This is a genomic window from Streptomyces sp. RG80, assembly GCF_040446465.1.
Lineage (GTDB): Bacteria > Actinomycetota > Actinomycetes > Streptomycetales > Streptomycetaceae > Streptomyces.
This window is the reverse complement of the sequence record NZ_JBEAAJ010000003.1, coordinates 460,328-517,998: the sequence shown is the minus strand read 5'-3', so window position 1 is coordinate 517,998 and position 57,671 is coordinate 460,328. Positions and strand designations below refer to the sequence as shown.

The 57,671-nt window shown below is 70.3% G+C and carries 49 protein-coding genes (2 of these 49 running past the window's edge); 30 read left to right on the top strand and 19 right to left on the bottom strand.

Going from position 1 to position 57,671, the window contains the following annotated elements:
- A protein-coding gene (locus ABKA17_RS12405) for a DUF2264 domain-containing protein (RefSeq protein WP_353692031.1) crosses the window boundary here: on the bottom strand, positions 1-515 show its start. The gene continues 1,156 nt to the left of window position 1, outside the view; the window shows 515 of its 1,671 coding nt (coding positions 1-515); it begins with the start codon at positions 513-515; its stop codon lies beyond the left edge, outside the window.
- Between the two features lie 72 nt (positions 516-587).
- On the bottom strand, positions 588-1,634 hold the full coding sequence (locus ABKA17_RS12400; protein WP_353692030.1) for a rhamnogalacturonan acetylesterase: 1,047 nt from the start codon (positions 1,632-1,634) through the stop codon (positions 588-590).
- A gap of 193 nt (positions 1,635-1,827) precedes the next feature.
- Here ABKA17_RS12400 and ABKA17_RS12395 point away from each other — a divergent pair, with 193 nt between their 5' ends.
- Complete coding sequence (locus ABKA17_RS12395; protein ID WP_353692029.1) at positions 1,828-3,510, top strand: rhamnogalacturonan lyase B N-terminal domain-containing protein; 1,683 nt, start codon at positions 1,828-1,830, stop codon at positions 3,508-3,510.
- 7 nt (positions 3,511-3,517) lie between these two features.
- On the opposite strand, the gene ABKA17_RS12390 is transcribed toward ABKA17_RS12395, so the two are convergent.
- Together ABKA17_RS12390 and ABKA17_RS12385 are read right to left on the bottom strand one after the other, a co-directional pair.
- The gene (locus tag ABKA17_RS12390; protein ID WP_353692028.1) at positions 3,518-4,933 is read right to left on the bottom strand and encodes an RICIN domain-containing protein; all 1,416 of its coding nucleotides are present in this window, start codon (positions 4,931-4,933) and stop codon (positions 3,518-3,520) included.
- Complete coding sequence (locus tag ABKA17_RS12385; protein ID WP_353692027.1) at positions 4,930-6,021, bottom strand: glycoside hydrolase family 43 protein; 1,092 nt, start codon at positions 6,019-6,021, stop codon at positions 4,930-4,932. The genes ABKA17_RS12390 and ABKA17_RS12385 overlap by 4 nt, the downstream gene beginning before the upstream one ends.
- 204 nt (positions 6,022-6,225) lie before the next feature.
- On the opposite strand from ABKA17_RS12385, the gene ABKA17_RS12380 reads away from it, so the two are divergent.
- From ABKA17_RS12380 to ABKA17_RS12370, 3 genes are all read left to right on the top strand, one after another.
- On the top strand, positions 6,226-8,316 hold the full coding sequence (locus tag ABKA17_RS12380) for an autotransporter (protein ID WP_353692026.1): 2,091 nt from the start codon (positions 6,226-6,228) through the stop codon (positions 8,314-8,316).
- Between the two features lie 217 nt (positions 8,317-8,533).
- Positions 8,534-9,454: a homocysteine S-methyltransferase gene (mmuM, locus tag ABKA17_RS12375; RefSeq protein WP_353692025.1), complete on the top strand. Its 921-nt coding sequence runs from the start codon at positions 8,534-8,536 to the stop codon at positions 9,452-9,454.
- Positions 9,455-9,612: 158 nt separating this feature from the next.
- Entirely contained in the window at positions 9,613-10,677 is a 1,065-nt protein-coding gene (locus ABKA17_RS12370; RefSeq protein WP_353692024.1) for a LacI family DNA-binding transcriptional regulator, read from the top strand.
- A 31-nt stretch (positions 10,678-10,708) separates the two neighbouring features.
- Here ABKA17_RS12370 and ABKA17_RS12365 read toward each other — a convergent pair whose 3' ends face one another.
- From ABKA17_RS12365 to ABKA17_RS12335, 7 genes are all read right to left on the bottom strand, one after another.
- Positions 10,709-12,424 (bottom strand): carboxylesterase/lipase family protein, encoded by a 1,716-nt coding sequence (locus ABKA17_RS12365; RefSeq protein WP_353692023.1) that lies wholly within the window; start codon positions 12,422-12,424, stop codon positions 10,709-10,711.
- A gap of 150 nt (positions 12,425-12,574) precedes the next feature.
- The gene (locus tag ABKA17_RS12360) at positions 12,575-13,825 is read right to left on the bottom strand and encodes an alginate lyase family protein (RefSeq protein WP_353692022.1); all 1,251 of its coding nucleotides are present in this window, start codon (positions 13,823-13,825) and stop codon (positions 12,575-12,577) included.
- A 27-nt stretch (positions 13,826-13,852) separates the two neighbouring features.
- A complete protein-coding gene (locus tag ABKA17_RS12355) occupies positions 13,853-17,215 on the bottom strand; it encodes an alginate lyase family protein (protein WP_502994207.1) in 3,363 nt (1,120 codons plus the stop codon).
- A gap of 32 nt (positions 17,216-17,247) precedes the next feature.
- Positions 17,248-19,032 carry a glycosyl hydrolase family 28 protein gene (locus ABKA17_RS12350; RefSeq protein WP_353692020.1) on the bottom strand — a complete coding sequence of 595 codons (1,785 nt, stop codon included), beginning with the start codon at positions 19,030-19,032 and terminating at the stop codon, positions 17,248-17,250.
- 44 nt (positions 19,033-19,076) lie between these two features.
- A complete protein-coding gene (locus tag ABKA17_RS12345; RefSeq protein ID WP_353692328.1) occupies positions 19,077-19,907 on the bottom strand; it encodes a carbohydrate ABC transporter permease in 831 nt (276 codons plus the stop codon).
- A 65-nt stretch (positions 19,908-19,972) separates the two neighbouring features.
- Positions 19,973-20,974, bottom strand: a complete 1,002-nt coding sequence (locus ABKA17_RS12340; protein WP_353692019.1) for a carbohydrate ABC transporter permease — start codon at positions 20,972-20,974, stop codon at positions 19,973-19,975.
- A complete protein-coding gene (locus tag ABKA17_RS12335) occupies positions 20,971-22,341 on the bottom strand; it encodes an extracellular solute-binding protein (RefSeq protein WP_353692018.1) in 1,371 nt (456 codons plus the stop codon). The genes ABKA17_RS12340 and ABKA17_RS12335 overlap by 4 nt, the downstream gene beginning before the upstream one ends.
- A 732-nt stretch (positions 22,342-23,073) precedes the next feature.
- Here ABKA17_RS12335 and ABKA17_RS12330 point away from each other — a divergent pair.
- The 7 genes from ABKA17_RS12330 to ABKA17_RS12300 all read left to right on the top strand — a co-directional run bounded on the left by ABKA17_RS12330 (position 23,074) and on the right by ABKA17_RS12300 (position 31,937).
- Positions 23,074-24,096: a hydroxyacid dehydrogenase gene (locus tag ABKA17_RS12330; RefSeq protein WP_353692017.1), complete on the top strand. Its 1,023-nt coding sequence runs from the start codon at positions 23,074-23,076 to the stop codon at positions 24,094-24,096.
- A gap of 435 nt (positions 24,097-24,531) precedes the next feature.
- Positions 24,532-25,617 (top strand): LacI family DNA-binding transcriptional regulator, encoded by a 1,086-nt coding sequence (locus ABKA17_RS12325; RefSeq protein WP_353692016.1) that lies wholly within the window; start codon positions 24,532-24,534, stop codon positions 25,615-25,617.
- 403 nt (positions 25,618-26,020) lie between these two features.
- Positions 26,021-27,358 carry an ABC transporter substrate-binding protein gene (locus ABKA17_RS12320; RefSeq protein ID WP_353692015.1) on the top strand — a complete coding sequence of 446 codons (1,338 nt, stop codon included), beginning with the start codon at positions 26,021-26,023 and terminating at the stop codon, positions 27,356-27,358.
- Between the two features lie 11 nt (positions 27,359-27,369).
- On the top strand, positions 27,370-28,254 hold the full coding sequence (locus ABKA17_RS12315; RefSeq protein WP_353692014.1) for a carbohydrate ABC transporter permease: 885 nt from the start codon (positions 27,370-27,372) through the stop codon (positions 28,252-28,254).
- Positions 28,254-29,171, top strand: coding sequence for a carbohydrate ABC transporter permease (locus tag ABKA17_RS12310; protein ID WP_353692013.1), 918 nt, complete (start codon positions 28,254-28,256; stop codon positions 29,169-29,171). The genes ABKA17_RS12315 and ABKA17_RS12310 overlap by 1 nt, the downstream gene beginning before the upstream one ends.
- A 22-nt stretch (positions 29,172-29,193) precedes the next feature.
- Positions 29,194-30,780, top strand: coding sequence for a glycoside hydrolase family 43 protein (locus ABKA17_RS12305; RefSeq protein ID WP_353692012.1), 1,587 nt, complete (start codon positions 29,194-29,196; stop codon positions 30,778-30,780).
- Between the two features lie 113 nt (positions 30,781-30,893).
- Positions 30,894-31,937, top strand: a complete 1,044-nt coding sequence (locus ABKA17_RS12300) for a LacI family DNA-binding transcriptional regulator (RefSeq protein ID WP_353692011.1) — start codon at positions 30,894-30,896, stop codon at positions 31,935-31,937.
- Here the strand turns inward: ABKA17_RS12300 and ABKA17_RS12295 are convergent.
- Both ABKA17_RS12295 and ABKA17_RS12290 read right to left on the bottom strand, forming a co-directional pair.
- Positions 31,934-33,574, bottom strand: a complete 1,641-nt coding sequence (locus ABKA17_RS12295; protein WP_353692010.1) for a serine/threonine-protein kinase — start codon at positions 33,572-33,574, stop codon at positions 31,934-31,936. The genes ABKA17_RS12300 and ABKA17_RS12295 overlap by 4 nt on opposite strands.
- A gap of 70 nt (positions 33,575-33,644) precedes the next feature.
- Positions 33,645-34,334 (bottom strand): ThuA domain-containing protein, encoded by a 690-nt coding sequence (locus ABKA17_RS12290; protein ID WP_353692009.1) that lies wholly within the window; start codon positions 34,332-34,334, stop codon positions 33,645-33,647.
- Positions 34,335-34,498: 164 nt separating this feature from the next.
- Between ABKA17_RS12290 and ABKA17_RS12285 the strand changes: the two genes are divergently transcribed.
- Positions 34,499-35,131, top strand: coding sequence for a VOC family protein (locus ABKA17_RS12285; RefSeq protein ID WP_353692008.1), 633 nt, complete (start codon positions 34,499-34,501; stop codon positions 35,129-35,131).
- Here ABKA17_RS12285 and ABKA17_RS12280 read toward each other — a convergent pair.
- A complete protein-coding gene (locus tag ABKA17_RS12280; protein ID WP_353692007.1) occupies positions 35,124-35,705 on the bottom strand; it encodes an O-methyltransferase in 582 nt (193 codons plus the stop codon). The two genes, ABKA17_RS12285 and ABKA17_RS12280, sit on opposite strands and share 8 nt — an antisense overlap.
- A 192-nt stretch (positions 35,706-35,897) precedes the next feature.
- Between ABKA17_RS12280 and ABKA17_RS12275 the strand changes: the two genes are divergently transcribed.
- The gene (locus tag ABKA17_RS12275; protein ID WP_353692006.1) at positions 35,898-36,299 is read left to right on the top strand and encodes a VOC family protein; all 402 of its coding nucleotides are present in this window, start codon (positions 35,898-35,900) and stop codon (positions 36,297-36,299) included.
- Here ABKA17_RS12275 and ABKA17_RS12270 read toward each other — a convergent pair.
- Both ABKA17_RS12270 and ABKA17_RS12265 read right to left on the bottom strand, forming a co-directional pair.
- Positions 36,282-36,968 (bottom strand): helix-turn-helix domain-containing protein, encoded by a 687-nt coding sequence (locus tag ABKA17_RS12270; RefSeq protein ID WP_353692005.1) that lies wholly within the window; start codon positions 36,966-36,968, stop codon positions 36,282-36,284. The two genes, ABKA17_RS12275 and ABKA17_RS12270, sit on opposite strands and share 18 nt — an antisense overlap.
- 4 nt (positions 36,969-36,972) lie before the next feature.
- Positions 36,973-37,908, bottom strand: a complete 936-nt coding sequence (locus ABKA17_RS12265; protein WP_353692004.1) for an AraC family transcriptional regulator — start codon at positions 37,906-37,908, stop codon at positions 36,973-36,975.
- 80 nt (positions 37,909-37,988) lie between these two features.
- On the opposite strand from ABKA17_RS12265, the gene ABKA17_RS12260 reads away from it, so the two are divergent.
- Complete coding sequence (locus tag ABKA17_RS12260; RefSeq protein ID WP_353692003.1) at positions 37,989-38,822, top strand: NmrA family NAD(P)-binding protein; 834 nt, start codon at positions 37,989-37,991, stop codon at positions 38,820-38,822.
- A gap of 78 nt (positions 38,823-38,900) precedes the next feature.
- On the opposite strand, the gene ABKA17_RS12255 is transcribed toward ABKA17_RS12260, so the two are convergent.
- Both ABKA17_RS12255 and ABKA17_RS12250 read right to left on the bottom strand, forming a co-directional pair.
- Complete coding sequence (locus ABKA17_RS12255) at positions 38,901-40,043, bottom strand: YihY/virulence factor BrkB family protein (RefSeq protein ID WP_353692002.1); 1,143 nt, start codon at positions 40,041-40,043, stop codon at positions 38,901-38,903.
- A 76-nt stretch (positions 40,044-40,119) separates the two neighbouring features.
- Complete coding sequence (locus ABKA17_RS12250) at positions 40,120-40,320, bottom strand: hypothetical protein (RefSeq protein WP_353692001.1); 201 nt, start codon at positions 40,318-40,320, stop codon at positions 40,120-40,122.
- A 142-nt stretch (positions 40,321-40,462) separates the two neighbouring features.
- Here ABKA17_RS12250 and ABKA17_RS12245 point away from each other — a divergent pair, with 142 nt between their 5' ends.
- The 16 genes from ABKA17_RS12245 (at position 40,463) to ABKA17_RS12170 (ending at position 57,315) form a co-directional block, all read left to right on the top strand.
- A complete protein-coding gene (locus ABKA17_RS12245; RefSeq protein ID WP_353692000.1) occupies positions 40,463-42,289 on the top strand; it encodes an amino acid adenylation domain-containing protein in 1,827 nt (608 codons plus the stop codon).
- Between the two features lie 66 nt (positions 42,290-42,355).
- Entirely contained in the window at positions 42,356-43,990 is a 1,635-nt protein-coding gene (locus tag ABKA17_RS12240) for an acyl-CoA dehydrogenase family protein (protein ID WP_353691999.1), read from the top strand.
- A gap of 383 nt (positions 43,991-44,373) precedes the next feature.
- Positions 44,374-45,663 (top strand): GAF domain-containing protein, encoded by a 1,290-nt coding sequence (locus ABKA17_RS12235; protein WP_353691998.1) that lies wholly within the window; start codon positions 44,374-44,376, stop codon positions 45,661-45,663.
- 280 nt (positions 45,664-45,943) lie between these two features.
- Positions 45,944-47,197, top strand: a complete 1,254-nt coding sequence (locus ABKA17_RS12230) for a hypothetical protein (protein ID WP_353691997.1) — start codon at positions 45,944-45,946, stop codon at positions 47,195-47,197.
- A gap of 17 nt (positions 47,198-47,214) precedes the next feature.
- Positions 47,215-47,787 carry a GNAT family N-acetyltransferase gene (locus ABKA17_RS12225; protein WP_353691996.1) on the top strand — a complete coding sequence of 191 codons (573 nt, stop codon included), beginning with the start codon at positions 47,215-47,217 and terminating at the stop codon, positions 47,785-47,787.
- A 127-nt stretch (positions 47,788-47,914) separates the two neighbouring features.
- Entirely contained in the window at positions 47,915-47,998 is an 84-nt protein-coding gene (locus ABKA17_RS12220) for a putative leader peptide (protein WP_310591794.1), read from the top strand.
- A gap of 129 nt (positions 47,999-48,127) precedes the next feature.
- Entirely contained in the window at positions 48,128-49,825 is a 1,698-nt protein-coding gene (locus tag ABKA17_RS12215) for a nitrite/sulfite reductase (protein ID WP_353691995.1), read from the top strand.
- Positions 49,822-50,001, top strand: coding sequence for a hypothetical protein (locus ABKA17_RS12210; protein WP_353691994.1), 180 nt, complete (start codon positions 49,822-49,824; stop codon positions 49,999-50,001). The genes ABKA17_RS12215 and ABKA17_RS12210 overlap by 4 nt, the downstream gene beginning before the upstream one ends.
- The gene (locus ABKA17_RS12205) at positions 49,998-50,708 is read left to right on the top strand and encodes a phosphoadenylyl-sulfate reductase (protein ID WP_353691993.1); all 711 of its coding nucleotides are present in this window, start codon (positions 49,998-50,000) and stop codon (positions 50,706-50,708) included. Before ABKA17_RS12210 ends, ABKA17_RS12205 begins: the two co-directional genes overlap by 4 nt.
- A 41-nt stretch (positions 50,709-50,749) precedes the next feature.
- Positions 50,750-51,286 carry an adenylyl-sulfate kinase gene (gene cysC, locus ABKA17_RS12200; RefSeq protein ID WP_353691992.1) on the top strand — a complete coding sequence of 179 codons (537 nt, stop codon included), beginning with the start codon at positions 50,750-50,752 and terminating at the stop codon, positions 51,284-51,286.
- Positions 51,283-52,221 carry a sulfate adenylyltransferase subunit CysD gene (gene cysD / locus ABKA17_RS12195; protein ID WP_353691991.1) on the top strand — a complete coding sequence of 313 codons (939 nt, stop codon included), beginning with the start codon at positions 51,283-51,285 and terminating at the stop codon, positions 52,219-52,221. Before cysC ends, cysD begins: the two co-directional genes overlap by 4 nt.
- A gap of 2 nt (positions 52,222-52,223) precedes the next feature.
- Complete coding sequence (locus tag ABKA17_RS12190) at positions 52,224-53,552, top strand: sulfate adenylyltransferase subunit 1 (protein WP_353691990.1); 1,329 nt, start codon at positions 52,224-52,226, stop codon at positions 53,550-53,552.
- A gap of 222 nt (positions 53,553-53,774) precedes the next feature.
- Positions 53,775-54,878 (top strand): aliphatic sulfonate ABC transporter substrate-binding protein, encoded by a 1,104-nt coding sequence (locus tag ABKA17_RS12185; RefSeq protein WP_353691989.1) that lies wholly within the window; start codon positions 53,775-53,777, stop codon positions 54,876-54,878.
- A gap of 34 nt (positions 54,879-54,912) precedes the next feature.
- On the top strand, positions 54,913-55,698 hold the full coding sequence (locus tag ABKA17_RS12180; RefSeq protein WP_353691988.1) for an ABC transporter ATP-binding protein: 786 nt from the start codon (positions 54,913-54,915) through the stop codon (positions 55,696-55,698).
- Positions 55,685-56,569, top strand: a complete 885-nt coding sequence (locus ABKA17_RS12175; protein ID WP_353691987.1) for an ABC transporter permease — start codon at positions 55,685-55,687, stop codon at positions 56,567-56,569. The genes ABKA17_RS12180 and ABKA17_RS12175 overlap by 14 nt, the downstream gene beginning before the upstream one ends.
- A gap of 5 nt (positions 56,570-56,574) precedes the next feature.
- Positions 56,575-57,315 (top strand): sirohydrochlorin chelatase, encoded by a 741-nt coding sequence (locus ABKA17_RS12170; protein ID WP_353691986.1) that lies wholly within the window; start codon positions 56,575-56,577, stop codon positions 57,313-57,315.
- A 71-nt stretch (positions 57,316-57,386) separates the two neighbouring features.
- On the opposite strand, the gene ABKA17_RS12165 is transcribed toward ABKA17_RS12170, so the two are convergent.
- Positions 57,387-57,671: the 3' portion of an ArsR family transcriptional regulator gene (locus ABKA17_RS12165; protein WP_353691985.1), read on the bottom strand. The gene runs 699 nt beyond the window's last position; the window shows 285 of its 984 coding nt (coding positions 700-984); the start codon falls outside the window, past its right edge; the stop codon is at positions 57,387-57,389.

Here is a 57,671-nt window from a genome sequence, read left to right as displayed (position 1 = left end):
GCCTCCACCTCGTGGCCGATCTCCTGGAGGAAGCCGCCGACGGTGACCGGGAACAACTCCCAGTTGCAGGGCCAGGCTTCGGCGGTCAGTGCGTCGCCGAGCCAGGCCGCGGCGCGTTGCCGTACCCCCTCGTCCAGCCGGTCCCACAGCAGCGGGCGGGTCAGGCGCAGGGCCACCGCGATCGACGCCGCCTCCACCAGCGGCTGGCTGCGGTCCTCGATGCGGGGCCAGATGCCGTCGACACCGGCCGCGAGCCCTTCGGCGTAGCGCTGGAGGGCGGTCTCGTCCTGGCGGAAGGCGGCCAGCAGGATCGTACGGGCGTAGCCCTCCAGGCCGTCGGAGAGCCGGCCGGACCAGCTCGAGCGGTCGCCGGGGAAGTGGTAGAGGGCGCCGCCCTCGGCGGCGTACGGCTCCGTCGCGGCGAGCAGGGCGTCGGCCGCGGCCTCCCAGTGGGCGCGGGTGTAACCGGTGTACGGGCTGCGGGTGCGGTCGTCGGGAGGCAGTGGGAGGTGCATCGGCTCTCTTTCGGGGTCTGACACAGGGCAAGGCCTGGGGCGCCTCGGTTCCGGTCGAGGCGCCCCAGGGGCTCATTCCGTCCGCACCCGGCCTGCCGGCAGCAGGTGCTGGGCGACGAGTTCGTCGCGCACGAACTCGGCGTACACCGTGGCCCCGTGCACGGACGTGTGCGTGTTGTCCCGCTTCTCGTTGTAGAGGTAGAGCGCCTTGGAACCCTCGACTCCCAAGGCCTCCACGACCGACTTGGTCTTCGCCGTCAAGTCGATCAGCGGGACGTCCTGCGCGGCGGCGACCGAGCGGATGACTGCGGGGTGGTCGACGCCGAGGCCGTTGACCAGGAGAGCGGTGTTGTTGTTCAGGGTGCCGTCGGAGTTGAACCAGCGTCGCACGATCGGCGTCACGAGGACAGGCTCACCGCCCTTTTCGCGGATACCGGCGACCAGAGTCTCCAGGTTCGTCCGGTAGGTCACCTCGTCGGTGGTCTTGTCGTTGTGGGCGAGCTGGACCAGAACGAGATCGCCGCGCCGGATCAGCGGCTGGACGGTGGCGAACAGCTGGGGGTTGGCGAGGTAGGTCACCGTGCTCTCGCCGGAGTCGGCGTAGTTGGCGACGGAGACGCCCTTGCGCAGGTACTGGGGCAGCTGCTGGCCCCAGCCGGAGTACGGGTCGCCGGGCTGGTCGCAGACCGTGGAGTCACCGACGAGGAAGACCTGCCGGGCGTGCCGGGCCGGGGTGACCCTGATGTCGGCGAGAGCGGGGGCCGTGCCGCCGAGCACGAGGTCCAGGCCGGCGGTGCCCGCCGGGCCGGTGGGTTCGCCCTCGGGGGTGCGGACGTTCACCGTGAAGCTGCGGGCGACGCGTTCGCCGGCCGGGGCGGCCGTCTCGGGGAGCAGCGAGCGGCGCGTCTCGCCGCTGACGCTCGTGCTCGACGCGGCGTCGCCGCCGAGCAGGACCGACACGTCGTACGTGCCCGCCGGGACGTCGAAGTGGCAGGCGGTGGCGGTGCAGTTCTCGAGGCCGAGCGGGCGGTGCCGCTCGGGCGCGGCGTGGGCCGGTACGGCGGTCAGTCCGGCACTCAGGGCGACCGTCGCCAGTACGGCGAGGTTGAAACGTCTCATTCGAGGCTCCTACGACACACGACAAGGCCTGGCGGCTGGACCGTACCCCCTTCGGCAAGCGCTTTCTAGACCTCGGGCAGATTTCACAAGATTGCCAACCTCCAGCGAGCGAAAGCCCTTTCGCGAAATCGATTCAACTGTCACCCTCGCTCTCACCCGCACCACCCCCACATGTCTCGAAGGAGGCACCCCCATGTCCGAATCCGCCGTAAACAGACCGGTCGGACGCCGCACCTTCGTCGTCGGTGCCGCGGCCGCCGCAGGCACGGTCGCGTTCGCCGGTCCGCTCGCCCAGAGCGCGTCCGCCGCCACCTTCGGCTGGTCCGACGACGGCTCGAACTACGTCGTCGACACCGGCGCCAACCTCGTCTTCAAGGTCAGCAAGTCCAACGGCGACCTGACCTCGCTGGTCTACCGCGGCACGGAGTACCAGGGCTACGACGGCAAGAACTCGCACATCGAGTCCGGCCTCGGCAGCTCCACCGTGACCATCAAGCAGTCGGGTTCGACGATCCTGATCTCGGTCACGTACGGCACGCTCAAGCACTACTACGCGGCCCGCAGCGGCGAGAACAACGTCTACCTGTGGACCAACAAGGCCGACACGTCGGTGTCCGCGACCCGCTACATCCTGCGCACCAGGGCGGGCCTGTTCCTCAACGACGAGCCCGACTCCTACACCTACGCCCCCACCACCATCGAGGCCTCGGACGTCTTCGCGAAGTCCGACGGCCAGACCCGCTCGAAGCACTACTCCAAGCTCCGGGTGATGGACTACAACTACGTCGGCTGGACCACCGGAAGCGTCGGCCTGTACGTCGTCCGCTCCAACCACGAGAAGGCCTCCGGCGGCCCCTTCTACCGCTCCCTGCTGCGCCACCAGAGCGCGGACGGCGGCGGCCTCTACGAGATCCTCTACTACGGCCAGAACCAGACCGAGGACCAGCGCTTCGGCCTCCAGGGTCCGTACGTCATCGCCCTCACGGACGGCGGCGCACCCTCCTCGGCGCTGTACCCGGGCACCCTCACCACCTCCTGGGCGGACTCGCTGGGCCTGTCCGGGTACGTGGCGGCGAGCGGGCGGGGCCGGGTCGCCGGCGTCGGGATCACCGGGCGGAACACGTCGTACGCGTACACGGTCGGGATCGCCAACTCGGCCGCGCAGTACTGGGGTTCGGCCCGGTCGTCGGACGGCTACTTCTCGATCTCCGGGGTGCTGCCGGGGACGTACACGCTGAGTGTCTACAAGGGCGAGTTGTCTGTATACAGCACATCGGTGACGGTATCCGCCGGTGGGACGACCACGCTCAACAGCATCGCGATCCCGTCGTCCAACGACCCGAGCAACGCGACCGCGATCTGGCGGATCAACGACTGGAACGGCACGCCGAGCGGCTTCAAGAACGCCGATCTGATGACGTACGCCCACCCGTCCGACGTCCGCGCCTCGGCGTGGACCGGCAACGTGGTCATCGGCAGCGGCAGCGAGACCTCGGCCTTCCCCTGCTATCTCTGGAAGGACGTCAACAGCGGTCTGCTGGTGTACTTCAAGCTCACCGCGGCCCAGGCCGCCGCCGCGCACACCCTGCGCATCGGCGTGACGACGGCCTACGCCAACGGCCGGCCGCAGGTCGTCGTCAACGACACCTGGACCTCCGCGATCCCCTCCCCGCCCACCCAGCCGAACACCCGGTCGCTGACCAACGGGTCCTACCGGGGGAACAACTACACGTTCACCTACAGCGTTCCGGCGAGTGCGTGGCTCACGGACACCAGCCAGTACAACATCCTGAAGATCAACGTGGTGAGCGGTTCGGGGACGACGTCCTATCTCAGCGCGGGCACCTCGATCGACGCGATCGACCTGCTCGCCTGATCGGGCATCAGGTACCGCGCGTCCACTGCTGGTTGGTCGCTCCGTTGCACGTGTACGTGATGATCGCGGCGGAGTTGGCGGTGGACGCGCCGTTCACGTCCAGGCACTCCCCGCTGGCTCGGGCCTTGACGAGCCAGTAGCTGCCGGAGGCCGAGGCCGTGAGGCTCCACTGCTGGCTGGTCGCGCTGCCGCAGTTCTCCTGGGTGACGTTGGTGGAGTTCTCCTGGAGGCACAGGGAGCTGCCGCGGCCGACGAGCTGGTAGTAGCCGGTGCCAAGGTCCTTGAACCAGAACTTCTGGTTGCCGCCGCCGTTGCAGGTGTACTGGGTGGCGGCGATGCCCTGCCACAGGGACTGGTTCGGCATGTCGACGCACTTCGAACTGTTGCGGGCGATCAGGGTGTTGTACGTCGCGCTCGTTCCGGAGATCGTCCCGGCGGCCGCGTCGACGGTGACCTCGGGGTACCAGGACATCGACATCGTGGTGGAGCTCGGGAAGGCCAACGGCAGCCACACATAACGGGAGTCGTTGACGGTGCCGCCGAAGGAGTTGCCCCAGCGGTCGCCCATGTAGAGGTACGAGGTGCCCGAAGTGCCCTGCACGGGAAGGACGTACGCGGTCTGCGAGTTGTACGTCGTGGAGTCGCCGACGTTCGCCATCGACGTCCACGGTCCGGCCAGTGAGGTCGCGGTGGCGTACTGCTGCTGGTTGGCGCTCCAGCCGGTCGCGCCCGACGTCAGCATGAAGTAGACGCCGCCCCGCTTGAACAGCGCCGGGGCCTCGCGGTGACCGCCGGCCCAGGGGTTGGCGACCAGGCTGTCGATGGCGGTGTAGGCGGAGTTGAGCTTGTAGATGTGCAGGTCGTAGTTCTCGTTGGCGGCGGACACCATGTAGCCGGTGCCGTCCGTGTCGACGAACGTCGTGATGTCACGGGACATGTGGGTGCCGAGCGGACGGAAGCTGCCCTGGTAGGTGTAGTTCCCGTCGACGGTGTCGGAGACGGCGACGGCGGCGCGGGCCTCGCTGTAGTCGGTGCCGTTCTCCTTGTGCATCCACATCACGAACTTGCCGGTGGACGCGTTGTACATGACCTTGGGCCGCTCGATGTAGGCGGTGCCGAGCTCCGAGGCGGAGGACTGGGTCAGGACGTTGTTCCTGAACTCCCAGTTCTTCAGGTCGGTGGAGCGGTAGGCGGACACGTACCGGAAGGTGTTGTCGGCGTTGCGGTTCTCGCCGAACCAGTAGTAGTACGACCCGACCTTGATGACCCCGCCGCCGTGGGCGTGCAGGGCATTTCCCGAACTGTCCGTGAACTGGACGCCGTTGGGGATCGTCAGGGCGGCGGCCTGGGCGGGCCCCGCGGTGACCAGGGCGCCGGCCAGCGCCAGACAGAGGGCGAGCAGTACCGCGTACACACGTCTCATGACGCAACCTCCGTGTCCGTGGCGGTGTCCGCCACCGGTATGCCGAAGTTCGGGGTGCCGTCCGCGTTCCAGCCGAGCTTCTGGACGCGGGTGTGCCGGTTGGGGTCGTTCAGCGGGTCGCCGACGATGTCCTTGTACTGGCGGGCGTGGTAGACGAGGACGTCGCTGCGGCCGTCCTCGGCGACGGTGAAGCTGTTGTGGCCGGGCCCGTACTGCTTGGTGGTGTCGTTGCTGGTGAAGACCGGGGTCGGCGACTTGGACCAGTTGGCCGGGTTCATGAGGTCGGCGTCCGCGTCGACGGTCAGCAGGCCCATGCAGTAGTTGAAGTCGGTGGCGCTGGCCGAGTACGACATGAACAGCCGGCCGTTGCGGGCGATGACCGCCGGGCCCTCGTTGACCTTGTAGCCGATGCACTCCCAGTCGTACTCGGGTGTGGACAGGCGGACCTGAGGCCCCGTCAGGGTCCACGGGTTGGCCATCCTGGACAGCCACAGCGCGGTGTTGTTGCCCATGTCGGGCTCGTGCTGGGCCCAGGCGAGATAGCGGGTGCCGCGGTGGGTGAAGGTGGTGGCGTCCAGGGAGAACGTCTCCCAGGCCGTCTTGATCTGACCGCGTTCGACCCACGTCCCCTTGAAGGGGTTGGGGCTCGCGTTCTCCAGGACCCAGATGCGGATGTCCCACACGCTCTCGGCGGGCGCGGAGGCGAAGTAGATGTACCACTTGCCTCCGACGCGGTGGATCTCCGGCGCCCAGATGTGGGCGCCCATGGGGCCGGTGGCGTGCTTGGTCCAGATGACCGACTCGGCGGCGCTCGCGAGCCCGTTCAGGGTGCGGGAGCGGCGCAGGATGATCCGGTCGTACTCGGGGGCGGTGGCGGTGAAGTAGTAGAAGCCGTCGGAGTGACGGTGGATGTGGGGGTCCGCGCGGTTGCGGACGAGCGGGTTCACGAAGGGGGGCGCCTTTCGCGGACCGGGGGCTGCTGCGGCGACGGCGGGGGCCACGACCGTGGGGGTCGCGGCCAGGGCGCCCGCGGCCAGGGCGCCCTTCAGCAGTCGTCGTCGGTCGGGGACGTCGGGAGTGCGGCTCATACGGAATGCCTCTCGGATGGGGGTGTCCTGAGAGTGATGTTCGATATTGAGAACATCTGTTGTCTTTGCGAACAGCCGAAAGGTAAGGCTGGGGAACCACGAGGTCAACGGGTCGGACGAGACAAGAGAAGGCGCTTTCTGTCGGGCCACGTCAGCAACGGCACTTTTCTGTTATCGGCCGGTGGTCCGGCCCGTCTCCCCACCGTGCGCAGCCATACCCACAAGACAGCAGCGGCCGCCGGCGCCCTGGCGGCGGTCGCCCTCCTGGTCACCGCTCCCCCCGCCGCGGCCGCCGGCACCCGCGACGCCACCGCCGACGTCCTCGCGGGCCGCGACGTGACCCTCAGCGGCGACACGGTCGTCACCGTGCCCTCCGGGACGACGACGTACGACGGCGTCTTCCGCGGCGAGGGCACCCTCACCGTGCGCGGCAGCGGGACGCTGATCCTGACCCGGAACAGCGACTTCACCCTGCCCAAGTCCCGGCAGCGGCAGAAGGTGTCGATCCAGGGCGGCAACCATCCGTACGTCACCACGACCGACCCCGACGCGCCCGCGATCACGGTCGCACGCGGGGCGACGCTCCAGTACGGCAACGGCGGATCGACGGGCCTGATCGGCCACTTCCCCTACGGCACCCCGCAGTTCGCGCTCAACCAGGACAACATCCGGGTCGACGGCACCCTGCGGCTGGCCCTGAAGAACACCGCCTACAACCTGGGCACGATCAGCGGCTCCGGGCTGATCACCCAACCCCGCTTCCTCTGGGGCACCTGGGACCTGACGTCCGGCTCGTTCTCCGGTGTGATCGACAACGGCACCCAGGCGAACGCCGGACGCCCCGAGTTCGCGACCCGGCTGCCCCACGTCCGCAAGGTCCTCAACCAGGGCACCTGGACCGTGGACACCCCGCTGGGCCAGACCGTCACCATGGGCATGGACTTCTACCAGCGCGAGTACGGCAGCGACATCAACATCCAGTCCCGCCCCGGCAGCAAGGTCGTCCTGACGGGCCAGTACAGCTGGTCGAACCAGGGCGGCGACACCGACCCCTCGCTCAGTGACCCCTCGTTGAACTGGACGCCCGCGCGCAAGAACGTCAACAAGCGCGGCACCAACATCAAGGGCGCTAACGTCCGTTGGGGCGACGGGACGACGCACAGGATCTTCATGCCGGGTACGGCGAAGACGGTCTACATCAACCTCCTCGCCGCGCGGTCCCGGTCGCTGCTCACGTTCGACTACAACGGGCCGGTGACGCTCGGCGCCCCCATCGGCGGCGGCCGCTTCCACGACACGCTGTCCGCGCCCGGAGCCGGGGACGTCGTCATCGCGGGGACGCGCGGCAACGACGTCACCTTCGCCGCCGTGCAGTACTACGACGGCTCGACCACCGTCGAGAAGGGCGCGGTGCTGCGGCTGGGCAGCGGGCGGTCGGGCGGCGACGGTGGACTGTATACCGCGGGCAGTCTGTACAAGGTCGTGAACAACGGCTCCCTGGTGCTCAACAACGCCGGCAAGGCCCTGACCCTGTCGCGGCTCAGCGGCAGCGGATCGCTCACCCAGTCCGGCACCGCGTCGACGACCCTGACGGGGAGCGGGGTGACGTACACGGGGGCCACGACGGTGAAGAAGGGCACGCTCGCCCTGCGCCAGGGCGCGACCCTGAAGCGCAGCAAGGCGATCCGGCTGACCACGTCCGGGGCACGTCTCGACGTCGGTACGGCGGGGCTGCGGGTGGCGACCACGCTGAGCGGCAAGGGCACGGTGAAGGGCTCGGTCACCAACAACGGGGTCGTCGCCGGCGGGATCACGGTCTCGGGGAACTACGCCCAGAGCGCGCAGGGCGAACTCGTCCTGCGGGACAAGCCGTTGAAGGTGACCGGAACGGTACGGCTGGCCGGCGACCTCGACCTCGCGGCCGCCGGGACCGAGCCGGCCCGCGAGACCATCACCGTGCTCAACCACACCGGGAGCTCGAAGACCGGCGGCGCGTTCACGGGGCTGAAAGAGGGGGCGAGGGTAAAGCTCGCCGACACCACCTACCGGATCAGCTACCGGGCCGGCGACGGCAACGACGTCGTCCTCACCGCGATCGCCGCGACCAAGTCCCCCACCCCGACCGGGACTTCTTCCTCGGCCGCCCTGGCGACCCGCACCGCCGGCGCCGCCGAGGACGACCGCCTCAGCTGGTGGCCCTACGCCCTCGGCCTCGGCCTCCTGGGCGGCCTCGCGGTCCCGGCGACCAGGAACCGGCGCGGGGGCAGGGGGCGGGGCGGGCGGCACGCGGCGTAGGAGGCGGGGCATCGGTGGGGGCATCGGCGGGGGCATTGGCGGGACATCCGGCAAACGAACCGAGCGTCACGGCTGCGGCCTGTGCCACATCGATGCCCTCGGGAATCCTTCAGCTGGGCCGGGTCGAGGCCCGCAAGATCACGTTCCGGCGCGCCGGGTCTGTTCGCGGGGTGGACGTGCCCGGTGTGGCTGTCGTCCTCGGAGTACCGTCGTCGGCATGACCAGCAACTCCTCTCTCGCCGAGGCTCTCGCCGCCGGGACCGTCGTGCTCGATGGCGGTATGTCCAACCAGCTCGAGTCCGCCGGGCACGATCTCAGTGATGAGCTGTGGTCGGCGCGGCTGCTCGCCGAGCGGCCCGAGGCGATCACCGAGGCGCATCTCGCCTACTTCGAGGCGGGCGCGGACGTGGCGATCACCTCCAGCTACCAGGCCACCTTCGAAGGGTTCGCCAAGCGCGGCATCACGCGTGAGCGGGCGGTCGAACTGCTCACGGCGAGCGTCGAGTTGGCCCGCGAGGCGGCCTCGCAGGCGCACGCCAAGGGCGTCACGCGGCCGCTGTGGGTGGCGGCGTCCGTCGGGCCGTACGGCGCGATGCTGGCGGACGGCTCCGAGTACCGGGGACGGTACGGACTGAGCGTCGAGGAGCTGGAGCGTTTCCACCGGCCCCGACTGGAGGTCCTCGCCGCCGCCGGACCCGACGTACTGGCACTGGAGACGGTGCCGGACGCCGACGAGGCGGAGGCGCTGCTGCGGGCGGTGCGTGGACTGCATACACCCGCCTGGCTTTCGTATTCGGTCGACGGTCGGCGGACGCGGGCCGGCCAGCCCCTGGAGGAGGCCTTTGCCCAGGCCGCCGACGCGGACGAGGTGATCGCGGTGGGTGTGAACTGCTGCGCGCCCGAGGACGTCGACGCCGCGGTCGAGATCGCCGCCCGTGTCACCGGCAAGCCGGTCGTCGTCTACCCCAACAGCGGCGAGGCCTGGGACGCCGAGGCCCGCGCCTGGAACGGCCGCTCCTCCTTCGCCCCCGGCCAGGTGCGCGCCTGGCGGGAGTCCGGGGCCCGGCTGATCGGCGGCTGCTGCCGGGTGGGTCCGGAGGCGATCGCGTCCATCGCGGGCACGCTGACGAAGGCCTGAGCCCGAACAGGCGCCGGGGCCGCCACGGTTCCTTCCGCATCTCCCTCGTCCCGGCCCTCCCCCGCTGCTAGCCTCCGCATCGGGAACCGGTTTCCATCCATGTTGCCGCAGTTCCCGAGGGGTGGGCCACCGAGCCCGGGGAGAGGGACGAGGCAGGCATGACCAGGAAGAGCGAGGACGCGAGCCGCAGCACGATCCGGGACGTGGCGGCGCGTGCGGGGGTGTCCGCGTCGACCGTGTCGCGGGTGCTGGGCGGGGTCTACCCGGTGAGCGCGTCGACCCGGAACCGGGTGATGCGGGCGGTCCAGGAGATGGACTACGTCGCCGACGCGCGCGCCAAGGCGATCGCGGGCGTCGCCACACCCACGCTGGCGTTCGTGCTGGAGGACATCACCGGTCCGTCGTTCGCGCTGATGGCGCACGGTGTGGAGCGCGAGGCGATGCGGCTCGGCCATCTGTGCCTGGTGTGCAGCACGGAGGGGGACGCCCGCCACGAGCAGGAGTTCGTGGAGATGATGCGGGCGCAGCGGGCCGCCGCCGTGATCCTGGTCGGCGGCGGTGCGGACACCGTCGAATACCGCGAGCGCACCCGCCGTATGGCCGACTCGCTGGCCTCGGCCGGCTCCCGCCTGGTGCTGTGCGGCCGCCCGCCGCTGGGCCCCGGAGCGCCGGTCACGGTCATCGAGTACGACAACGAGGGCGGCGCGTACGCCCTGGTCGCACACGTCCTCGCCCAGGGCCACCAGCGGGTGCTGTACCTCGGCGGCAAGTCCGATCACAGCACGGCGCAGGGCCGTGAGCGCGGCTATCTGGCGGCCCACCGGGCGCGCGGGGTCGAGCCCGCCGAGGAGTTGGTGCTGCACGGCGACTTCACCCGCGACTCGGGGCACCGGCTGATGCGCGAGGCGCTGGAGCGCAAGCTGGACTTCACGGCCGTGGTCGCCGCCACGGACATGGTCGCGGCGGGTGCGCTCACCGCCCTGCACGAGGCGGGCCTGAGTGTGCCGGGCGATGTGTCGCTGGCCGGGTACGACGACATCCCGTTCGCCCGTGATCTGCATCCCGCGCTGACGACCGTGCACGTTCCCTACGAGGAACTGGGCAGGCTCGCCGTACGCACCGCCCTGGGGCGCGAACCGAACACCCCGGACGAGCATCTGCTGCTGGGCACGCATGTGGTGGTACGGGACTCGGTGGCGCCGCTGAAGGCCGACGGAGCCTGAAGGTCGGCCGAGCCTGAGGGCACGGTCCGGCTCACTGCCGACGGACCGCGCCGGGGAGCCGGAGACGCCGGACCACTGACCGCAGTTCCGTGCCGCGCGTCGACGAACCGTGAGGAAGTGCCGACGCGGGCGTCGATCCCGGGGGTCCCGGAGATCCCGCAGGGGTGGCGTCTGCCGACGCGGCGGGCTCGGCCGTTTCTGCGGCCCACAGAGCGAATTCCGGATCCCGTGGACCGTATGCGGTATACGGGCTACGTACGGTCTCGCGCACGGCGTCCGGTCCGTCGCCGCCTCCCACGTCGCCCCCCACGCCGCCTGCTTCGTCGGCTGTCTCGTAGCCCGCCTCCTCGCCGAAGATCCGAACCGGGTGCGAGTCGTCCCACGCCTCCCACCCCGGCTCGCCCTCGACCGCGAACCGCACCCACGCCCCGTGCATCGCCTCCGTCAGCTCGCGCGGGGTGCCCTCGCCCGCCAGCTTCGCCGACTCCGGGCTCTCGCCGGTGTCGAAGACGAAGCCCAGTTCCAGGGCGTGGCAGGAGCCGAGGTCGGGGAGGCGGGAGGGCCAGGCGAACTCGTAGACGTACGAGGCGCCGGGGCGGGCGTCGGCGAGGCGGTGCAGGGGGATGCGCAGCAGGTGGTCGGTGACCATCTGGCCGACGATCTCGGCGGTGCCGGAGTCCGGGTGCAGGAGGCGGTAGCCGCGCGGTACCTCGTGTCCGGCGTGGCAGCGGGCCATGGCGCCGGCGAGGGCGACGGCGCCGAGGCGGTCGACGCGTTCGAGGAGGCCGCCGGGGACGAGCCAGAGTCGGTACTCGTCGCGGGTCCAGCCGACCATCAGCTCGACGTCCCGGGCCGCGTCGCCCTCGATCAGTGCCTGAAGGGGGTCGCGCGGGACGAGGTCGCCGTCGACGACGATGCCGAAGGCGGGGCCGCCGAGCACCGGGCTGCTGAGCCGGCCGACCTCGCCCTGGACGCGCAGCAGCAGTTCGCGGTCGACCTGGGCGAAGGCGGCCGCGGTGGCGGGGATCTTCAGCCGGGTGGCCATCCGGCGCACCATGCGCCGTACCTTGTCGCGGTCGGCGGCCTCGGGCGGCCCGCTCTGCAGGATCGCGCGCCGGACCAGGCCCTGGGCCTGCGGCGCGGCGAGGAGGGCGCCGGAGCTGATGGCGCCCGCGGACTGGCCGCACAGCGTGATGCGGGCGGGGTCGCCGCCGAACTCCTCGACCGAGCGATGCACCCATTCCAGCGCGGCGAGCTGGTCGCGCAGGCCGGGGTTGGCGGGGGCGTCGGGGAAGAGTCCGTAGCCCTCCACCCCCAGCCGGTAGTTGACGGAGACGAAGACCACGCCGTCGCGGGCGAAGGCCTGTCCGTCGTACACCGGGACGGCCGAGGAACCCCTGGTCAGGGCGCCGCCGTGCAGCCAGACCAGAACCGGGAGCCGGGCCCCGCGGCCCGGCTCCGGTGTCCATACGTTGAGGTTGAGGCAGTCGTCGCCGGGCACGACCGGGTCGGACAGGTACTGCGCGAAGGCTTCGGAGTACGGCGGTTTCGGCGCCGTCGGCCCGAAGGCCCCGGCGTCGCGCACCCCGTCCCAGGGGTCGGGCGGCGCCGGCGGCCGGAACCGTCGGGGGCCGAAGGGGGGCGCCGCGTAGGGGATGCCCCGGAACACCGCGATCCCGTTCTCGTACCGGCCGCGGACGGCTCCGTACGGCGTGCTCACCACGGGGTCTGTCCGGACTGCCGTCATTCGACCACCAGCCTTCTCGCCGCGCATCGTGCACCGTGAACAACAGAGCACCACATCTCGGCGCGGTATTCCGGCGCACGAGGCGGACGGGAGGCTGTTCGGGGTACATCGCATACAGTCCGCTATCGTCCGTACACGATGTGTCGTCGACTACTTGGCGTACATCAGCGTGCCGAAGCCGAGCTGGTCGAAGCCGCCGCTGGTGGTGCCGTAGTCACCGCCTCCTCCCTCGGGTGCGACGAGGTTGTAGTACATGGCCGAGATGTACTTGTCGTCCAGGGACAGCCGACGGTTGTAGTGGAAGTGGAGCATCGCCCACACGGGGCGGACCTGGCCGCGGGAGGTGGCGGAGACCACGGTCTGGGAGGACTGGGAGCAGTTCTGGCCGGTGCCCCAGGTGTAGGTGGTGAAGGGGACGTCCTGGCCGAGGTTGTACTTCGCTACGTACTGGGCGCCCTTCATGAAGCGGCGGCTGTCGTACGAGTAGAGGTCGTCGCCCTGGTTCCAGGCCATCTCGCAGATGGCGCCCATCTGGCCCATGCCCATGACGGTGTGCCCCTGGTCGCGGCCGGACTCCTGCCACTGGCCGAGCGCGTAGCCGTCGGAGTCGGTGTAGAGGTACGGGACCGCGTGGGCGATGGAGCCGTTGCCGGCCCCGGACTTGAAGTACGTGACGGCCTGGTCGTACTTGGCGGAGTCCTGGTTGAGGATGCCGATGGCCAGGATCGAGGCCGTGTTGCACAGGTCCCAGTTGGCCCAGTAGTTGGTGATGCAGGCGTCGTTGTGGTTGGTCAGGAAGCTGTTGTTCATGGGGTAGAAGACCCGCGCCATCATCTCCTGGGCGGCGGCGAGGTCGAACCCGGCGTAGTCACGCATGAGTTCGCAGGCGTTGGCGAACTGCCAGCCGTAGATCCCGGCGGCGAGGAACCGGTCGGCGTTGCCTCCGATCGAAGTGAGCGTTCTCGACCAGGCGTTGAGGATGCCCGCGGCGCAGACGGCGTTGGCCTCGGTGCCGCCGACCTTCCAGCGCAGGGCGTTCTGGTAGGCGGCGGCGATGTCGTTGTAGAGCAGGCCGTAGTTCTCGCCGGTGCCGCCGCGGATGATGGTCGCGGTGGCGCGGTTGGTCCAGGTGGACCGGGAGTGGGAGTTGGCGACCAGCTTGTTCCAGCCGGACAGCCAGGGGTCGGTGCCGGCGGCGACGCGGACCTTGGCGCGGTTGATGTCGCCGGCGTTGTGCAGCATGCCGGGGTGGGTCCAGGTCGCGGGGGCCGCGTCCGCCGTGGTGGCGGCGGACGCGGTTCCCAGGGCGACGGCCGCGGTGAGGCCGCCGGCGGTCTTCAGCAGACCGCGACGGCTCAACTCACCGGTGTGGTGGTGCTGGTGGGGGGACGTGCGGCTCATCGTGGTGCACTCCAATCCGTGGGGGGATCAGTCGTGGGTGATGCTCACCTCGTCGAACTCGGTGGTGCAGCGGGCCAGGGGGTCGCGGGAGCAGACCACGAGGCCCACGTAGTAGGGGGCGTCACCGAAACCGGGGATCTCGCCGCCGGCGAGGTCGGTCCAGGTGGCGCCGTCATCGGTGGACAGTGCCGCGGTGAAGGCGGTCCCGACGCGCTTCAGTCGCAGCAGGGAGGGCGTGGCGGCGGTGCCGGCGCCGGTGAAGGCCGACTTTCCGGCCACGGTGGTGCGCAGCATGAGCTGTGCGGCGGTGCCGCCGGTGACGATGGCTCCGGCGGCCTGGTCGAAGGGGGAGAGCGACTTGGCCATGAGCAGGCCCACCCGGTCGCCGCTCGCGCCCGTGCGGGAGACGAGCCGGGCGGTGATCGTGCAGTCGCCGATGACGGGCCGTCGTACGAACTGGCCTGTCATTCCTTGGTTGTTGGCGGTCAGGTCGACGCCGGCGCCGCGCACGGTGAAGGTGCCGTCGGTGTACGAGGTGCTGCCCGGGGTGCGGATGGCGACCACGCCGAGGGTTCCGAAGGCGCGGTCGTCCAGCACGGGGTCGCCGAGGTCGCCGTACGTCCAGGGGGTGGGCGGGGGTGTTCCGACGGTGAGGGTGAGGGTGCCCGTGCCGTCGCCCGCCGCGTTTCCGGCTCCGGTCGTCACCTTGAACTCGCCGTTCTCGGTGGGCGTTCCGGAGACCAGGCCGGTGCGTTTGTCGAGGCGGAGGCCGTCCGGCAGGCCGTCCGCGGTGAACCGTACGGGGTCGTGGGAGCCGCGCAGCAGGTGCCGGAAGGGAACGCCCTGGTTGGCGAAGGCCGTGGTGGTGGAGGTGAGTTGGGGTGTGCTCGGGGTCGGCATCTGCGCGGCGGCGGGGTCCGAGAGCGGGCCGCGGCCGCCGCAGCTCGTCTTCGCGACGGCGTAGTGGTACGTCGTCCCGGGTGTGCCCGTGGCATCGCTGTACCGCAGGCGGGCGCCGAAGCCGACCGGGCCGACACCGGTCGCGATGGTCTCGAACGGGCCGTCAGAGCTGGTGGCGCGCAGCACCTTGTAGCGGGCGGAGAGGTCGGGGTCGGTCCAGGCCAGCCGCACCGCGTCGGCGCCGGTCGCGGCCTTGAGCGCGGCGGTGGTGCGGGACGGGCGGGGTGTGCACCAGATCTCGCCGGCCGTCGCGGAGACGACGCTGACGTTGTCGAAGGCGCCGGTGCCGGTCTCGGCGTACTCCTCGTCGACGCCGAGGCAGGAGGTGAGAACGAGGCCGGCGTATACGGTGTGCGACATACCGGCGACCTCGGTGCGACCGACCTCCGTCCACCGGATGCCGTCCGGTGAGATGGCGCCGGTGCACCAGCGGCCCCTGCGGGTCAGCCGTACCCAGTAGGGCGTCCGGAGCCGGTAGCCGTCGCCCGCGCCCTCGACGTACGGCGCCTCCAGCGGGGTCGCCGACTCGGGCAGCGTGCCGAGGTTGGAGATGGGGAAGGCGGCGGTCTCGGTGATCGCCTGCTGCTGGGTCGGCGGCACGGGGGTGCTGCCGGTTCCGGTGACGGCGGCCCCGGTGGTGGGCCGTACCGAGAACACACCGCTCCAGGTGTGCAGGGGCAGCCCCTGGATCAGCATCGAGGCGTGTGCGGCGTCCGCGTCGAGGGAGTCGCGCAGGGTGACGCCGATCTTGGAGTACTGGGAGCTGAGCGGGAACACGATCCGGGCCGTGACCGTGCCGTCGCCGCGCAGCGGCAGATGGACCAGGCGGTAGGTGTCGGCGGTGCCGGACGCCTCCAGCAGGAACCGTTCGCCGTCGTAGGCGGCGGAGCCCGGGACCCTCATCTCGCCGACGTCCTGGGTGGCCCAGGGTTCGGGGAGGCCGGCGGCCGCGGCGGCGGGGCTCGATGCGGGGCTGGCGCCCTGGGAGTTGGTGGCGGTGACGGTGTAGTAGTAGGTGCGTCCGCCGCGCACACTGCCGTCTGTATACGTTGTGCCGTCGACCGTCGGCGCTATCTCCTGGTACGGCCCTTCGGGGCGGGTCGCCCGGCGCACGGTGTAGGTCGTCGCCCAGGCGGACGGCAGCCACGCGACGACGACCTTCTTGCCGCCACCGCCACCGTCTCCGTCACCGCCACCCACCGCCGTGACCCCGGCCGGGGCCGTCGGCACGGTCGGCGACGGGGCCTTCGTCCCGGCGTAGGTGAAGGTGCCGAAGCTGGGGAGGTCGTCGTTGCTGCCCTCGACGACGCGGGCGCCGCCGGTGCCGCGGAAGACGGCCGCCTTGGTGTAGGGGGTGTCGAGGCCGCGGACTCCGGCGTAGTGGGCGTAGTACATCTCGTAGATCGGCGGCAGGGTGGCGCGCCCGATCGCCGAGACCGTCTTCTTGATGTACTTGCCGGTGCGGTCGAGGTCGGGGGTGAAGGGGACGTCACCGCCGAGGTTGTACTTCGCCGCATACTCGGCGTTGGCGAGGATGCGGTCGCCGTCGAAGCCCCACAGGTCCACGCCCTGGTTCCAGGCGACCTGTGCCGCGTCGCCCGTCAGGCCGACCGCGAGCTGCTCGTGGCCCTGGTCGCGCCCGGACTCCTGGCCCTGACCGCTCGTCGAGATGACCCGGTTGCGGACGCTGCCGTTGCCCGCCCCGGCGGCGGCGAACCGCAGGGCGTCCTCGAAGAGCGTGCGTTCCTCGCAGAACACCCCGATGGACAGGATGGACTGAATGGACGTCAGATCCCAGTTGCCGTTGGCGTAGAGCATGTAACCGGAGATCGCCGGATACCAGACGTCGAGGAACGACCGCTCGCAGCGGGCGATGTCGGCGTCCGTCCAGCCGTCGTAGTCCGAATACCGAAGCAATTCGGCCGCGTTGACGAACTTGAACACCTGCAGGCCCGCGCCGAGCGGACCGTCGGCGCCGGTGACCATCGTCAGCGACGCCGACCAGGCGTTGAGGATGTCGCGGGCCTTGTCGGCGTGGGCGCGGTTGCCCGTGACGCACCACATCAGGGCGTTCTGGTACGCGGCGGCCGAGTCGGCGACCGCCTGGTTCTGGAAGTTGGTGGGGCCGCGGCCCCAGGAGGTGATCTGGCCGGTGTTCTGGACCGTGTACGTCGACTTCGAGCGCGCGTGGGCGGCGAACACCAGGTAACCGTCGTAGACCGGCGACTCCTGAGCTGCGACCGCGGCCCTCATACGGGCGAGGTCGGCCGCACTGTGCAGCAGGCCGGGGTGGGCGAAGTCGCGGGGCGCGGCGCCGGCGTCCTGGGTCTGGGCCTGGGCCGCCGCGGCGGAGGCGGACAGCAGTCCGCCGCCGGCCGCGACCACGAGGCCCGCCGCGCCGAGGAAGTTGCGTCGGCTGAGGGGAAACACGGGTGACTCCATGGTGGTTCTCAGGCTCCGCGTCACGCGTGCTCGACGGTGAAGGTGACGGTCTGCGTCGCGGTTCCCACGCTGTTGGTGGCCGAGACGGTGGCGGTGCAGCCGCCGACGTTGTCCCTGATCCGGCCGGAGACAAGACCGGTGGCGGTGTCGATCGACAGACCCTTGGGAAGGTTCTCGGCGGCGAACGAGGTCGGCAACTCGCTTGCCGTGATCAGGTAGTTGAAGACCTGGTTCTTCGTGGCCGTGGCCTTGTCCGGGCTGGTGATCGAGGGCTTCGCGGTGGAGGTCGCCTCGGTGGGGTTCAGGAACCGGGGGTTGATCACATGCTCGTTGGCGTACGCCGGCATCATGTCGGTGAACTTGTACCAGCCGGGCTTCTTCATCCCGTTGCCGATCATCTTGCCGTTGATGACGAGGTTCTGGAACGTCACGTTCTTGATGGCGTGGTCCGCGTCGTAGCCGACCATGACGGACGGGTTGGCGTGGGTGCCGGTGTAGGTCATGTTGCGGATGAACACACCGTCGATGCCGCGGCCGACGGAGGTGTTGTACGACTTGTTGAACATGACCCGCATGTTGATGAGTTGGCCCCAGCGGAAGTCCTCGACCCGGATGTCCTGGGCCCGGACGTTGCTGAGCAGGTTGCTGTCACCGGGGTTGAGCGCGATACAGCCCTGGTAGTCCATCTGCGGTTCACGGTGGTCGAGGATGTCGATGTTGCTGAAGACGAGGTTCTCGATGGTCTCCGGCTTGTCGGTGTTGCCGTGTGTGCCGACGTTGATGGGGTGCGCGACGTCCGCCCACAGGGTGGAGTCGCGGACGGTGATGTTGCGGCAGTCGCCGTAGTAGTCCCAGCGGTGGGCGTAGATGGCGATGCAGTCGTCGGAGTTGCGCATCCAGACGCCCTCGATGAGGACGTCCTCGCTGGAGAAGACGTCGATGCCGTCGCCCCACTGGCCATGGCTGTAGGAGTGCAGATTGCGGACGGTGACCTGCTTGGACTGGCCGACGGTGAGCGAGTAGCCGCTGCTCGGGTTGAGCACCATGATGCCGTCGATCTCGATGTTCCTGGAGTAGTTGACCAGGATGCCGTTCACCGAGTTGTAGAGCACACCGCGGCCGATCAGCCGGGCGTTCTCCACGCTCGCGAACTCCACCCGCGAGGTCAGCACGGCGCCGCCGGCCAGGTAGAGGGTCTTGCCGCTGGGCACCTGGATCACGTTGTCGGTGGTCTTGTGCAGGCCGGGGCCGAAGTAGACGACGTCCGGGTCGTCCGGGTCGGGGACGTGGGTCTCGATCGGATTGGCGTGCAGCTGGAGGTTGTTGAAGATCTCACCGTCGATCTCGATGGAGAGGTTGCGCGGCCGGGTGAGGGTGAAGGTCACCGTGTCGCCGTCCACCGTGAACTGGGTGTCGTACGACAGCGGGCGGATCCGTGCCGTGCCGATGGCGCCCTTGGCGGAGGTGACGGCGACCTCGACGGTGCCCTTGAAGTCGAAGGTGGCGACAGAGGAGTTGAAGACGGGGCCGCTGCCGGTGTTGGCGTCGATCTGCTTGGCCCGGGCGCGGTAGACGGGCACGGTCTGCCAATCGCCGCCCGCCGTACGGGCCTTGACGGTGAACGCCGAGTTGGTCGGCACCCCGCTCGGGATCGGGTACACCACCAGTTTGTCGGTGGGGGCGGCGGCGTCGTCCGCTCTCGCGGTGCCGGCCGTGGCACCGATGAGCGAGTACGCGGCGGCGGTGGCACCGGCGGCCTGCAGGAGGGTGCGCCGGGACAGGCCGGAGCTCTGGGTCTCGTTCATGGAGAAGTTCCTTCAGTAAGCGGGGAGATGAGGGATACGGAAGGTCACTTGAGGCCGCTGGTGGACATGCCGGCGACGAATCCGCGCTGGGCGACGAGGAAGATCAGCAGGATCGGGACGACGTACATCACCGAGGCGGCGGCCTGGAGTTCGGGCACCGGTGTGCCGCCGTCGTTGACGTAGGCGGTCATCACGGCCACGGCGAGCGTGGTGCGGTCGGTGGACAGCAGCAACTGCGGGGCGATGTAGTCGCCCCAGGTCCAGGTGAAGGCGATGATGAAGCTCGCGGACAGCACCGGCCAGGACTGCGGCAGGAAGATCCGCCAGAAGATCGACGCGTACCCGCAGCCGTCGACGATCGCGGCCTCCTCCAGCTCACGCGGCAGTCCCGCGAAGAACTGCCGGAAGAGGAAGACCAGATACGGGGCCGCTGACAGGCCCCACAGCACCCACGGCCAGTACGTGTCCACCATGCCGAGCTTGGCGAAGATCAGATAGGTGGGCAGCAGGGTGACCATCTGCGGCAGCATCATCGAACCGAGCAGCACGCCGAACAGCACCTTCTTGCCGGGTGCGTCGAGCCGGGCGAACCCGAAGCCGACCCAGGCCGAGCTCAGGGTGACCAGGGTGGCGTAGATCAGGGCGATGACCAGGGAGTTGCGGGCGTAGCCGAGGAAGTCGATCTGGGTGAAGGCGTCGGAGAAGTTGTGCCACTGGAAGGCGTCGGGCAGCCAGTGCACGGGTGAGGCGGCCAACTCCCCCTGGGTCTTGAGGCCGGAGAGGATCAGCCAGCCGAAGGGGCCGAGGAACAGGCCGGTGACGGATACGAGGACCGTGTAGAGGACGAGGCGCTTGGCGCGTATCCGCACGCGTATGTCGGTGGGCGAGGACTTCGCGGACCTGGCGGACTCGGCGGCCTTGGGCGGCAGGGCGGTGGTGGTCACTTCTTCTTCGCCTCCGGGTCGACGTTGTAGAACACGGCGCCGGACGTGAACTTGAAGATGAGTCCGGTCACGACGAGGATCAGGACGAAGAGCACCCACAGCAGTGCGGAGGCGTAGCCGTAGCGGCCGAGCGCGAAGTACTGCGCGAACACGTGCATCATGTACAGGTAGTTGGACTGCGGGACCGTGGTGATGCCGCTCGTGTCGCCGAGCGGGGCCAGCAGCAGCGGCATGATGGTCTGCACCGAGGCGATCATCCCGGTGACCGTCTGGAAGAGCAGGACCGGCGACAGCAGCGGCACGGTGATGCTGCGGAAGGTGCGCCAGGCGCTCGCCCCGTCGATCCGGGCCGCCTCGTGGAGCTCCCTGGGTACGTCCTGGAGCCCCGCCAGCGAGATGATCATGATGTTTCCGGCGCCCCAGAGCACCGTCATCAGCAGCACGTAACGGGCGTAGGGGTCGGCGAGCCAGCCCACGGCGTCGAAGCCGAAGAAGGTCAACGCACCGTTGGTGGCACCGGAGTTCTGGTCGAAGAGCAGCTTGAAGGCGATACCCGCGCCCACCGGCGGCACGACCGCGGGCACATAGAGCAGGGTGCGGAACAGACCGCGTGCCTTGAGGGGCCGGTTGACCAGGACGGCGAGGGCGAGGCCGGCGGCGATCGACAGCGGAACCGACGTCACCGCGAACAGACCGGCACGGCCGAGCGAGTCCCAGGTGACCGGATCGTTCAGCAGCTCGCGGTAGTTGTCGAGGCCGACGTACTTCCAGTTGGGCGAGATGCCGTCGAACGTGGTGAAGCTCAGCCACAGCGCGTACGCCATCGGCGCCACGGTCAGCAGCAGGAAGCCGATGATCCAGGGCGAGGTGAACATGTAGAACGCGCGGTGCCGGCGTGCGGTCATGGTGACCCGTGGCCCGCCGGCCGCCGAGCTACGCCCGGCACCCGCGCCGGCGTCGGGCCGGTCCGCGACGGCAGAGATCTGATCGACCGTCATTCCACCTGCTCCTTACCGCGCTTGAGCTGTTCGTTGATGGTCGAGTTGAGGCGCCCGGCGAGGGTGTCGACGGAGATCTGGCCGTTCATCGCGGCCGGGGCGACCTGGTTGAAGAGCGCGTCGATCGCGTCCGCCCGGGAGTAGGGAGTGAAGGAGACCACGGAGAAGTGCTTCAGCTCGTTGTTCTGCACCTTCAACACCCGCTTCTGGTACTCCTCCTGAGCCGGCATCAGAGAACGCAGCGATTTCAGCGTCGGGATTCCCCAGCCGCCGGAGGCGCGTGCCTTGGCCGGCTCCTCGCCGAAGAACCACTCGAAGACCCGCCAGGCGGCGTCCTTGTTCTTCGCGGCGCGCGGCATCCACAGTCCGGTGCCGCCCTGGCAGGCGCTGACGCGCTGACCGCCCGCGAACATCGGGGCGGGCGCCAGCCGGGACACGTCCGCCAGCTTCTTGTCGGGGTAGATCATGCCGCCGAGCCAGTAGCCGGAGTTCGACATGGCCATGCGCCCGGCCTGGTAGGTGGGGCCGTCCCAGCCGTTGGGGTCGGGCTGGATGAGGCTCGGCCCGACCTTGGTCCTGCAGTAGTCGATGTACCAGGCGAGCGCCTTGCGGGCCTCGGGGGTGGTGAAGTCGACGCGGGAGAAGTCGTCGTTGAAGAGGCTGCCGCCGGCGGAGGCCGTCATCGTCGACAGGAGTGTGGACCGGGTGAGACCACTGAAGCTACCGCCGAAGACGGTGGTCTGGCCGCTCTTGCGCTGGACCAGGCGCTTGGCGGTCTCCAGCCACTCCTCGTAGGTGACCGGATCGGTCTCGGGCGGCAGGTCGACCCCGCCCTTGTCGAAGGCCGCGGTGTTGTACCAGTACATCGAGTCCTGCGAGAAGTCCTTCGCCATGCCGTAGCGGGGGCCCTTGCCCTGGGTGCGGCCGTCGTAGCGCCACAGATCGTTGACGGGGTCCAGGTCGGCGGGCTTGAGGACGCCGCTCCGGGCGAAGTACGGGTCCAGGTTCTCGGCCACGTCCCGCGCCGCGAAGAACGGCAGGTCGACGGCGCCGACTCCGCGCACCAGGTCGGGCGGGTTGCCGCTGGTCAGCATGGCGATCAGCTTGGTGATGTCGTACTTGACCAGGGCGATCTTGATGCCGAGGGCCTTCTTCGCCGCCTTGACCTGCTCCGGCAGGATGTCGCCGGAGTTGACCATCACGGTGACGGTCTCGCCCGGTCCGCCGACCCCGGACGACACCTGCATGGCGCAGCCGCTCAACGCCGCCGCGCCGGCCACGGCACCGCCGGCGGAGAGACCTACGAACCGGCGGCGGCTCAGGGGGGCACCGGCATGGGGGTGCGAGGCACCGGCATGGGGGCGCATCGACGCACCACCTCCTGCTCTGGGTTTGTTCGACATCTCGATCATGAATCGGCGGGACGACCACGATGGCCGGGCAACGGCTGGGGCAACCGACTGGCCAACCCGTTGGACAACTTGCTGGGCAACCGGTTGCTATGCGGTGGGCAGAGCTTCTTCCTGTCCGGAAAGCGCGTCAAGGGTCTCGACGGATTTTCGAAAAGACTGTGTAACCTCCATGACACCCGTGGAGAGGTGCGGATGTCGATAAAAGCCCAGGTGGATGGCGTCGGAGGCGATGACCTACGACACCCCGGGACGAGACCGGACCCGCCCGGGGGAAGAGCGGCCCGACCATCACGCCGACCACCTCACGCCAGTCGGACAACGGCGTGACCATCTCTGCCTGATGGCTCCCGTCGGGGTTTCCAAGGCCTCCTTGATGGGAACCGGTTGCCGAACGCAGTCCAGCAGCCTGTCGTCAGGCAGGAAAACGCGGTAACCGATTTCGCAGCAGAGCGGGACCAAGGACGACAGCCTCGACATTGGTGCCCATCGCCTCGATCCTCGGCGTTTCCGCGGCCCCGCCCGCAGCCACTGCCGTGACGTGGCTGAATACGGCTCCACTCAGGCGAGTTCACCCATCCGCACACCCCGGTCCGCCGTAGCGATTGACCGCCGCTTCTCGGCAGATCTACGGTAGAAGGCGCTTTCAGAAAATGTTTCCTCCGTTTCGCCCAGCCCGTCAGGAGACCCATGCCAAGCCCCCAGCCGCTCCAGCCGCCGCGGGCCGTGTTCGCGATGGACCCGGTGCACCTCCCCCTGCTGTTCCCCCCGGCGCTCATGGCCCGGCTGCGACAGGCGGCCGACCTCGACCCCGGCCTGGTCCTGCGGGACTTCACCGATCCCGCGGCGGCCGAGGCGCTCGCCACGGCCGACGTGCTCATCACCGGCTGGGGCTGCCCGAACCTCGACGCCGACGTCCTCGCCGCCGCGCCCCGGCTGCGCACTGTCCTGCACGCGGCGGGCTCCGTCCGCTCACTGGTCGGCGAGGCGCTGTGGGAACGCGGCATCAGCGTTTCCAGCGCGGTCACCGGCAACGCGGTACCGGTCGCGGAGTACACCCTCGCGATGATCCTGCTCGCCGGGAAGGACGCCTTCACCCACCGCGAGCGGTTCCGCGCCACCCACGCCTATCCGCCGCCCGCCGAGACCGCGCACATCGGCAACGTCGGTCGCCGCATCGGCGTCATCGGCGCCTCGCGGGTGGGACGCCGGCTGCTGGAGCTGCTGCGGCCCTTCGACTTCACGGTCCTGCTCCACGACCCGTATGTGAGCCCCGCCGAGGCCACCGTGCTCGGGGCCCAACTCGTCGCACTGGACGACCTGTTGAGCCAGTGCGACATCGTCAGCCTGCACGCCCCGGACATCCCCGAGACCTACCGCATGCTCGACGCCGGGCGGCTGGCACTCATCCGGGACGGCGGCGTGCTGATCAACACCTCCCGGGGAGCGCTCATCGACCCGGAGGCGCTGACCGACGAGCTGGTGTCCGGTCGACTGTATGCGGTACTCGACGTCACAGAGCCAGAGCCGCTGCCGGCCGGCTCACCCCTGTACCGGCTGCCGAACGTGTTCCTCACCCCTCATATCGCCGGGTCTCTGGGCAACGAACTGGAGAGACTCGGACGGATCGTGGTCGAGGAACTGGAACGGCTCGCGGCCGGCGGGGACCTGGTCCACGAGGTGCGGCACACGGATCTGACCCGTGTCGCGTGAAGGCACCCGGCGGATTCCGGGCCGCCTTTTACCCGGCCCTTCCGGCACCAGACGCCCGCACCACCTGTCCCCCAAGCCCTCCAACACCCCGCGCCCGCACCACCCGTCCCCCAGCCCAGTCGCCACCACGCGCCCGCACCACATCGGTTCGGTCGCCTCCGGGGCGCTTTGTGCCGGTGTCGAGACGGCGATCGTGCTCGGCGCTTCGCGCCTCCGCGCGTTCGCCGTCTCGCCTCCGGCGCGCCCCTACGGCTCCCTCACGGCCGTTGGCCCGCAGACAGTGGCTCTTGGGGGGCAGGTGCCGTTCGCCCCTGGTTTCCGGCGCCTCCCGGGCCACGGAAACAATGGGATACGGTTTTCCGCACCGGCGCTCGGCCGGCCCCCCGACCGGTGTTCCCCCGGTGCGGTGATCGCGACGGTGAAGGAGCCCCAAGGGTGAGTCAGCGCAAGGCTTCGGGCGACGCCGGACGGGCCACCATCCGGGATGTCGCGGAGCGGGCGGGTGTTTCCGTCGCCAGCGTCTCCCGCGTGCTGTCGGGCAACTACCCGGTCTCGGAGGAGCTGCGGCGCCGGGTGATGAAGGTGGTCGGGGACCTCGACTACGTCACCAACGCCCACGCCCGTTCGCTGGCCGGCGGGGGTACGCCCACCGTGGCGATCCTCATCAACGACATCACCGGCGCCGCGTTCGCCCATGTCGCGAGGGGTGTCGAGGGGGCGGCGACGCTGCGGGGCTGGCTCTCGCTGGTCGGGACGACGGGTGACGACCCCGAGCGTGAGCTCGCGCTGGTCAACATGATGCGCCAGCAGGGCGTGGCCGCGGTGGTGCTGCTCGGCGGTGCCTACGACTACGACGAGTACCAGCTGCGCATGGCCCGGTTCGCCCGCTCGCTGGACGCGGCCGGATCGCATCTCGTCCTGGTGGGCAGGCCGCCGCTGGAGGGCGATGTGCCGGCCACGACGGTCGACTACGACAACGAGGGCGGCGCGTACGCGATGGCCAGCCATCTGTTGTCCGCCGGGCACCGCAGGGTCCTGGTGCTGCCGGGTCATTCCGAACTCACCACCGCGCAGGGCCGGTTGACCGGGGCGCGGCGGGCCTTCGAGGCGTACGGGGTGCCCTTCGACCCGGGCATGGTGCGGCACGGTACGTACGACTACGAGCACGGTTACAGCGCCGTCCAGGAGGGCCTGCGGGACGGGCTCGACTTCACGGCGGTGCTGGCCGGGACCGATGTGGTCGCCGCGGGTGCCATGCAGGCGCTGCGGGCGGCCGGGCTGCGGGTGCCGGAGGACGTGTCGATCGTCGGGTACGACGACATTCCGCTGGCGTCCCAGCTGACGCCTCAACTGACCACCGTGCATGTGCCGTACGAGGAGATGGGCCGGGTCGCGCTGCGTGCGGTCGCCGACCGGCGCGAGGGTGGCGCCGGCCGTCGTAAGGGCGACGGCGACCATCTGGTGCTGGGCACCCATGTCGTCGTACGCAACTCCGTCCGACCGCCCGCTCCGCGCGCGTGATCCGCGTGCGGGAGCGGTTTGGAAGCGCTGCGGGAGCGATCGTTTCGTAAGCGTTTTCCAAAGGTTTTTTCGTGGTTCCGCCGAACCGCGCGGCAGGTCCGCCGGGCCCTGGGAGGGGCCCGAGCCACCCGCTCTGAGCTGCGCATACATCTAAAGATCGACGACGGGTTAGGGCGCGCCTCGACATAACGTGACGGACAACCCGGCGTAACAAATTTCCGCGCACCTCTTGCTATGGGATGACCCGTCGTCCTACCGTCCCAGCAACCGCTTACTACCGCTTCCGCTTGGCCGACCCCCCTCAACCGCGAGCCGCGGATTCCGGCCGCCGTTCCCGGCCTGCTAGCCCCCGAGCCGCCGTCCTCGTTCCGAGACGCCCTACTTTCCGAAGGAACACGGTCAGATGAACTTCACCAGCCGCAGGAGAAGGTTCGCCCAAGCCGCCGTCGCGGGTATCGCGCTGACGGGTCTGCTCGCCGCCTGTGGCGGTTCCGACTCGGGAGACTCCGGGTCCGACTCCTCCGGTCCGGTCACCCTCGACTTCTGGGGCTGGGCCAACGGCCAGGAGGCCGTGGTGAAGGCGTTCAACGCCTCCCACAAGGACATCCAGCTGAAGTACACGAAGATCACCGACCAGCTGACCATGCAGAAGCAGCTGAGCAACGCCGTCAAGGCCGAGAACGCCCCCTGTCTGCTGCAGAACACCGGCGAGTACGTGACGAGTTGGGTCGCGCAGGGCGCGCTGGCCGACATCACCAAGTACGTCGAGTCGAGCAAGAGCAAGTTCAACTCCGGCTCGTGGGCGTCCGGCCAGGTGCAGGGCAAGGTCTACGGCGTGCCGACCGCCTCGGCGCCCGCGTTCACGATCTACCGCACCGACATCTTCAAGAAGTACGGCCTGAAGGCCCCGACGACCTGGGACGAGTTCATCGCCGCGGGCAAGGTCCTCAAGAAGCACGACATCAAGATCACCAACTACGCCGGTGAGGACCCGAGCACCCTGGAGGTGCTCGCCATGCAGGCGGGCGCGCACTGGTACGCCATCGACGGCGACGCCTGGAAGGTGGACTTCCAGGACGCGGGCAGCCTCAAGGCCGCGAAGGTGATCCAGGAGATCATCGACAACGACCTCAACGCCAAGCTGTCCTTCGCCGACTACGCGGCCGTACAGCGCAGCTTCGACAACGGCGACACCGCGACCCGGCAGATCTCCACCTGGCAGATGTCCGGCATGGTGCAGAACTTCACCAAGTCCTTCGGCGACTGGGCCCTGTCCCCCTGGCCCACGTTCGCCGGTGAGGCGCCCAAGACGCCGGCGGGCACCAACCAGAGCGGCAACCTGACGCTGGTGTCCGAGCAGTGCAAGCACCAGGAGCAGGCCGCCGAGGCGGCGTTGTGGATGTCCACGGACACCGGTGCGGTCAAGACCATGGCGAGCCCGGAGACCGGCAGCGGTGTGATGCCGGCGCTGGCCGACAGTGACTCCTACGTGCCCGAGGCGATCTCCGAGAAGCTGCTCGGCAAGAACTACACGCCGGCCCAGCAGATCGTGAAGGACAGCCTGAACACCGTGACCACGGACTGGACGTTCGGTCCGAACTGGACCGCGATGTTCACGGAGTTGCAGAGCCAGTGGGGCAAGGTCGTCAGCAAGGAGACGACGGTCACCGAACTCCTGGCCCACATGCAGGAGTGGACGGTCAAGGACCTGAAGTCCCGCGGCATCAACGTCAAGGGCTGAGGCACATCCCGATGATTCGCTCACTGCGCTGGAAGGGTGCCGCCTTCACGGTGCCCTTCCAGCTCGGCTTCGTCTTCCTGTATCTGCTGCCGATCGGGTACGCCTTCTACCAGTCGCTGTACCGTTCGCAGTCCTCCGGTCTGGGCCTGGGCGGCACCACCGACGAGTTCTCCGGCTTCGACAACTACCAACAGGGCCTGACGGACTCCAAGTTCATGGGTTCGGTGCTGCGGGTGGTGCTCTTCGCCCTGGTCCAGATCCCGGTGATGCTACTGATCAGCCTGGTGCTGGCGCTGCTGCTCGACGCGGTGACGGCGAGGATCGCCGGCCGGTTCCGGGTCATGCTGCTGGTGCCGTACATGATCCCCGGGGTGGTGGCGGCGATCGTGTGGATCAACCTGTACAGCCCGGACGTCGGCCCGCTGACCCCGCTCGGCGACTTCTTCGGCTTCCAGTGGAACTTCTTCGCGCCGTCGATGGTGTGGCCGTCCATCGGCAACCTGCTGACCTGGCACGGCATCGGCTACAACATGGTGATCATCTATTCGGCGCTGCAAGGTGTGCCGCGTGAGCTCTTCGAGGCCGCGCGTCTCGACGGTGCCACCGAGTGGCGCATCGCCCTGAGCATCAAGATCCCGTTCGTACGGGGCGCGTTGGTGCTGACCGGCATGCTCTCGATCATCCAGATGCTCCAGCTGTTCAACGAGCCGGCGCTGTTCCGGAACATCACTCCGGAGACGGTCGACGACAGCTTCACCCCGATCATGATCATCTACAACCAGGCGTTCAACGCCGCCAACTACCACTACGCCGCGACGCTCTCGGTGCTCCTCGCGCTGATCCTCGGTGTCGCCTCCTTCCTCTTCTACAGGCTCACCTCGAGGGAGGCCGACTGATGGCCACGACCACCGAATCCCCCAAGCGGTCCGCCGAGGCGTCCGCCGTGCGCCGCCTCAACCGCCCTGATCCCAGGGCCCGTTCACGTGGCGGTCAGCGGTTCCTGCTCGTCGGCCTGATCATGGCGAGTGTCTACAGCCTGTTCCCGGTGTGGTGGCTGATCGTCGCCGCCACCAAGGACCGCACGGGCCTGTACCAGTCCAACGGCCTGTGGTTCTCCGGCTGGCATCTGTGGGACAACGTCCACCAGGTGTTCACCTACGACGACGGCATCTTCCTGCGCTGGACGTTCAACTCGTTCCTGTACGCCGGTGTCGGCTCCCTCGGCGGCACGCTCGTCGCGCTGGCCACGGGCTACGGCCTGGCCCGCTTCGACTTCCCGGGCCGGGGCCTGGTGTTCGCGTGTGTGGTCGGCTCGTTCCTGATCCCGATCGCCCTGCTGACGCTCCCGCTGTATCTGCTGTTCTCGGAGATCGGCCTGGTCGACACTCCCTGGGCGATGCTGATCCCCTGTCTGATCAGCCCGTTCAGCGTCTACCTCGCCAAGGTGTATACAGAAGCCACCATCCCGTACGAGCTCCTGGAGGCCGCTCGTATCGACGGCGCCGGCGAGTTGCGGATCTTCTTCAGCATCGTGCTGCGGATGATGACGACGGGTGGCGCGACGGTGTTCCTGCTGGCCTTCGTGAACACCTGGAACGCCTTCTTCCTCCCGCTCACCGTGCTGCGCGGCCAGGAGAACTGGACCCTCAACCTGGGTCTGTACAACTGGTCCGGCAAGCGCGCGGAGTCCGGCATCGACCTCACCAGTCTGGTCCTGACCGGCGCCCTGCTCTCCATCATCCCGATGACGATCATGATGGTCGCGATGCGCCGCTACTGGCGCAGCGGCGTGACCATGGGCGCCCTCAAGTGACCCTCGCACCAGGAGCCTTGACGTGACGCTGCTGCACAACCCGGTCATCCGCGGCTTCGCCCCGGACCCGTCGCTGGTCCGCGTCGGCGACTGGTACTACGTGGCGACCAGTTCCTTCGAGTGGTTCCCGACCATCCCGATCCACCGCTCCCGCGACCTCGCGCACTGGGAGTACGCGGGCCACGTCCGCGGCGCCGTCCCCGGCGACTCGCTGGCCGGGGTCCCCGACTCGGGCGGCATCTGGGCGCCGTCGCTGAGCTGGGACGGGGAGCGCTTCTGGATCGTGTACTCCGTGGTCCGTTCGGTCGGCACGCCGTACTTCGACGTGGACACCTACATCAGTACGGCGACGGAGGCGGCCGGCAAGTGGACGGCCCCGCGCCGGGTCGCGAGCCATGGCTTCGACCCGGCGCTGTACCACGCCGAGGACGGCCGGCTGTGGCTGCTGAACCTCCAGAACGACTGCCGCCCGGGCGGTCAGCGCTTCGCCGGGATCATGGCCACCGAGCTGGACCGCGAGAGCCTGGAGCGCGTCGGTGACACCCACCTGCTGCTCCAGCACGGACGGCTCGTCGAGGGCCCGAAGCTGCTGGAGCGGGACGGCTGGTACTACCTGGTGCTGGCGGAGGGTGGCACCGGTTTCGAGCACGGGGTGCTGGTGGCCCGCAGCCGCGCGCTGACCGGGCCGTACGAGGTGGACACCCGGCCCCTGATGACGACCCGGGACGACCCGACGGTGCCGTTGCAGAAGGCGGGGCACGCGGAGTTGGTGCGGACGGCGGGCGGCGACTGGGTGCTGAGTCATCTCGCCGCCCGTCCACTGCATACGGTCGACGGTCGCCGGTGTCCGCTCGGGCGGGAGACCGCGATCCAGGCGGTGGTCTGGGACGAGGAGGGGTGGCCGCGGCTGCGGCACGGCGGACATCATCCGGCGGTGGAGGTCGACGTACCGACGCGACGGCATGAGCTGCCGCTGGCGGAGGCCGACGAACCGCTGGGGTGGCCGTGGAGCACACTGCGCGCACCCGTCGACGCGTCCTGGGCCGACACCACCGCCCGCCCGGGCTGGATCCGGCTGCGTGGCCGGCACGGACCGGAGTCCCGGTGGGCGCACAGTCTGCTCGCCCAGCGCATCACTGAGCACCGCGCGGAGGCCGAGGTCACCGTCGACGCGCGGCCCGACACCTTCACCCAGGCCGCCGGTCTCGTGCTCCGGTACAACGCCGAGGCCTATCTGAGCCTGGACCTGACCTGGGCGGAGCCCGAGGGCGAGGGGCAGCATGGGCAGCAGTGGCGCGGCGGCGGACGTACCGTGCTCAGCCTCGTCGAGCGCACGGAGTCCGACACCCGGCAGGTGGCGGTCGTGGAGGTCGACGCGGGCGCGCCGCTGACCCTCGGTGTGACGGTCGACGGCGCCGAGGCGCGGTTCTGGTACGTCCGCGGCGGCCTGCGTGTCCCGGTCGGCGAACCGCTCGACTTCAGCACGCTCTCCGACGACTTCGGCTCCCGGCTCCGCTTCACCGGATCGATGGCCGGCATCCACTCCGTGGACCTCGTCGACGCGGCGTTCAGCGCCGATTTCACGGGGTTCCGGCTGATCTGCTGGTAGTCCTCGGCCTCTTCCCGACTCTCCGCGGCGAACCTAGGGTAGGAAGCGCTTACTATCCAGCCTAGGACGAAAGCTTTCCATGGCCCTCGGGCGGGCCGGAGAGGTGGTTCCCGATGGTCCGTACGGGGAGTGCGAGCGTGGCGGCCGGGCCGACGCTGGCCGTCGTGGCGCGGGAGGCGGGGGTGTCCGTGCCCACCGCCTCCAAGGTCGTCAACGGCCGGGAGGACGTCGCGCCCGAGACCCGCCGCCGGGTCACGGAAGCACTGGACCGGCTCGGCTATGTGCGCAGACCCCGGTTCGACGCGGCGAAACCGCCGGCCCTGGTCGACCTCGTCGTGCACTCGCTGAACAGTTCCTGGTCGGGGGCGGTCCTGCACGGTGTGGAGGAGGCCGCGCACGACGCGGGCCTGGAGGTCGTGGTGTCGGCCGGGCTGACGCGGAAGCGGTACGACCGGCCCGAGCGGGGCTGGCTGGACAAGCTCATCGCCCGTGGTTCGTCAGGGGTGTTGTTCAACCTGGCCGAGCTGACCGCGTCCCAGTACGCCTGGTTGGAGCAGCACCGCATCCCGTTCGTGATGATCGACCCCGTGGTCGAACCGCCTGCGGGCGTGGTGTCGGTGGGCGCGGCGAACTGGCAGGGCGGACTGTCCGCCACCGAGCATCTGCTGGCGCTCGGCCATGAGCGGATCGCGGTGATCGCGGGGCACCGGCGCAAGATGTGCAGCACCGCTCGGGTGGCCGGCTACCGGTCGGCGCTCGCGTCGGCGGGGGTGCGCCAGCGCCCGGAGTACATCCGCCATGCCGGGTTCGACGAGTCCGTCGCCCGCGAACGCATGCTGGAACTCCTCGACCTGCCCGAGCCGCCCACGGCCGTCTTCGTCTGCTCCGACCGGATGGCGCTCGGCGTCTACGAGGCCCTGACGGAACGGGGGTTGAGCATCCCCGACGACATCAGCGTGGTCGGCTTCGACGACCTACCGGAAGCCCGCTGGGCCTCCCCCGCCCTCACCACCGTCCGACAGCCCCTGTCGGAGATGGCGGCCACGGCGACCCGGCTGCTGGTGCGGATGATGGAGGGGAAGAGGCCGGAGGGGACGCGGACGGAGTTGTCTACGCGGTTGGTGGAGCGGGCTAGTACGGGGCCGGTGCGGGCCTAGGTGGCCCGCCAGACCGTCAGGTCCCCCAGCACAAAGCTGACTCCAGGGGAGTCCCACAGTGCGGTCGACTTCACCAGAACCACGAACAGGGCGATCTCTCCGGAGCGATGCTTGATGCAGAACTCGGTGCCGGCCGCCGCGGCAGCCAACGAGAAGTCGCGGTACGTGGGACCCGTGGCGCCGGTGAGAAGGAATTTGCAGTCCTTGTAGGTGGTGCCAGGAGGGGTCAGCACCTGGACGATCTGGCTGTTGTTGCTCTGCAACGAGCAGCTGAAGTCTTCGCAGGTGAAGCGAATATCCCCCTTGCGGTCCTCGCGCGTTCTCGGCTTCTCGATATCGATGTACAGGGAGTTCTTCTCGTTCAGGCTCACAGGGGAGAACGCCTGCTTCACCTGCGGCTGACCAGCCACCGCCGAGGCGGAACTCGACGACTCCTCCGCCGCATCCTCGACCTCCGTGTCCGTCCCAGCCGACGCCGACGCCCCCGCCGCCCGCCCCGACGCCGTCGCACCCGGCGTCGAGGAGAACGTGGCCGTGCCCCGCCCTTGGACGGTCCCGTCCGCCCCTCCCCCGACCTTCCACACCAGCCCCGTCACCAGCAGCGCGCACGCAGCCACAAGCCCGCCCGCGATCAGTGCCATACGACGACGCCCACCCCCCTGCCCCGGCACCACCGGTACCGTCGCCCGCGCCGGCGCGATCAGCGGCATCGTGTGTACGGGCGTCGGGTCGGGTACCGGAGCCGGGACCGTCACCTCGGGTCCCGTGATCTCCTGCCACACCGCCGGTCCGCCGCCCGCGTCCGCGTCCCGGCCGAGCCGCTGTCGGCACCACTCGACGACCTCGGCGAGGGTGGCCCGGTCCTGGGGCGCCCTGGCGAGGCACCGCTCGATCAGCGGCCGGAGCGAGTCGGGGAGGCGGGACAGGTCGGGGTCGGAATGGACGATCCGGTAGAGGATCGTGGCCGAGGGGCCGTCGCCGTACAGCGGTGAGCCGAGGGCCGCGAACGCCGCGGTCTGACCGAGCGCGAAGACGTCGGTGGCCGGGGTGATGGCACCCGCGACCGCCTGTTCCGGCGCCATGAACTGGGGTGTTCCGACGGCGGCGCCCGTGGCCGTGTGCGCGGTGAGGTCGGCGGCCAGGGAGATGCCGAAGTCGATGACCCGGGGGCCGTCGGCGGCCAGGAGGACGTTGGAGGGTTTCAGGTCGCGGTGGACGATTCCCTCGCCGTGGATGGCCTGGAGCGCCTCGGCCACGCCCGCCATCAGCCACAGCACCGCCGGTACGGGCAGGGGTCCGCGCCGGTGGACGGCCTCCGCGAGGGAGGGGCCGGGGACGTACACCGTGGCCAGCCAGGGCGGGTTGCCGTCGGCGTCGGCGTCGAGCAGCTCGGCGGTGTAGGCGCCCCGCACCCGCCGGGCCGCCTTGATCTCGCGGCCGAAGCGACGCCGGAAGTCGACGTCGTCGGCCAGTTCCGGGCGTACGACCTTGATGGCGACCGGCCGGCCGCCCGCCGTGTGCGAGAGATAGACCCGGCCCATGCCACCCGCGCCGAGCCGGGCGGCGAGACGGTAGCCGGCCACCACGGACGGATCGTCCACCTGTAGTGGCTGGAACACGTCAGCCGCGTTGTTCACTGTCCCCCAGCTCCCCTGATCCCCTGATCCCCTGTCGCACCGATCCGATCATCCGTGCGACGACAGCAGCCTAAAGGGTTTTCTGTGAGCTCTGACCAGGATCGGGACCGCGACCCTCCAGCCGGGCCGCCCACCTGATCCCGCCCAGCAGGTGCGCCCGGAAGTCGGGGTCCTCGTACGCCTCTGAGGCATGGCCGAGCGCCGTGTAGAAGACCCGGCCCGCGCCCTGTTCGCGGCACCACACCAGTGGGTGGTCGTCGCCCATGCCGCCGCCGTCGTACGTCGACTCGTCGGCGGAGGCCAACACCCGTACCGAAGCACGCGGGTTGGTGCGGAAGTCGTACCACTCGTCGGTGAAGTCCCATACGGCGGGCAGGTGTCGGGTGGCCGGGTGCTCGCGGTCCTCGATCACGGCCTTGCCGGGCTGGTACTCGGGGTGGCGGTCGAACCGGGCGCCCAACAGCTCGCCGTAGTACGGCCATTCGTACTCGGTGCAGGCCGCCGCGTGGATGCCGACGAAGCCGCCGCCCGAGTCGACGTAGGAGGCGAGCCGTTCGCGGCCGGCCGGGGTGAGGATCTCGCCGCTGGTGGAGAGGAAGACTACGGCGGCGTAGGCGTCGAGAGGCTGTTCCAGAGCCGCCGGGTCCTCGCTCGCGTCGACGTCGAAGCCGCCGAGGGTGCGCAGGGCGGTGATGCCGGCCGGGATGGAGTCGTGGCGGTAGCCGGTGGTGCGGGTGTGGACGAGGAGTCGCGGTGCCATGCCGTCGACCCTATGCGAGCGGGGGCACCCCTCCCACCTGCCGAAACGTGCGAAATCTTTCGGTCCGCTGGGACGCGCGGCCCCCGTCGGGGGCCTCGTGACACGCCGTCCCGCCGCACAGGTGTTCCATCTCCGAGGCGGCTCTGCGTAGCCTCGACCGCACGATGAACACGATTCCCGCACGGTTGGACCATCTCGTCCTCGCAACCCCCGATCTGGCGGCGACGGTCGCCGACTTCACCCGGCGTACCGGTGTGGCGCCCGCGCCCGGCGGGGCGCACATCGGGTTCGGCACCCGCAACCACCTCGTGTCGCTGGGTGGCACCGGCTATCTGGAGATCATCGGCCCGGACCCGGAGCAGCCCGAGCCGCGGGGGCCGCGCCCCTTCGACGTCGACGCGCTGACCGCGGCGCGCACGGTGACGTGGGCGATCAGCCCGCCCGACCTGGACGCGGCGGTGGCGACGGCCCGCACCCGTGGGTACGACCCGGGCGAGGTGCGCCCGATGAGCCGCCGCAGACCGGACGGCAGCCTGCTCCAGTGGCGGCTGACGGACGGCGACACCCAACACCCCTCCGGGCTGGTGCCGTTCCTCATCGACTGGGGCACCACGGTGCACCCCTCCGCGTCGGGTCTGCCGACCACTCCCCTGCTCGCGCTCTCCGCGACCGCTCCCGACCCGGCGGAGATCCGTCTCCTCCTCGCGGCCCTCGACACCGAACTCACCCTCACCCAGGGGCCGGTGGGGCTCTCCTTCACCGTGGACAGCCCGTCGGGGCCGGTCACCTTCAGCTGACCGCGCGCACCGCCATCAGCAGCCCGCTCGCCCAGGCCAGCCGGACGGTACGGAAGTCCTTCCGGCCCTCCAACTCGGCCAACAGCCCTACGACGGAGGCCTCGTGGCCCTCGGGCCAGCCCGGCTGGGGATCGAGGTCGTCGATCAGATAGGTGCCGCCGGAAGCCACCAGGTCCAGGGCCCGGTCCAGGTGGGTGAACTTGCCCGGCCAGGTGTCCGCGAAGACGAGGTCGAAGGGCTCGCCGTCGTACTCCTCCAGCCAGGCGCCACCGTCCCCGCCCACGAAGGTGACGCGCGGATCGGCGCCCAACTCGGCGCGGGCGATGCCCTGTACGGCGCTGTCGAGCTCGACGGAGACCAGACGGGCCGCCGGGGACATCCCGCTGAGCAGCCATGCCGCTCCCTCGCCGACACCGGTGCCGAGCTCCAGGATCCGGCCCGCCGGGCGCGTCGCCGCGAGCACCGCCAGAAGGCTGCCGGTGCGCTCCTCGCAGGACATGGTGAACCCCGCGTCCCGGGCGGCGGCGCGCAGATCGGTCACGGCGGCGGGGATACGGCTCGGAGTGTCGTCCATCCGGACATGATCCGAGGCCGGGGGCTCATGGACAAGGCGATACCGAGACCCCGAGGCCCGAAGCCTCGAAGCCCCGTGGACAACGCGACGGATCATCACGCCCCCCAACGCCCGAACCCCCCGAACCCCCGAACCCCCCGAACGTCCGATTCCTTCAAGACCGCCCTCCCCCACCCCACCTACGGTGGCCGCATGACTCCACGATTCGATGCCATCGGCCTGATCGTCTCCGACATGGCCGCCTCCGTCGCCTTCTACCGCCGTCTGGGGTTCGAGTTTCCCGAGGGCGCCGAGAGCGAGGGGCATGTCGAGGCCCAACTGCCCGGCGGGTTGCGGCTGTTGCTGGACACCGAGGACGTGGTGCGCTCCTTCCACGCGGCCTGGCGGCCGCCGAGCGGCGGCGGTCGTACGGGCCTCGCCCTGCGGTGTGACAGTCCCGCCGAGGTGGACGCGGTGTACGAGGAGCTGGTGGGCGCCGGTCACCACGGTGAGCTGAAGCCGTGGGACGCCTTCTGGGGCCAGCGGTACGCGAGCCTGCTGGACCCGGACGGCAACGGCGTCGACCTGTTCGCGCCGCTACCCGGGGCCGAGTAGCACGGTCAGCGGCACCCCCGCCAACTCGCGGACGTCCCGGGCGAGATGGGCCTGGTCGGCGAAACCGGTCCGGAACGCGGTCTCCGCGTACGGCACTCCGCCCCGGGCGAGTCCGAGCGCCCGCTGGAGCCGCAGCACCCGGGCGAGGGTCTTGGGGCCGTACCCGAACGCGGTCAGGCTCCGGCGGTGCAACTGCCGGGCGCCGATGCCGAGTTCGTCTGCGGTCGCGGCGACCGGCCGCCCGGCGTCGAGGGCCGCAACGAGGTGTCGTAGCAGCGCGTCCGGCGGGTCCGCATCGGCGGCCCGTGCCAGCGCCACCTCTTCGAGACCGCTCGCCGGATCGTCGGCGGCGTTCACCCGCGCGGTGAGCCGGCGCACCTCGGCGGCCGGCCAGAGGTCGGTGAGGTCGACGCGCCGGTCGCGCAACTCGTGGGCCACAACCCCGAGCAGGGCCGGTGCCGTGCCCGGGAAGAAGCGGACGCCCGCCCACAGGCCCGGCTCGCCGTCGGGGACGTAGGCGCGGGTGTCGGGTCCGGCGACCAGGAGCCGCCCGTCGCGCCACAGCAGATCCATGCAGCCGTCGGGCAGGACGCGACCGGGGCCGGGGCCGGACGGGGTATTGGTCCAGACGACGGCGCCGGTGAGCCGGGAGGGCCTCTCGACGTACACGTGCCTAGGCTCCCCTCCCCCGATGCTCCTGCGGGCTCACTCCGTAGACCCGTTTGAAGGCGCTGGACAGCGCGAAGGCGCTGCCGTACCCCACCTGCCGGGCGATGGCCTCCAGGGTCGCGTCGCTGTCGCGGAGACGGTCCGCGGCGAGCGCCAGCCGCCAGCCCGTCAGATAGGTCATCGGGGGTTCGCCGACCAGCTCGGTGAACCGCCGGGCCAGCGCGGCCCTCGAGACGCCCGTCTTCGCCGCGAGGGACGCCACCGTCCAGGGATGGGCCGGGTCGTCCTGGACGAGTCGCAGCACCCGCCCGACGACCGGGTCCGCCATCGCCCGGTACCAGGCCGGTGCCGCCGCCTCCGGCCGGGAGAACCACGCCCGCAGCGCCGCGATGACCAGCAGGTCCAGGAGTCGGTCGAGGACCACCTCCTGGCCGGGCTCGTCGCGCACGATCTCCTCCATGAGGAACGGTGTGAGCGGGCAGTCCCACACCTCGGAGGTGAGCGTGAGCAGCGGCGGCAGCGCGTCCAGCAGGCGCCCGCTGACCTCGCCCTGCCACAGATAGGTGCCGATCAGCATCACGGCCGAGCCGTCGAGCCGGTCGCCCCAGGTGCGTACGCCGAGGTCCATCACGCCGTTGAGCGACCGCCCGTCGGGGTAACTGCACTCGGCGCCCGGCAGGATCACCGCCTGCGGCGGTGTGCCGGGGTCGTCGGCGCAGGTGTACGGGTCGGGGCCGCGGGCGATGGCGAGGTCGCCGGGGCGCAGGCGTACCCGCTCCCCCGCGTCCGGGGTGATCCACGCCTCGCCGCGGACCATGAGCATCACGGTGAGCGGGGCGCGGTCCTCGATGCGCACGCACCAAGGGGGTTCGAAACACGCTCGGATCATGAAGGCGCCCCGCGCGCGGGGGCCTTCCAGGAGACCTGCGAGAGCGTCCATCCGGTCAGCGTAGACGCCCGCTTATGGGAATGAGCCGTTCAGCGATGGGGTCTTGTGGCGGGCGGCCGTTGACTGGAGGCATGACGGAGAACACGGCGAAGAAGACAGTTGTGGTGACCGGCGCCTCGGGTCGTACGGGCAGCCGGGTGGCCGAGGCGCTACGGGCGGCGGGGTTCGAGGTGCGGGCCGCGTCCCGCGCCCAGGGGTTCGACTGGGAGAACCCGACGACCTGGGCGGAGACCCTGCGGGACGCCGACGCGGCGTATCTGATGTACCCGTCCGACATCGGCTCCCCGGCGGCGGCCGAGGGTGTCGGGGCGCTCGCCCGGGAGGCGGTCGGGCTCGGCGTACGGCGGCTGGTGCTGCTGTCGGCGCGGGGCGAGACGCAGGCGCTGGCGACCGAGGAGGCGCTGAAGTCGTCGGGGGCGGACTGGACGGTCGTACGGGCCTCGTGGTTCGCGCAGAACTTCAGCGAGGGGCCGCTGGTGGCGGAGCTGCGTCGGGGGGAGCTGGCGTTCCCGGCGGGTGAGGTGCCGGAGCCGTTCCTGGACGTGCGGGACATCGCGGATGTGGTCGCGGTGGCGTTGACGTCCGCGGACGGCTATGTGGGGCGGACGTTGGAGCTCACGGGGCCGCGGCTGCTGTCGTTCCGGGACGCGGTCGCGGAGATCGCCGGGGCGACCGGCAGGGAGCTGACATACGTCCCGGTTCCCGCGCGGGCGTACGGGGAGGCGCTCATGGGGTTCGGGGTGCCGGCCGAGGAGGCGGAGTTCCTGGTGGAGGTGTTCGAGGGGCTGCTCGACGGGCGGAACGCGCATCTCACGGACGGGGTCCGGGAGGTGCTGGGGCGCTCGCCGCGGGACTTCGGGGACTTCGTACGGGAGGCCGCCGCGGCGGGGGTGTGGAAGGGGTAGCGCCCCGCGCGCCCCGCGCGCCCCGCGCGCCCATGCCCTCAGGCCCTCGCGCCCCCTCGTGGCGCCGCCGGGGCCGCCTCAGGAACTCCCGTTGTCCTTGTGCGGCGGGTGGGTGCTCTTCACATGGGTCCGCAGCCTCGACGTCACGTCCTCCGGCGGCAGGAACCGCGACCAGCGTTCCGGGAACTCCGAGGGCATGTCGGGGTCCTCGGGGTCGACCTCGCGGTGCGCGGCGGCCCGGGCCACGTACTCGGCGACCTGGGCCTCGCGCACGCGTTCGTTCGCGGCGCGGGCCGCGGCCGTCGCGGCGGCCGGCCAGACGCGGTCGATGGCGGCGTTGACGGCGGCGCCGACGAGGACGGCGAACGCGGACACGCCGATCCACAGCATCACCGCGACGGCGGCCGCGAGCGAGCCGTAGATCGAGGCGCCCTCGATGGTGTTGGTGAGGTAGATGCGCAGCAGGAAGCTGCCGAACACCCACATGGCGAGGGCGACCAGCGCGCCGGGCACGTCCTCGATCCAGGGCGAGCGCACGGGGACGGACACGTGGTAGAGCGTGGTCAGGAAGGCGATCGACAGGAGCATCACGACCGGCCAGTACAGGACCTGTACGACGGTCTCCGACCACGGCACGATCCGGACCACCGCGTCCGGGCCCGCGACCATCAGCGGCAGCGCGATCGAACCGATGAGCAGGGCCGCGAGGAAGAGCAGGAAGGCCACCAGGCGGGTCTTGACGATGCCACGGACGCCGTCGAGGCCGTACATGACGGTGATGGTGTCGATGAAGACGTTCACCGCTCGGGAGCCGGACCACAGGGCGAAGAGGAAGCCTATGGAGATGACGTCGGGGCGGCCGCCGTTCATCACGTCGTCCAGGATCGGCTGCGCGATCTGCCGTACGCCCTTGTCGGACAGGACGGTGCGCGAGGCCTCCAGGATGTTGGCCTCCAGGCTGCTGATGCTGTCGGTGCCGGTCCAGTCGTCGACGTAGCCGAGCAGGCCGATCATGCTGAGCAGCAGGGGTGGCACGGACATCAGGGTGAAGAACGCGGCCTCGGCGGCCAGGCCCAGGATGCGGTACTCCATGCAGGAGTTGACGGTGTCCTTGAGCAGCAGCCAGGCGGTCCTGCGCTTGGAGACGTCCCGATAGAGGGCACGCGCCCGGTGGAGACGGCCGGAGGGGGGCCGCTGGGGGGATTCACTTGCTGGCTGCACGCCCTAAAGGTATCCGTCGCGGGAGGCTGCACTCATCCCCCGGGTGGTCGGGCGGGCCGCGCGCCCCCAGGGCGATTCAGGCCTTTTTACTGTCATGTCCGCGTTGGCCGAATTGTTCGGTCATCGATATGAACGGCCTGCTCGGGAAATTCACAACGCCCGAAAATGGGCCATTGACCGCAATACCCTTGAAGTGTTCATGAATCTCCCGAAACAATCCCGATTGCATTCGTTGCGACTGCCGCATGGCCTGTGACGTGCCGTTCTCCGCGGTCACTCCCCTCACTTCCAGAACATTTCACATCGCATTTCTCACCGCCCCCGGGGAACTGCACCCATCACCGAGGAGCTCTTGTGCCGAACGGCACCGAACGCGTTCTCGCAGAATTCCCGACATCCCGCGGCGGGGAGGTGCGGCCGTGAACACGTTCCCGCGCTGGACCCTCGACCCGAGGCCCGGCACCGCGGAGTACGAACTTCCGCTGCCGGACGGCCTGTCCGTCGACGCACGGACCGTACGCGCCGCTCACGACAGGGTGCTCGCCGCCTTCTGTGCCGACCGCGACGACAGCGTGCTGCGTGTCACCGTCACCGGACGCACCCTGCGCCTGCGCTACCGCACCGACGTCCTGGACCGCGAGGCCGCCGCCCGGATCACCGGCTACCACCTCACGGCCCTCACCACACCGGTACGGCGGAGCCTGCTCTCCGAGTCCGAACTCCGCTTCCAGCTGGAGGAGTCGGCCGGACCGCGGCGACCGCTGCCGGGCCGGCGGCTGCACGAGCTGTTCGAGGAGCGGGCCGCCGCCCACCCGGACACGGTCGCCGCCGTGCAGGCGGACAGACAGTGGACGTACGGCGAGCTCAACTCGCGGGCCAACCGGATCGGCCGGGCGCTCCTGGAGCACGGGCTGCGGCCTGAGGGCGTGGTCGCCGTGCTCATGGAGCGCAACCTCGACTGGCCGGCGGCCGTGCTGGGCGTCCTCAAGGCGGGCGGGGTGTATCTGCCGATCGAGCCGCACCTCCCGGCCGCACGCGTCAGGGCGATCTTCACCCGCGCCGACTACGACCTCGTCCTCACCAAGGACTCGGTGGCGGCCGCCTACGAGGAAGAACACGAGGACACGGACCTCGGCGTCCCCGTCGCGGCGGACCGGCCGGCCTACATCTGCTTCACGTCCGGCGCCACGGGCGAGCCCAAGGGCGCGATGTGCGAGCACGCCGGTTTCGTCAACCACGTCCTCGCCAAGCTGGAGGCCCTGGACATCGGCCCCGGCCAGGTGGTCGCGCAGACCGCGCCGCAGTGCTCCGACATCTCCCTGTGGCAGCTGCTCGCCGCGCTGCTGGTGGGCGGGCGGACGCTGCTGGTCGGACCGGAGACGGTTCTGGACGTGCCGCGGTTCGTGGACACGATCGAGCGCGGCCGGGTCGGTGCGCTCCAGGTGGCGCCGTCGTATCTGGAGGCGGTACTGGACGAGTTGGAGCGGCGACCGCGTGAACTGCCCCATCTGCGGCGGGTGTCGGTGACCGGGGAGCCGGTGCGCAAGGAGCTGGTGGAGCGCTGGTTCGCGGCCCGGCCCGGGATCCCGCTCGTCAACTCTCATGGTCTGCCGGAGACTTCGGACGCCACCATCCACGAGGTCATGGACCGGGTGCCGGACGAGGACCGCGTCCCGCTCGGGCGGCCCGTCGCCAACGTGCGGATCTACGTCGTCGACGAGCACATGGTGCCCGTGCCGCTGGGCGCGCCCGGCGAGATCGTCTTCTCCGGCGTGTGCGTGGGCCGCGGATACGTCAACGACCCCGACGGCACAGCGGCGGCGTTCGCCGAGGATCCGTACCGGCCCGGCGAGCGGCTCTACCGCAGCGGGCACCGTGGGCGCCGACTGCCCGACGGCAAGCTGGAGCTCCTGGGCCACCGGGACGGCCGGGTGGAGATCCGCGGCTTCCGTGCCGAGACTGGCGAGATCGACGAGATCGAGAACGCTCTGCTGCGGGTGCCGGGCGTCCGGGAGGGCGCGGTGGTCGTCGTCGGAGGGACACGGCTGGTGGCGTTCTGCACCGGCCCGGCGCCGGTGGCCGCGGAGGTCGTACGGGAGGAGCTGGCCGCCTCGCTGCCCACGCACCTCGTGCCGTCGGTCGTGCACTGGCGGCAGCGGCTGCCGCTGACCGCCGACGGCACGACCGACCGGGACACGCTCACCGAGCTCGCGGGCCCCGCGGGCCTGCTCGACCGGACCGCCTGAGGGCAGCCGCGACGGACCCGTACCCGCCGAACGACATCTCTCCCGCACGGCGGGTAGGTTCCAGACATGGCAGGCAGCACGCACACCGTGACCAACCAGCCCCCACCGTTGATCGGCTACGACGTCTTCACCGCGGACAGAGCCCTGGTGGAGGCGGTGGAACGACATGTGGATCCCGGCAGCCTGGACGACGTCCGGAGCGAACTGGCCGCCCTGGGCCGTACCTCCGGCTCCGCCCAGGTACAGGAGTGGGGCGCACAGGCCAACGAGAACCCACCCCGCCTCAAGACCCACGACCGCTACGGACACCGCGTCGACGAGGTCGAGTTCCACCCCGCCTGGCACCGCCTCCTCGGCAAGGGCGTCTCCGCCGGTCTCACCGCCGCCTGGAACCGCCCCGCGGGCCATGTACGCCGCGCCGCCGCGTTCCTGGTCTGGACCCAGGTGGACGCCGGCAACCTCTGCCCCCTGTCGATGACCCACGCCGCCGTACCCGCCCTGCGCACGGACCCGGCCCTCGCCGAGGTGTGGGAGCCCCGGCTGACCTCGATGGTCTACGACCGTGAACTGCGCCCCGCCGACCGGAAGGCCGGCGCCCTGTTCGGGATGGGCATGACGGAGAAGCAGGGCGGCAGCGACGTCCGCGCGGGCACCACCCGGGCCACGCCCCTCGCCGAGGACGGCACCTATGAGCTGACGGGCCACAAGTGGTTCTGCTCGGCCCCCATGTCCGACGGCTTCCTCGTCCTCGCCCAGGCCCCCGACGGCCTCACCTGCTTCCTCGTCCCGCGCGTCCTGGACGACGGCACCCGCAACCCGCTGCGTGTCCAGCGGCTCAAGGACAAGCTCGGCAACCGCTCCAACGCCTCCGCCGAGATCGAGTTCGACGGGACCTGGGCCCGCCGGGTCGGCGAGGAGGACCGGGGGGTGCGGACCATCATCGAGATGGTCGCGGCGACCCGGCTGGACTGTGTGCTCGGTTCGGCGGGCCTGATGCGACAGGCGGTGGCGCAGGCGGTGCATCACTGCACGCACCGCGAGGCGTTCGGCGGGAAGCTCGTCGACAAGCCGCTGATGCGCAATGTTCTGGCCGATCTCGCCCTGGAGTCCGAGGCGGCGACGACCCTCGCACTGCGGCTGGCGGCCGCCTACGACGACGGCGGCGAGCAGGAGCGGGCGTTCCTGCGGATCGCGGTGCCCGCCGCCAAGTACTGGGTGACCAAGCGCTGCCCGCCGGTGACGGTCGAGGCCGCCGAGTGCCTGGGCGGCAACGGCTACGTCGAGGAGTCGGGCCTGCCCCGGCTGGTCCGCGAGTCACCGCTCAACTCGATCTGGGAGGGCGCCGGCAACATCCAGGCCCTGGACGTCCTACGGGCTCTGCAACGAGAGCCGATGGCCCTCAACGCCTACCTCCAGGAGGTCGGCCGGGCCCGCGGCGCCGACCACCGCATGGACGCCGCGATCAAGAACCTGCTGACAGAACTGGCCGACCTGGACGGCATCGAGGCACGCGCCAGACGCCTGACGGAACGACTGGCCCTGGTCCTGCAAGGCGCCTTGCTCGTCCAACACGCCCCACCAGAGGTGGCCGACGCGTTCTGCGCGTCCAGGCTTGGCGGAGACGGAGGCGCGGCCTTCGGCACACTGCCGTCGACGCTGGACCTGGCATCGGTGGTGGACCGGTCAAGGCCGCAGGCCTGACCGTCCAGGGGCGCGGGGCTGTGTCGATCTGCGGCTACCGCCGCGCGGGCGCGACCAGGCACCCCCTGCCGCGAACCCCCGCCCAACCACCGGAGGTAGGGGGTGGTGCTGCGCCGACACGGCACCACCCCCGCCTTGGCCCGTTCGAGGCCGCGAACGCCGCTCGGGACGGCGTCGCTCAAGTTTCAGACAGCGCCGGTCCGTCCACCAGGGTTGCAGGGGGTTGCAACTTGCTGCTGACTGTGGCCGGACTGTGTCCCTCCGCGAGGGGCGAAAGGCACTATGAGACGGACAGTCAGGACGGACGTCGCACACGTGGCCGAAAGGCGACGAGGAACCGGTTGTCCGAAGCCCCGCAGCAGCCCCTCATCCGGGAGGAACCCGTGGCGCACTCGCCGACGGACGTCACGCAGCTCGCAGCCGTGGACGCGGCACGTGCGGCGCGGGTGCTCAGCGACGTGCGTTCCGCCACCCTCGCCGGTCAGCGGACGCCGGTCGCGCCGCGCCCGGTGATCGAGCAGTCCTGGGGGCGGATGCTGCGCGGCGGAGTCGATCCCGACCACGACTTCCGGGCCGGGCTGCTGTCCCGGGAGGAGGTGCAGCGGCGCCGGGAGACCTCGGAGCTGCGGCATGTCCTGCCGGTGCTGCGGCAGGGGCTGCTGTCGGTCGCGGACGTCGCCCACCACATCATGGTGGTTGCCGACGAGCAGGGCCGGGTGCTGTGGCGGGAGGGCAGTTCACCGGTGCTGCGCAAGGCCGACGGGACCGGTTTCGAGCTCGGCGCGGACTGGCGGGAGAGCGTCGTCGGCACCAACGGCATCGGCACTCCGGTGGTGGCGCGGCGGCCGGTGCAGGTGTTCGCCTCCGAGCACTTCGTGCGCTCGCAGACCTCCTGGACCTGCACCGGGGCGCCGATCACCGACCCGCGGGACGGCCGGCTGATCGGCGTGGTGGACGTCAGCGGGCCGCTGGACACGATGCACCCGGCCACGCTCGCCTGGGTCGACTCGGTGGCCAAGCTCGCCGAGGCGCGGCTGCGGGAGCTGCACCAGGTCTCGCTGGAGCAGTTGCGCGCGGTGGGGGCGCCGGTGCTGGCGCGGCTCGGCGGCCGGGCCCTGGTGGTGGACGGGGACGGTTGGACGGCCGCGGTGACCGGGATGCCGTACCAGAACCGGATCGGGCTGCCCAAGTCGCTGACGGCGGGCCGCCGGTGGCTGCCGACGCTGGGGCTGTGCTCGGTGGAGCCGCTCGCCGGGGGCTGGCTGGTGCGGGCCGCGGCGGAGCCGGTGCCGACGGGCGCCACGCATATCCTCCTCGATCTGTCGCAGCCGCGCCGCTGGTCGGTGACGGTGTCCGGTATCGCCGGGTCGTGGAGCCATGAACTGAGCCCCCGGCACGCCGAGTTGCTGTATCTGCTGGCGGTGCACCGCGGTGGCCGCAGCGCGGCGGGGCTGGCCGAGGACATGTTCGGCGATCCGGAGCGCCGGGTGACGGTGCGTGCGGAGATGTCCCGGGTACGGCGGTATCTCGGGGGACTTCTGGAACACCGGCCGTATCGTTTCTGCGAGGGCGCGGAGGTCGAGGTCCTCCAACCCGCCGACCCGCATGACCTGCTGCCGCACTCGACGGCGCCCGCGGTGACCGGCAAACGGTTGTCCACACCGCTCCCCTGAGACACCCAACAGGCGGCATCTTCCGCATATTTGCAGGGTCTTCGTCACCGACCGGGTCCTACTGCCGTAGCATCCCCCTACGGGCCACCCCACCTGCTCCTCAGGTCAACGCACGGATCACCAGGCGCAGTTGGCCCGCCTCGGCCGGCGAGGGAGCCAAAGGGGCGCGCCGGTGTCGAGAGGCCGAGCGCGCGGAGGCCCGAAGGGCTGAGCACGGTCGGACTGTCGACACCGACTGAAGCGCCCCGGCGGCGAGGGAGTCCTGAAAAAAGGGGACGACATGCAGCATCGCGGCAGACACCGCAGGCGGAAGCGGGGCAGAGCCCTGCGCGCCTTCCTGGCCGGGACCGCCCTCGCGCTCACCGCGGCGGCCACGATGATCAGCGCCTCCCAGGCCACCGTGGCCGACGATCCCGGAGCGCTGAGGCCGCTCGCCACCTCCGCCGAGACGGACGTACTGCGGCTGCGCGAGCACCTGGAGCCGCAGGCCGCCCTCGACCGGCTCGCCTCCTCGATGGGCAGGCCCGTCGGGGTGAGCGCCGTCCTCGACAGCGCCGACCGCACCCTGCGCACCGGTGCCGACTGCACCTCGGCCGAGCAGCAGGCGCTGCCCGTCGAGCCGACCGCCACGCGCGCGTACTGCTGGGACGCCGCCGACACCCGGTCCTGGCGGGCCGGAGCGGTCACCACCTCCGGCGACGCCGACGACGACGGCCTGTGGGGCCAAAACCGGGTGATCCTCTCCGCCTGGTCGCAGGGCGCCCACAAGCCGGCCCGGGTGGCGTTCATCGACGCGGGCGACCTGAACCGGCTCACCTACTCCTGGGTCCTGCTGACCGTCCCGGTCGACGGCGGCCGCGACTACCGCGCCCTCGACTCCCAGGTCTCCGGCATGGTCTGGTACCAGGACAAACTGCTGGTGACCGCCGCCGAGGGCCTGTACGTGTACGACATGGACCGCGTCCAGCGCGCCACGGTCGACAGCCCCGCCGTGGGCCGCGTCGACGGCGGCTGGGCGGCGCACGGCAACGGCTGGGTGCTCCCCGCCGTCGGCACCTACCGCGCCCCGGGCGTCCGGCCCGACTACATCTCCCTGGACCGCAGCACCTCCCCCGACAGCCTGGTCGCGAGCGACTGGGTCTCCAAGGACGACGACCGGGACGTCCAGCTGTGGCGCTACGACTTCAGCCGCACCTCCGACCGGACCGGCCTGCTGGACACGGACACAGCCGGGTACACGCGCGTGGACGAGGCGTACGAGACGAAGGTCACCGGAGTCGGTGCCGTCCTGTCCCGCGACTCCGAGTGGTACCTGGGCCGCGCCTCCGAGGAGCGGGACGGCCACGGGACGCTGTGGCGGCAGGACGCGACCGGTGCGCGGGCGGGCCGCTGCGGCACCGACGAGTCGAGCCGCTGCTGGAGCACCGAGCCGGAGTCCTTCTCCTACTGGGAGGCGACCGGCGAGCTCTGGTCCCAGTCCGGCCGGACGCTGTTCGCCCTGCCCCTGGCCTCGGTCGACAGATCCTCGGACTAGGTGATTCCCTGACGGGCATGGCCAACATCCCCGTGACCACCTGGTCCCTGGAGCAGACCGACCCGAGCGACATCCTTCCGGCCGCCGGCCCGGACGGCGACGTACGGATCGTGCGCTCCGAGGTCCCCTCCCCCGAGTTCAGCCGTTTCCTGTACGCCTCGGTCGGCGGCGACATCCGCTGGATCGACCGGCTCGGCTGGACGTACGCGCAGTGGGAGGAGCACCTGGGCCGACCCGGTGTGGAGACCTGGGTGGCGTACGACCGGGGCACGCCCGCGGGATACGTGGAGCTGGAGCCGCAGGACGACGGGGTCGTGGAGATCGTCTACTTCGGGCTGATCCCGGCCTTCCGCGGCCGCCGGATCGGCGGCCACCTGCTGTCGTACGGCGCCGCCCGCGCCTGGGATCTCGCGGACCGCTGGCCGGGGCTGGCGCCGACCAAGCGGGTGTGGCTGCACACCTGCAGCCTGGACGGCGAGCACGCCATGGACAACTACCTGCGCCGGGGCTTCCGGCTCTTCGACACCAAGGTCGAGGAGGAGCCGGACGTGACCGCTCCCGGCCCCTGGTCCGGTGCATACCCCTCCTGACCTGCGCGGACAAGACCGCGTGCGCGGCATGTGATCGAGGACACCCTTGTCTCGCTCTTCGAGACAAGGGTGTCCGCATGATGGACGAAGCTGGACTGTGTCCAGATCTCCGTGCCACGCTTCCGTCATGTCTGGAACTGGAATTGCCTTGGTGAGTCGGCGGCACGTCGACCTCGGCCGCATGTCCAGCGCCATCTGTCCGGCGCGCTGACGAGCCGCAGCACGCCCGACATCTCCTGACTCTCTGTCTTCTCCTGCGCAACGAAGCGCACGTATGCCCATGCGCCCGCACGCGCAGGTCAGAGCCGCTTTCCCGCCTGTCCCGAAGGACGAATGAATCATGGCCGCCACCCCGCAGAACCCTGCCGCCGCAGCGCCCCGCCGCAAGGTGAGCCGTCACCGCGGTGAGGGTCAGTGGGCCGCGGGGCACCACACCCCGCTCAACGGCAACGAGCAGTTCAAGAAGGACGACGACGGTCTCAATGTGCGGACACGCATTGAGACGATCTACTCGAAGCGCGGTTTCGACTCGATCGACCCCAACGACCTGCGCGGCCGGATGCGCTGGTGGGGCCTCTACACCCAGCGCAAGCCCGGGATCGACGGCGGCAAGACCGCGATCCTGGAGCCGGAGGAGCTGGACGACAAGTACTTCATGCTGCGGGTGCGCATCGACGGCGGACGCCTCACCACCCAGCAGCTGCGCGTGATCGGCGAGATCTCCGAGGAGTTCGCCCGCGGCAGCGCGGACGTCACCGACCGGCAGAACATCCAGCTGCACTGGATCCGCATCGAGGACGTCCCGGAGATCTGGAACCGCCTGGAGGCGGTCGGTCTGTCCACCACCGAGGCCTGCGGCGACTGCCCGCGTGTGGTCATCGGCTCCCCGGTCGCCGGGATCGCCGAGGACGAGATCATCGACGGCACCTGGGCGATCGACGAGATCCACGAGCGGTACATCGGCAGCCACGAGTACTCCAACCTGCCCCGCAAGTTCAAGACGGCGATCTCCGGCTCCCCTCTGCTCGACGTGGTCCACGAGATCAACGACATCGCGTTCGTCGGTGTCGAGCACCCCGAGCACGGCCCCGGTTTCGACGTGTGGGTCGGCGGCGGTCTGTCCACCAACCCCAAGCTCGGCGTCCGGCTCGGCGCCTGGGTGCCGCTGGACGAGGTGCCCGAGGTGTGGGCCGGCGTGGTCGGCATCTTCCGTGACTGGGGCTACCGGCGGCTGCGCACCCGCGCCCGTCTGAAGTTCCTCGTCGCCGACTGGGGCCCGGAGAAGTTCCGCCAGGTCCTGGAGGACGACTACCTCCAGCGCAAGCTGGTCGACGGCCCCGCGCCCGCCGAGCCCTCGGGCCGCTGGCGCGACCACGTCGGTGTGCACCGCCAGAAGGACGGCCGTTTCTACGTCGGCTTCGCGCCGCGTGTGGGCCGCGTCGACGGTGCCACGCTGACGAAGATCGCCGAGGTGGCGGAGGCGCACGGCTCGGGCCGGGTCCGTACCACCGTCGAGCAGAAGATGATCATCCTCGATGTCGAGGAGGCTCAGGTCGAGCCCCTGGTCGAGGCCCTGGACGCGCTGGACCTGACGGCCCGGCCGTCCTCGTTCCGGCGCGGCACCATGGCCTGCACGGGCATCGAGTACTGCAAGCTCGCCATCGTCGAGACCAAGGCGCGCGGCGCCGCGCTGATCGACGAGCTGGAGCGCCGGATCCCGGAGTTCGACGAGCCGCTCACCATCAACCTCAACGGCTGCCCGAACGCCTGCGCCCGTATCCAGGTGGCGGACATCGGTCTCAAGGGCCAGCTGGTCCTCAACGACCAGGGCGAGCAGGTCGAGGGCTACCAGGTGCACCTGGGCGGCGCCCTCGGTCTGGAGGCCGGGTTCGGCCGCAAGGTCCGTGGTCTGAAGGTCACCTCCGAGGAACTGCCCGACTACGTCGAGCGGGTCCTGAAGCGCTTCCAGGCCGAGCGCGAGGAGGGCGAGCGGTTCGCCGCCTGGGCCTCCCGCGCCTCCGAGGAGGCCCTGTCGTGAGCGAGCGGGCCGCCCCCTTCTACTGCCCCTACTGCGGCGACGAGGACCTCCGTCCGTCCGAGGAGGGCCACGGCGCGTGGGAATGCGCCGCGTGCAACCGCGCTTTCCAGTTGAAGTTCCTCGGGCTCCTCGCCCGGGGTCTTCAGCAGAACGAAGCAGGGGGAGAGCAGATATGACCGCCGTTCAGGAAGAACGTACGACCGACGACCTCAGGGCGCTCGCCGAGCAGGCGGGCCGTGACCTCGAGGACGCCTCGGCGCTGGAGATCCTCCAGTGGGCCGTCGACACCTTCGGCAAGAGCTTCTGCGTGACCTCGTCGATGGAGGACGCGGTGGTCGCGCACCTCGCGTCCCGTGCCCGCAAGGGCGTGGATGTCGTGTTCCTCGACACCGGCTACCACTTCGAGGAGACCATCGGCACCCGCGACGCGGTCGAGGCCGTGATGGACGTCAACGTCATCACGCTCTCACCGACGCGGACGGTCGCCGAGCAGGACGCCGAGTTCGGCCCCAAGCTGCACGACCGCGACCCCGACCTGTGCTGCAAGATGCGCAAGGTCGAGCCGCTGGAGCAGGGCCTGACCGACTACCTGGCCTGGGCGACCGGTCTGCGCCGCGACGAGTCCCCGACCCGGGCCAACACCCCGGTCGTCGGCTGGGACGAGAAGCGCCAGAAGGTCAAGATCTCGCCGATCGCCCGCTGGACCCAGGACGACGTGGACGCCTACGTGGCCGAACACGGCGTACTGACCAACCCGTTGCTGATGGACGGCTACGCGTCCGTCGGCTGCGCCCCCTGCACCCGCCGGGTCCTGGAGGGCGAGGACGCGCGCGCCGGCCGCTGGGCGGGCCGCGGCAAGACCGAGTGCGGGCTGCACGGATGACCGCCATCGGCGCAATCGACGCCATCGAGAAGGAGTTGCACGTGACGACCGGAGCCACCGTCTGGCTCACGGGTCTGCCGAGTGCCGGCAAGACCACCATCGCGTACGAGCTTGCGGGCAGGCTGCGCGAGGAGGGCCACCTCGTCGAGGTGCTCGACGGCGACGAGATCCGCGAGTTCATCTCCGCGGGCCTCGGCTTCAGCCGCGAGGACCGGCACACCAACGTGCAGCGCATCGGCTTCCTCGCCGAACTGCTCGCCCGCAACGGCGTCAAGGCGCTGGTCCCCGTGATCGCGCCGTACGCGGACAGCCGTGAGGCGGTGCGCAAGCGCCACCAGGAGAGCGGGGCGGCGTACCTGGAGATCCATGTGGCGACTCCGGTCGAGGTGTGCTCCGTACGCGATGTGAAGGGTCTGTACGCCAAGCAGGCGGCGGGCGAGCTGTCCGGGCTGACCGGCGTGGACGACCCGTACGAGGCGCCCGAGTCGCCCGATCTGCGGATCGAGTCGCAGGACCAGACCGTCCAGGAGTCCGCGGCGGCTGTGCACGCGCTGCTCACCGAGAGGGGACTGGCATGACGACGACCGTTGCGACGGTGGAGGAGGGTACGGACGCTCCGTACGCCCTCTCGCACCTGGACGCGCTGGAGTCCGAGGCGGTGCACATCTTCCGCGAGGTGGCGGGTGAGTTCGAGCGGCCGGTGATCCTCTTCTCCGGCGGCAAGGACTCCATCGTCATGCTGCATCTGGCGCTGAAGGCCTTCGCCCCGGCGGCGATCCCCTTCTCGCTGCTGCACGTGGACACCGGGCACAACTTCCCCGAGGTCCTCGACTACCGGGACCGTACGGTCGCCGAGCACGGTCTGCGGCTGCATGTCGCCTCCGTGCAGGACTACATCGACCGCGGTGTGCTCAAGGAGCGCCCGGACGGCACGCGCAACCCGCTCCAGACCCTCCCGCTGACGGAGAAGATCCAGGCGGAGAAGTTCGACGCGGTCTTCGGCGGTGGCCGGCGTGACGAGGAGAAGGCGCGGGCCAAGGAGCGCGTGTTCTCGCTGCGGGACGAGTTCTCGCAGTGGGACCCGCGCCGCCAGCGCCCCGAGCTGTGGAACCTCTACAACGGCCGGCACGCCCCCGGCGAGCACGTCCGCGTGTTCCCGCTGTCCAACTGGACCGAGCTGGACGTCTGGCAGTACATCGCCCGCGAGGGCATCGAGCTGCCGGAGATCTACTTCGCGCACGAGCGTGAGGTCTTCCAGCGGGCCGGCATGTGGCTGACCGCGGGCGAGTGGGGCGGCCCGAAGGACGGCGAGACCGTGGAGAAGCGTCTCGTGCGCTACCGCACGGTCGGTGACATGTCCTGCACCGGTGCCGTCGACTCGGACGCCGTATCGCTGGACGACGTCATCACCGAGATCGCGGCGTCCCGGCTGACCGAGCGGGGCGCGACCCGCGCCGACGACAAGATGTCCGAGGCCGCGATGGAAGACCGTAAGCGCGAGGGGTACTTCTAAGCATGAGCACGACCGCGGAACTCTCCGCCACCACGCTCCTGCGGTTCGCCACCGCGGGCTCCGTCGACGACGGCAAGTCCACCCTGGTGGGCCGGCTGCTGCACGACTCCAAGTCGATCCTCACGGACCAGCTGGAGGCCGTGGAGCGCGCCTCGGCCAGCCGCGGCGCGGAGGGCCCGGACCTCGCACTGCTGACCGACGGGCTGCGCGCCGAGCGCGAGCAGGGCATCACCATCGACGTGGCGTACCGCTACTTCGCCACCGCCCGGCGCCGGTTCATCCTCGCGGACACCCCCGGCCATGTGCAGTACACCCGCAACATGGTGACGGGTGCCTCCACGGCCGAGCTCACGGTGATCCTGATCGACGCCCGCAACGGCGTGGTCGAGCAGACCCGCCGGCACGCCGCCCTCGCGGCGCTGCTCCGCGTCCCGCACGTCGTCCTCGCGGTCAACAAGATGGACCTCGTCGACTACCAGGAGTCCGTCTTCGCCGCGATCGCCGAGGAGTTCACGGCGTACGCGCTCGAGCTGGGCGTCCCGGAGGTCACCGCGATCCCGATCTCGGCGCTCGCCGGTGACAACGTGGTGGAGCCGTCCGCGAACATGGACTGGTACGGCGGCCCGACCGTCCTGGAGCACCTGGAGACGGTCCCGGTCACCCACGACCTGAGCCACTGCCACGCGCGCCTGCCCGTGCAGTACGTGATCCGGCCGCAGACCGCCGAGCACCCCGACTACCGGGGTTACGCCGGTCAGATCGCCGCCGGTTCGTTCCGCGTCGGCGAGTCGGTGACCGTGCTGCCCTCGGGCCGCAGCTCGAAGATCGCCGGCATCGACCTGCTCGGCGAGCCGGTCGACGTCGCGTGGACGACCCAGTCGGTGACGGTCCTCCTGGAGGACGACATCGACATCTCGCGCGGCGACCTGATCGTGCCCAGCAAGGACGCGCCGCCGACCACGCAGGACATCGAGGCGACCGTCTGCCATGTGGCCGACGCGCCGCTGACCGTCGGTCACCGGGTGCTGCTCAAGCACGGCACCCGCACGGTGAAGGCGATCGTCAAGGACATCCCGTCCCGGCTCACGCTCGACGACCTGTCCCTGCACCCGCACCCGGGACAGCTCGTCGCCAACGACATCGGCCGCGTGAAGGTCCGCACCGCGGAGCCGCTGCCGGTGGACTCCTACTCCGACTCCCGTCGCACCGGCTCGTTCATCCTGATCGACCCGAACGACGGCACCACGCTCACCGCGGGCATGGTCGGCGAGTCGTTCGCGTCCCCTGAGCCCGTCAAGGACGAGGCCGAGGACGACGGGTGGGACTTCTGACATGAACTCCACCGACTACTTCTCCACGTTCGCGAAGGAGGGCGGCCGCGTCGGCAGCGGTGCGCTCGGCAGCGGGCAGGGCGGAGTGGCGCGATGTGTGCGTTGACGTACGCGCACCGCTTGCGCGCCCTCACCCCCCACCGCCGTAGACGAAAACCTGCCGACCTCCCGGCCACGACCTGAGAGACCGTGACCGCCGGGCCTCCGAGAGGAACACCTCCCGTGCCTGCAAATTCCGCTCTTCGCCGCACCTTCGCGGTCATAGCCGCGTTGCCCCTTCTCACCCTCGCCGCCTGCGGCTACGGCTCCGAGGCGAAGGACGACGGCGCCGTCAAGGTCGCCGCCGGCGCGAAGAAGATCGACGGACTCGACTCCGTCCGGATCGGCTACTTCGGCAACCTGACCCACGCGACCGCCCTGGTCGGCAAGCAGAAGGGCTTCTTCCAGAAGTCCCTCGGCGGCACCGAGGCCAAGTACCAGGTCTTCAACGCCGGTCCCTCCGAGATCGAGGCGCTGAACTCCGACTCGATCGACATCGGCTGGATCGGCCCGTCCCCGGCGATCAACGGCTACACCGCGTCCAAGGGCAAGAACCTGCGCATCATCGGCGGTTCGGCGTCCGGCGGTGTGAAGCTCGTCGTCAACCCGGACAAGATCAAGTCCCTGAAGGACGTCAAGGGCAAGAAGATCGCCACCCCGCAGCTGGGCAACACGCAGGACGTGGCGTTCCTCAACTGGATCGCCGAGCAGGGCTGGAAGGTCGACGCGCAGAGCGGCAAGGGCGACGTGTCGGTGGTGCGCACCGACAACAAGATCACCCCGGACGCCTACAAGTCCGGTTCGATCGACGGCGCGTGGGTGCCGGAGCCGACCGCGTCGAAGCTGGTCGCCGAGGGCGCGAAGGTGCTGCTGGACGAGTCCTCGCTCTGGCCCGACAAGAAGTTCGTGATCACGAACATCATCGTGCGCCAGGAGTTCCTCAAGGACCACCCGAAGGCCGTCGAGGCGGTACTGAAGGCCGCCGTCGAGACCAACAAGTGGATCAACGCCAACTCCGACGAGGCGAAGGCCGCGGCGAACAAGCAGCTCGGCATCGACTCGGGCAAGGAGCTGCCGGCCGACGTCCTGGACCCGGCCTGGAAGTCCATCCAGATCACCGACGACCCGCTGGCGGCCACCCTCAACACCGAGGCGGAGCACGCGGTCAAGGCCGGTCTACTGGAGAACCCGCTGCTGAAGGGTATCTACGACCTCACGCTCCTGAACAAGGTCCTGAAGGCCGAGGGCGCGAGCACGGTCGACGACGCCGGTCTCGGCGTCCAGTAATCCCGATCCCGACAGTCTCCAGGAGGTGACGACCATGGCCACCGCGGTTGCCAAGGCCGAGCAGGCCGAGTCAGTCGAGTACGCCGCCCGCATCGAGCACGTCTCGAAGTCCTTCGCCGGGCCCGGCGGGCAGCAGCTCGTCCTCGACGACATCACGCTCGATGTCGCGCCGGGCGAGTTCGTCACCCTCCTGGGGGCCTCGGGTTGCGGCAAGTCCACCCTGCTCAACCTGGTCGCGGGGCTCGACCGGCCGAGCGCCGGCAGCATCGAGACCGACGGGCGCCCCGCCCTGATGTTCCAGGAGCACGCCCTGTTCCCGTGGCTGACCGCGGGCAAGAACATCGAACTCGCCCTGAAACTGGGCGGGGTCGCGAAGAACGACCGTCGCGACCGCGCCGAGCAGCTGCTCGAACTGGTCCGGCTCAAGGGCTCGTACGGCAAGCGGGTGCACGAGCTGTCCGGCGGTATGCGGCAGCGCGTGGCGATGGCCCGGGCGCTCGCCCAGGACAGTCGGCTGCTGCTGATGGACGAGCCGTTCGCGGCGCTCGACGCGATCACCCGCGATGTGCTGCACGACGAACTGACCCGGATCTGGGAGGAGACGGGCCTGTCCGTCCTGTTCGTCACGCACAACGTGCGCGAGGCGGTGCGGCTCGCGCAGCGCGTGATCCTGCTGTCGTCGCGCCCGGGCCGGATCGCGCGCGAGTGGACGGTCGACATCCCGCAGCCGCGCCGCATCGAGGACGCGCCGGTCGCCGAACTTTCCCTTGAGATCACCGATGTACTGCGTGGGGAGATCCGCCGTCATGGCCAGCACTGACACGACACCGGCCCAGGACGCCGGGAGCGTAGAGGCCGGCCTCGACGCACTGGAGACGTCGACCGCGAGCCGGACGCCGTTCCGGCAGACGTTCACCCAGAAGATCCTGCCGCCGATCCTGGCGATCGCCCTGCTGGTGCTCGTCTGGCAGGCACTGATCTCGTTCAACGTCGTCGACGACCCGACGAAACTGCCCACGCCCGCCGACGTCGGCGCCGAGTTCAAGAAGGCATGGCTGGAGGGGACGCTCCTCGAGTACATCTGGACCAGCGTCTCGCGCGGTCTGCTCGGCTTCCTCCTCGCGCTCGCCATCGGCACGCCGCTGGGTCTCCTGGTGGCCCGGGTGAAGTTCGTGCGCGCCGCGATCGGCCCGATCCTGTCCGGTCTCCAGTCGCTGCCGTCGGTGGCGTGGGTGCCGGCCGCGGTGATCTGGCTGGGCCTGAGCAACTCGATGATGTACGCGGTGATCCTGCTCGGCGCGGTCCCCTCCATCGCCAACGGCCTGGTCTCCGGCATCGACCAGGTGCCGCCGCTGTTCCTGCGGGCGGGCCGCACGATGGGCGCGACCGGTTGGAAGGGCGCCCTGCACATCGTGCTGCCGGCCGCGCTGCCGGGCTATCTCGCCGGTCTGAAGCAGGGCTGGGCCTTCTCCTGGCGCTCCCTGATGGCGGCGGAGATCATCGCCACCTCGCCCGACCTGGGCGTGGGCCTCGGCGCGCTGCTGGAGAACGGCCGCACCGCCAGCTCCATGTCCATGGTGTTCGAGGCGATCATCCTGATCCTGTTCGTCGGCATCGCGATCGACCTGCTGATCTTCAGCCCGCTGGAGCGTCGGGTGCTGCGCAGCCGCGGTCTGCTGGTGAGGGGCTGAGGCACATGCCCAAGAAGCCCGTCCTCCTGCTCGTCGCGCACGGCAGCCGCGACCCGCGGCACGCCGCGACGGTGCACGCCCTCGTCCGCCGGGTGCGCTCGACGCGCCCCGACGTACGGGTGGAGACGGGCTTCCTGGACTTCAACATCCCCTCCGTCCAGGGGGTGTTGGAGTCGCTGGCTGCGGAGGGCGTACGCGACGTCGTCGCCCTGCCACTGCTGCTGACCCGCGCGTTCCACGCGAAGGCGGACATCCCGGCGGTGCTGCGGACCGCGCCACCGCAGCTGCGGATCCGCCAGGCGGAGGTGCTCGGCCCCTCGCCGCTGCTCCTCTCCGCCCTCGAACGGCGGTTGTACGAGGCCGGGTTGACCCCGGCCGACAAGTCCTCGACCGGGGTCGTGCTGGCCTCGGCGGGGTCCACGGACCCGGAGGCGATCGCAGTGATCGCAGAAATCGCGCGGGAGTGGCGGCGCACCGGTTGGTGTGCCGTGCGACCTGCGTTCGCCTCCGCCGCGCTGCCCCGCACGGAGGACGCGGTACGCGAACTCCGCTCCCTGGGCTGTTCCCGGGTGGCCGTCGCACCGTACGTCCTCGCCCCCGGCTTCCTGCCGGACCGGATCGCGCGGGGCGCGGCCGAGGCGGATGTGCTCGCCGATGTGCTGGGTCCGTCGCCGGAGGTGGCACGGGTGCTGTTGGAGCGGTACGACGAGGCGCGGGTGCCTGCGTTGGTAGTCGTCGGCGCGTAGTCGTCCGCGGGACAGTGGGGGCTGGTCGCGCAGTTCCCCGCGCCCCTAGAGGGGCGCACGACCACTGCCCTTCAGCGGCACAGGTCGTTCCCCAATGCCGTACGCGCATACCGTACGACCCTCCCCTGCCGCGTCCTGCTGAGCAGTCCCGCGTCGTAGAGCACCGCCAGATGTTGACTCACCGCGCCCGGGGTGACGTTGAGGCGGTGGGCCAGTTCTGTGGTGGAGGCGGGGTCCGTCAGGAGGAGCAGGAGTCTGGCTCTGGGGCGGCCCAGTAGGCGGGCCAGGGCGTCGTCGGTGACCGGGGGTGGTTTCTCGGAGAGGGTGGCTCGGCCTCGGGCCGGGTAGACGAGGGT

Bases quoted from the DNA above. Each gene is read 5' to 3' on its own strand.
- ABKA17_RS12215 (WP_353691995.1), top strand. From the start codon at position 48,128: ATGGCCGCCACCCCGCAGAACCCTGCCGCCGCAGCGCCCCGCCGCAAG.
- ABKA17_RS12240 (WP_353691999.1), top strand. From the start codon at position 42,356: ATGGCAGGCAGCACGCACACCGTGACCAACCAGCCCCCACCGTTGATC.
- ABKA17_RS12385 (WP_353692027.1), bottom strand. From the start codon at position 6,021: ATGAGCCGCACTCCCGACGTCCCCGACCGACGACGACTGCTGAAGGGC.
- ABKA17_RS12300 (WP_353692011.1), top strand. From the start codon at position 30,894: ATGGTCCGTACGGGGAGTGCGAGCGTGGCGGCCGGGCCGACGCTGGCC.
- ABKA17_RS12320 (WP_353692015.1), top strand. From the start codon at position 26,021: ATGAACTTCACCAGCCGCAGGAGAAGGTTCGCCCAAGCCGCCGTCGCG.
- ABKA17_RS12260 (WP_353692003.1), top strand. From the start codon at position 37,989: ATGACGGAGAACACGGCGAAGAAGACAGTTGTGGTGACCGGCGCCTCG.
- ABKA17_RS12370 (WP_353692024.1), top strand. From the start codon at position 9,613: ATGACCAGGAAGAGCGAGGACGCGAGCCGCAGCACGATCCGGGACGTG.
- ABKA17_RS12230 (WP_353691997.1), top strand. From the start codon at position 45,944: ATGCAGCATCGCGGCAGACACCGCAGGCGGAAGCGGGGCAGAGCCCTG.
- ABKA17_RS12265 (WP_353692004.1), bottom strand. From the start codon at position 37,908: ATGGACGCTCTCGCAGGTCTCCTGGAAGGCCCCCGCGCGCGGGGCGCC.
- ABKA17_RS12315 (WP_353692014.1), top strand. From the start codon at position 27,370: ATGATTCGCTCACTGCGCTGGAAGGGTGCCGCCTTCACGGTGCCCTTC.
- ABKA17_RS12400 (WP_353692030.1), bottom strand. From the start codon at position 1,634: ATGAGACGTTTCAACCTCGCCGTACTGGCGACGGTCGCCCTGAGTGCC.
- ABKA17_RS12275 (WP_353692006.1), top strand. From the start codon at position 35,898: ATGACTCCACGATTCGATGCCATCGGCCTGATCGTCTCCGACATGGCC.
- ABKA17_RS12205 (WP_353691993.1), top strand. From the start codon at position 49,998: ATGACCGCCGTTCAGGAAGAACGTACGACCGACGACCTCAGGGCGCTC.
- ABKA17_RS12225 (WP_353691996.1), top strand. From the start codon at position 47,215: ATGGCCAACATCCCCGTGACCACCTGGTCCCTGGAGCAGACCGACCCG.
- ABKA17_RS12310 (WP_353692013.1), top strand. From the start codon at position 28,254: ATGGCCACGACCACCGAATCCCCCAAGCGGTCCGCCGAGGCGTCCGCC.
- ABKA17_RS12360 (WP_353692022.1), bottom strand. From the start codon at position 13,825: ATGAGCCGCACGTCCCCCCACCAGCACCACCACACCGGTGAGTTGAGC.
- ABKA17_RS12340 (WP_353692019.1), bottom strand. From the start codon at position 20,974: ATGACGGTCGATCAGATCTCTGCCGTCGCGGACCGGCCCGACGCCGGC.
- cysD (WP_353691991.1), top strand. From the start codon at position 51,283: ATGACGACGACCGTTGCGACGGTGGAGGAGGGTACGGACGCTCCGTAC.
- ABKA17_RS12285 (WP_353692008.1), top strand. From the start codon at position 34,499: ATGAACACGATTCCCGCACGGTTGGACCATCTCGTCCTCGCAACCCCC.
- ABKA17_RS12170 (WP_353691986.1), top strand. From the start codon at position 56,575: ATGCCCAAGAAGCCCGTCCTCCTGCTCGTCGCGCACGGCAGCCGCGAC.
- ABKA17_RS12280 (WP_353692007.1), bottom strand. From the start codon at position 35,705: ATGGACGACACTCCGAGCCGTATCCCCGCCGCCGTGACCGATCTGCGC.
- ABKA17_RS12175 (WP_353691987.1), top strand. From the start codon at position 55,685: ATGGCCAGCACTGACACGACACCGGCCCAGGACGCCGGGAGCGTAGAG.
- ABKA17_RS12365 (WP_353692023.1), bottom strand. From the start codon at position 12,424: ATGACGGCAGTCCGGACAGACCCCGTGGTGAGCACGCCGTACGGAGCC.
- ABKA17_RS12180 (WP_353691988.1), top strand. From the start codon at position 54,913: ATGGCCACCGCGGTTGCCAAGGCCGAGCAGGCCGAGTCAGTCGAGTAC.
- mmuM (WP_353692025.1), top strand. From the start codon at position 8,534: ATGACCAGCAACTCCTCTCTCGCCGAGGCTCTCGCCGCCGGGACCGTC.
- ABKA17_RS12395 (WP_353692029.1), top strand. From the start codon at position 1,828: ATGTCCGAATCCGCCGTAAACAGACCGGTCGGACGCCGCACCTTCGTC.
- ABKA17_RS12290 (WP_353692009.1), bottom strand. From the start codon at position 34,334: ATGGCACCGCGACTCCTCGTCCACACCCGCACCACCGGCTACCGCCAC.
- ABKA17_RS12335 (WP_353692018.1), bottom strand. From the start codon at position 22,341: ATGCGCCCCCATGCCGGTGCCTCGCACCCCCATGCCGGTGCCCCCCTG.
- ABKA17_RS12220 (WP_310591794.1), top strand. From the start codon at position 47,915: ATGTCTGGAACTGGAATTGCCTTGGTGAGTCGGCGGCACGTCGACCTC.
- ABKA17_RS12190 (WP_353691990.1), top strand. From the start codon at position 52,224: ATGAGCACGACCGCGGAACTCTCCGCCACCACGCTCCTGCGGTTCGCC.
- ABKA17_RS12390 (WP_353692028.1), bottom strand. From the start codon at position 4,933: ATGAGACGTGTGTACGCGGTACTGCTCGCCCTCTGTCTGGCGCTGGCC.
- ABKA17_RS12330 (WP_353692017.1), top strand. From the start codon at position 23,074: ATGCCAAGCCCCCAGCCGCTCCAGCCGCCGCGGGCCGTGTTCGCGATG.
- ABKA17_RS12350 (WP_353692020.1), bottom strand. From the start codon at position 19,032: ATGAACGAGACCCAGAGCTCCGGCCTGTCCCGGCGCACCCTCCTGCAG.